The sequence below is a fragment of the Sphingopyxis bauzanensis genome (genome assembly GCF_002205675.1).
Taxonomy (GTDB): Bacteria; Pseudomonadota; Alphaproteobacteria; order Sphingomonadales; family Sphingomonadaceae; genus Sphingopyxis; species Sphingopyxis bauzanensis.
The window spans coordinates 731473-789143 of sequence record NZ_NISK01000003.1 but is presented as its reverse complement, the minus strand read 5'-3'; the positions used below and the strand labels follow the sequence as shown (position 1 = coordinate 789143).

At 60.1% G+C, this 57671-nt stretch carries 50 protein-coding genes and 1 tRNA gene (1 of these 51 running past the window's edge); 22 read left to right on the top strand and 29 right to left on the bottom strand.

From position 1 onward, the window contains the following. The 18 genes from CDQ92_RS15155 to CDQ92_RS15070 all read right to left on the bottom strand — a co-directional run. Positions 1-517 carry the 5' portion of a relaxase/mobilization nuclease domain-containing protein gene (locus tag CDQ92_RS15155; protein WP_229667410.1) on the bottom strand. Its footprint begins 380 nt before the window's first position, so the window shows 517 of its 897 coding nt (coding positions 1-517); it begins with the start codon at positions 515-517; its stop codon lies off the left edge, out of view. A 161-nt stretch (positions 518-678) separates the two neighbouring features. After that, positions 679-1233 carry a hypothetical protein gene (locus CDQ92_RS15150; protein WP_229667409.1) on the bottom strand — a complete coding sequence of 185 codons (555 nt, stop codon included), beginning with the start codon at positions 1231-1233 and terminating at the stop codon, positions 679-681. A 460-nt stretch (positions 1234-1693) separates the two neighbouring features. After that, entirely contained in the window at positions 1694-2029 is a 336-nt protein-coding gene (locus tag CDQ92_RS15145; protein ID WP_088442157.1) for a single-stranded DNA-binding protein, read from the bottom strand. Positions 2030-2544: 515 nt separating this feature from the next. Beyond that, entirely contained in the window at positions 2545-2742 is a 198-nt protein-coding gene (locus CDQ92_RS15140; protein WP_088442156.1) for a DUF1289 domain-containing protein, read from the bottom strand. A gap of 307 nt (positions 2743-3049) precedes the next feature. After that, positions 3050-4603, bottom strand: coding sequence for a ParB/RepB/Spo0J family partition protein (locus CDQ92_RS15135; protein ID WP_088442155.1), 1554 nt, complete (start codon positions 4601-4603; stop codon positions 3050-3052). 14 nt (positions 4604-4617) lie between these two features. Then, on the bottom strand, positions 4618-5010 hold the full coding sequence (locus CDQ92_RS15130) for a DUF3768 domain-containing protein (protein WP_088442154.1): 393 nt from the start codon (positions 5008-5010) through the stop codon (positions 4618-4620). Further along, positions 5007-5219, bottom strand: coding sequence for a hypothetical protein (locus CDQ92_RS15125; RefSeq protein ID WP_088442153.1), 213 nt, complete (start codon positions 5217-5219; stop codon positions 5007-5009). Before CDQ92_RS15125 ends, CDQ92_RS15130 begins: the two co-directional genes overlap by 4 nt. Positions 5220-5828: 609 nt before the next feature. Next, positions 5829-6656, bottom strand: coding sequence for an IS5 family transposase (locus CDQ92_RS15120; RefSeq protein ID WP_088442152.1), 828 nt, complete (start codon positions 6654-6656; stop codon positions 5829-5831). A gap of 103 nt (positions 6657-6759) precedes the next feature. Then, positions 6760-9870 (bottom strand): sacsin N-terminal ATP-binding-like domain-containing protein, encoded by a 3111-nt coding sequence (locus CDQ92_RS15115; RefSeq protein WP_088442151.1) that lies wholly within the window; start codon positions 9868-9870, stop codon positions 6760-6762. Continuing rightward, positions 9867-13454: a DEAD/DEAH box helicase gene (locus CDQ92_RS15110; RefSeq protein ID WP_088442150.1), complete on the bottom strand. Its 3588-nt coding sequence runs from the start codon at positions 13452-13454 to the stop codon at positions 9867-9869. Before CDQ92_RS15110 ends, CDQ92_RS15115 begins: the two co-directional genes overlap by 4 nt. 37 nt (positions 13455-13491) lie before the next feature. Beyond that, the gene (locus tag CDQ92_RS15105) at positions 13492-16170 is read right to left on the bottom strand and encodes a DEAD/DEAH box helicase (protein ID WP_088442149.1); all 2679 of its coding nucleotides are present in this window, start codon (positions 16168-16170) and stop codon (positions 13492-13494) included. Next, entirely contained in the window at positions 16167-17819 is a 1653-nt protein-coding gene (locus CDQ92_RS15100) for a site-specific DNA-methyltransferase (RefSeq protein WP_088442148.1), read from the bottom strand. The genes CDQ92_RS15105 and CDQ92_RS15100 overlap by 4 nt, the downstream gene beginning before the upstream one ends. Next, the gene (locus CDQ92_RS15095) at positions 17816-19570 is read right to left on the bottom strand and encodes an AIPR family protein (RefSeq protein WP_158213867.1); all 1755 of its coding nucleotides are present in this window, start codon (positions 19568-19570) and stop codon (positions 17816-17818) included. Before CDQ92_RS15095 ends, CDQ92_RS15100 begins: the two co-directional genes overlap by 4 nt. 45 nt (positions 19571-19615) lie before the next feature. After that, positions 19616-21934: an AAA family ATPase gene (locus tag CDQ92_RS15090; protein ID WP_088442146.1), complete on the bottom strand. Its 2319-nt coding sequence runs from the start codon at positions 21932-21934 to the stop codon at positions 19616-19618. Next, a complete protein-coding gene (locus CDQ92_RS15085; RefSeq protein WP_088442145.1) occupies positions 21931-22116 on the bottom strand; it encodes a hypothetical protein in 186 nt (61 codons plus the stop codon). The genes CDQ92_RS15090 and CDQ92_RS15085 overlap by 4 nt, the downstream gene beginning before the upstream one ends. After that, a complete protein-coding gene (locus CDQ92_RS15080; RefSeq protein ID WP_088442144.1) occupies positions 22113-24968 on the bottom strand; it encodes an SNF2-related protein in 2856 nt (951 codons plus the stop codon). The genes CDQ92_RS15085 and CDQ92_RS15080 overlap by 4 nt, the downstream gene beginning before the upstream one ends. 357 nt (positions 24969-25325) lie before the next feature. Continuing rightward, positions 25326-25410 (bottom strand) — tRNA-Leu (locus tag CDQ92_RS15075). Positions 25411-25470: 60 nt separating this feature from the next. Continuing rightward, complete coding sequence (locus tag CDQ92_RS15070; protein WP_088442143.1) at positions 25471-26757, bottom strand: site-specific integrase; 1287 nt, start codon at positions 26755-26757, stop codon at positions 25471-25473. A gap of 270 nt (positions 26758-27027) precedes the next feature. Here CDQ92_RS15070 and CDQ92_RS15065 point away from each other — a divergent pair, with 270 nt between their 5' ends. Continuing rightward, the gene (locus tag CDQ92_RS15065) at positions 27028-28125 is read left to right on the top strand and encodes an AI-2E family transporter (protein WP_088442142.1); all 1098 of its coding nucleotides are present in this window, start codon (positions 27028-27030) and stop codon (positions 28123-28125) included. Between the two features lie 99 nt (positions 28126-28224). Here the strand turns inward: CDQ92_RS15065 and CDQ92_RS15060 are convergent, their stop codons facing one another. Beyond that, positions 28225-29676, bottom strand: a complete 1452-nt coding sequence (locus tag CDQ92_RS15060) for a coniferyl aldehyde dehydrogenase (protein WP_088442141.1) — start codon at positions 29674-29676, stop codon at positions 28225-28227. A gap of 525 nt (positions 29677-30201) precedes the next feature. Between CDQ92_RS15060 and CDQ92_RS15055 the strand changes: the two genes are divergently transcribed. Together CDQ92_RS15055 and CDQ92_RS15050 are read left to right on the top strand one after the other, a co-directional pair. Next, positions 30202-31251 (top strand): DUF262 domain-containing protein, encoded by a 1050-nt coding sequence (locus tag CDQ92_RS15055; protein ID WP_088442140.1) that lies wholly within the window; start codon positions 30202-30204, stop codon positions 31249-31251. Next, positions 31251-31844, top strand: coding sequence for a hypothetical protein (locus tag CDQ92_RS15050; protein ID WP_088442139.1), 594 nt, complete (start codon positions 31251-31253; stop codon positions 31842-31844). The genes CDQ92_RS15055 and CDQ92_RS15050 overlap by 1 nt, the downstream gene beginning before the upstream one ends. A gap of 12 nt (positions 31845-31856) precedes the next feature. Here the strand turns inward: CDQ92_RS15050 and CDQ92_RS15045 are convergent, their stop codons facing one another. Next, positions 31857-32078 carry a helix-turn-helix domain-containing protein gene (locus CDQ92_RS15045; protein WP_088442297.1) on the bottom strand — a complete coding sequence of 74 codons (222 nt, stop codon included), beginning with the start codon at positions 32076-32078 and terminating at the stop codon, positions 31857-31859. Positions 32079-32197: 119 nt separating this feature from the next. Here CDQ92_RS15045 and CDQ92_RS15040 point away from each other — a divergent pair, with 119 nt between their 5' ends. The 4 genes from CDQ92_RS15040 to CDQ92_RS15020 all read left to right on the top strand — a co-directional run bounded on the left by CDQ92_RS15040 (position 32198) and on the right by CDQ92_RS15020 (position 35455). Then, a complete protein-coding gene (locus CDQ92_RS15040; protein WP_088442138.1) occupies positions 32198-32422 on the top strand; it encodes a hypothetical protein in 225 nt (74 codons plus the stop codon). A gap of 565 nt (positions 32423-32987) precedes the next feature. Continuing rightward, the gene (locus tag CDQ92_RS15030; RefSeq protein WP_088442136.1) at positions 32988-34175 is read left to right on the top strand and encodes an acetyl-CoA C-acyltransferase; all 1188 of its coding nucleotides are present in this window, start codon (positions 32988-32990) and stop codon (positions 34173-34175) included. Between the two features lie 283 nt (positions 34176-34458). Further along, positions 34459-34929, top strand: a complete 471-nt coding sequence (locus CDQ92_RS15025) for a DUF1090 family protein (protein ID WP_088442135.1) — start codon at positions 34459-34461, stop codon at positions 34927-34929. A 133-nt stretch (positions 34930-35062) separates the two neighbouring features. Further along, positions 35063-35455, top strand: a complete 393-nt coding sequence (locus tag CDQ92_RS15020) for a hypothetical protein (RefSeq protein WP_088442134.1) — start codon at positions 35063-35065, stop codon at positions 35453-35455. A 30-nt stretch (positions 35456-35485) separates the two neighbouring features. Here CDQ92_RS15020 and CDQ92_RS15015 read toward each other — a convergent pair whose 3' ends face one another. Further along, positions 35486-35947, bottom strand: a complete 462-nt coding sequence (locus tag CDQ92_RS15015; protein WP_088442133.1) for an SH3 domain-containing protein — start codon at positions 35945-35947, stop codon at positions 35486-35488. 137 nt (positions 35948-36084) lie between these two features. Here CDQ92_RS15015 and CDQ92_RS15010 point away from each other — a divergent pair, with 137 nt between their 5' ends. Continuing rightward, on the top strand, positions 36085-37083 hold the full coding sequence (locus tag CDQ92_RS15010) for a 2-hydroxyacid dehydrogenase (protein WP_088442295.1): 999 nt from the start codon (positions 36085-36087) through the stop codon (positions 37081-37083). Positions 37084-37183: 100 nt separating this feature from the next. Here the strand turns inward: CDQ92_RS15010 and CDQ92_RS15005 are convergent, their stop codons facing one another. From CDQ92_RS15005 to CDQ92_RS14995, 3 genes are all read right to left on the bottom strand, one after another. Then, complete coding sequence (locus CDQ92_RS15005; protein WP_088442132.1) at positions 37184-38587, bottom strand: NAD(P)H-dependent flavin oxidoreductase; 1404 nt, start codon at positions 38585-38587, stop codon at positions 37184-37186. A gap of 102 nt (positions 38588-38689) precedes the next feature. Next, positions 38690-39754, bottom strand: a complete 1065-nt coding sequence (locus CDQ92_RS15000; protein ID WP_373289646.1) for a glycosyltransferase family 4 protein — start codon at positions 39752-39754, stop codon at positions 38690-38692. Between the two features lie 74 nt (positions 39755-39828). Continuing rightward, on the bottom strand, positions 39829-40764 hold the full coding sequence (locus tag CDQ92_RS14995) for an alpha/beta fold hydrolase (RefSeq protein ID WP_229667404.1): 936 nt from the start codon (positions 40762-40764) through the stop codon (positions 39829-39831). Between the two features lie 86 nt (positions 40765-40850). Between CDQ92_RS14995 and astD the strand changes: the two genes are divergently transcribed. From astD to CDQ92_RS14965, 6 genes are all read left to right on the top strand, one after another. Then, complete coding sequence (astD, locus tag CDQ92_RS14990; protein WP_088442289.1) at positions 40851-42296, top strand: succinylglutamate-semialdehyde dehydrogenase; 1446 nt, start codon at positions 40851-40853, stop codon at positions 42294-42296. Between the two features lie 169 nt (positions 42297-42465). After that, positions 42466-43254, top strand: a complete 789-nt coding sequence (cobA, locus tag CDQ92_RS14985) for a uroporphyrinogen-III C-methyltransferase (RefSeq protein WP_088442131.1) — start codon at positions 42466-42468, stop codon at positions 43252-43254. Then, positions 43251-43547, top strand: coding sequence for a DUF2849 domain-containing protein (locus CDQ92_RS14980; protein ID WP_088442130.1), 297 nt, complete (start codon positions 43251-43253; stop codon positions 43545-43547). The genes cobA and CDQ92_RS14980 overlap by 4 nt, the downstream gene beginning before the upstream one ends. 1 nt (position 43548) lies before the next feature. Further along, positions 43549-45180, top strand: coding sequence for a nitrite/sulfite reductase (locus tag CDQ92_RS14975; protein WP_088442129.1), 1632 nt, complete (start codon positions 43549-43551; stop codon positions 45178-45180). Further along, positions 45173-45586 (top strand): DUF934 domain-containing protein, encoded by a 414-nt coding sequence (locus CDQ92_RS14970; RefSeq protein WP_088442128.1) that lies wholly within the window; start codon positions 45173-45175, stop codon positions 45584-45586. The genes CDQ92_RS14975 and CDQ92_RS14970 overlap by 8 nt, the downstream gene beginning before the upstream one ends. Beyond that, a complete protein-coding gene (locus CDQ92_RS14965) occupies positions 45579-46451 on the top strand; it encodes a phosphoadenylyl-sulfate reductase (protein WP_088442127.1) in 873 nt (290 codons plus the stop codon). The genes CDQ92_RS14970 and CDQ92_RS14965 overlap by 8 nt, the downstream gene beginning before the upstream one ends. Before the next feature lie 109 nt (positions 46452-46560). On the opposite strand, the gene CDQ92_RS14960 is transcribed toward CDQ92_RS14965, so the two are convergent. Then, complete coding sequence (locus CDQ92_RS14960) at positions 46561-48072, bottom strand: replicative DNA helicase (RefSeq protein ID WP_088442126.1); 1512 nt, start codon at positions 48070-48072, stop codon at positions 46561-46563. A 239-nt stretch (positions 48073-48311) separates the two neighbouring features. Between CDQ92_RS14960 and CDQ92_RS14955 the strand changes: the two genes are divergently transcribed. The 7 genes from CDQ92_RS14955 to CDQ92_RS14925 all read left to right on the top strand — a co-directional run bounded on the left by CDQ92_RS14955 (position 48312) and on the right by CDQ92_RS14925 (position 53398). Then, positions 48312-48809 carry a UPF0262 family protein gene (locus tag CDQ92_RS14955; protein WP_088442125.1) on the top strand — a complete coding sequence of 166 codons (498 nt, stop codon included), beginning with the start codon at positions 48312-48314 and terminating at the stop codon, positions 48807-48809. 3 nt (positions 48810-48812) lie between these two features. Continuing rightward, on the top strand, positions 48813-49568 hold the full coding sequence (locus CDQ92_RS14950) for a glycoside hydrolase family 25 protein (RefSeq protein ID WP_088442124.1): 756 nt from the start codon (positions 48813-48815) through the stop codon (positions 49566-49568). Next, complete coding sequence (locus tag CDQ92_RS14945) at positions 49565-50011, top strand: cytidine deaminase (RefSeq protein ID WP_088442123.1); 447 nt, start codon at positions 49565-49567, stop codon at positions 50009-50011. The genes CDQ92_RS14950 and CDQ92_RS14945 overlap by 4 nt, the downstream gene beginning before the upstream one ends. A 184-nt stretch (positions 50012-50195) precedes the next feature. Then, the gene (gene dcd, locus CDQ92_RS14940; protein ID WP_088442122.1) at positions 50196-50750 is read left to right on the top strand and encodes a dCTP deaminase; all 555 of its coding nucleotides are present in this window, start codon (positions 50196-50198) and stop codon (positions 50748-50750) included. An 85-nt stretch (positions 50751-50835) separates the two neighbouring features. Then, positions 50836-51351 carry a DoxX family protein gene (locus CDQ92_RS14935; RefSeq protein ID WP_088442121.1) on the top strand — a complete coding sequence of 172 codons (516 nt, stop codon included), beginning with the start codon at positions 50836-50838 and terminating at the stop codon, positions 51349-51351. 69 nt (positions 51352-51420) lie between these two features. After that, the gene (locus CDQ92_RS14930; protein WP_088442120.1) at positions 51421-52590 is read left to right on the top strand and encodes a saccharopine dehydrogenase family protein; all 1170 of its coding nucleotides are present in this window, start codon (positions 51421-51423) and stop codon (positions 52588-52590) included. A gap of 7 nt (positions 52591-52597) precedes the next feature. Continuing rightward, positions 52598-53398, top strand: coding sequence for an acyl-CoA thioesterase (locus CDQ92_RS14925; RefSeq protein WP_088442119.1), 801 nt, complete (start codon positions 52598-52600; stop codon positions 53396-53398). A 97-nt stretch (positions 53399-53495) separates the two neighbouring features. Here the strand turns inward: CDQ92_RS14925 and CDQ92_RS14920 are convergent, their stop codons facing one another. The 4 genes from CDQ92_RS14920 to CDQ92_RS14905 all read right to left on the bottom strand — a co-directional run bounded on the left by CDQ92_RS14920 (position 53496) and on the right by CDQ92_RS14905 (position 56762). Next, positions 53496-54839 (bottom strand): sensor histidine kinase, encoded by a 1344-nt coding sequence (locus CDQ92_RS14920; RefSeq protein WP_088442118.1) that lies wholly within the window; start codon positions 54837-54839, stop codon positions 53496-53498. Beyond that, positions 54836-55570, bottom strand: a complete 735-nt coding sequence (locus CDQ92_RS14915; RefSeq protein ID WP_088442117.1) for a response regulator — start codon at positions 55568-55570, stop codon at positions 54836-54838. Before CDQ92_RS14915 ends, CDQ92_RS14920 begins: the two co-directional genes overlap by 4 nt. 135 nt (positions 55571-55705) lie before the next feature. Beyond that, positions 55706-56293, bottom strand: a complete 588-nt coding sequence (locus CDQ92_RS14910) for an EF-hand domain-containing protein (protein WP_088442116.1) — start codon at positions 56291-56293, stop codon at positions 55706-55708. 241 nt (positions 56294-56534) lie between these two features. Further along, positions 56535-56762 carry a hypothetical protein gene (locus CDQ92_RS14905; RefSeq protein WP_144035796.1) on the bottom strand — a complete coding sequence of 76 codons (228 nt, stop codon included), beginning with the start codon at positions 56760-56762 and terminating at the stop codon, positions 56535-56537. Positions 56763-56940: 178 nt separating this feature from the next. Between CDQ92_RS14905 and CDQ92_RS14900 the strand changes: the two genes are divergently transcribed. Beyond that, entirely contained in the window at positions 56941-57459 is a 519-nt protein-coding gene (locus CDQ92_RS14900; RefSeq protein ID WP_229667403.1) for an FKBP-type peptidyl-prolyl cis-trans isomerase, read from the top strand. Positions 57460-57671 lie beyond the last annotated feature (212 nt).

Below are 57671 nucleotides of genomic sequence, written 5' to 3'. Positions count from 1 at the left end.
TCGATCCGGAAACTCCCCTGCCACGCGCCCGCCTCGGCGTGGCTTCCGCCGCGACACCGCGCTCGCGCAGTTCGCGGGCGAACCGCTCGCGAAAGCGGTGAAGCTGAACCGGTCTGGGATTGAACCGGTTGCGGTCCAACCCTTCGGCCTGCACCGTCAGATGGACATGGGGCCGCGGCGTGTCGGTATGCAGCGCCAGGACATAATCGTGATTGTCGCTGAGTTCGGCATGAGCCAGCGCGCGAACGGCTCCCACCACCTTGTCGGGGTCGGTGCCTTCAGGCATCGAGAAGATCAGCGACACCGACGACACCGTTGGCCGCGACCGCCATTCGAGCGTATCGCTCCATTCGGCCGCACGCTCGGCGATGTCGTCCTTGCTGGTCAGGATCTCACCATCGCGGGTTTCGATGTCGACCGCCCCCTTCCGCCCGATATAGTCGAGATGGGATTTGACATGGCTGCCGCCCCGCTGGCGACCCGTGACCTTGACCACCACCTCGGGCGCGCCGCGCACGATCCGCGCCAGCTTGGCGCGTGCCGTCTTCGGATTGGCGACACCGTAGCTTGCGTAAAGCGGCACGCCGGGCTGAGCGCCCGGATCATGGATATAGCGCACACGATACGGCGGACGGCTCGCTTCCCACAAAGCTGATTCCAAGCTTGGTCTCATCGCCATCAGTCGGCCACCGTCCAATAGCTCGCATCGCCGCGCATGGCATCGCCGACGGCTGCGACCTGCTCGGAAATCTCCATCCGCATATCGGCGATCCGTCGCAGCTCGGGTTCGATCTTCCTGTCGCCGGTTTCGAGCATGGCTGCATTGGCGGCCTTCATCGCCTGATTGAGATTGCGACCGATGCGGAGCAACTGCATTCTGATCGGTGCGAGTTCAGCAAGCAGGCCGTCATCGACCCGTGATTTCAGGGCAAGGTGGCGGCGCACCAATGCCTTGATCCAGCCGGCGCGATCGGTCGAACGCTGTGATGCGCGGTGCGCGATCACGGCAATTTCGACCTCAGTAAACCGCAGCGAGATCCGGTTGCGCGCCGCGCCCTCCGGGCGGTCGATATGGGGTCGGGCGCTATTCTCTTGCAGCGTCCGTTCGATCATCTGACGCACCAGAGCGCTCCGACCGCCACGACCGACCGCGAAGCTATCGAACGCCGTAAGCGCCTGCGCATCGACGCGGACGCTTAGCATCGCAGTGGTTGGCCCAGAATTTGTCGCCATCAATCATGCCCGGTGAAGCAAAGCTGAAATCATAGGGCAATGTAAGACAACACGCGCCGCTAGGCATATCCTGCAATCAAGACAATAACCGACAAATTCCCAAACTAACGAAGGCAGAATCGCCCAATCATCGCTCCGATGCTCGGCATCTCGACACGAGCGATAGCGCCCATAGCAATCAGCCTGCGCCCATTCCTCCAGTCGCGTCGCTGGCCATGTGAAGAAGCCGACAGCGTATGGGCCTTCCCCGGATACTACTGCCAGGGCGAGCCGCATTGGCCGCACTAACCCGACAGAGCGACCAACCGACCGCCCCATTCCTGCCGACATCAACGCGCAAAAAAAAACGGCGGCGCGCGACACCAACCCCGTTGGTGCCGCGCGCCGCCTCGGCCTGCCTTATCGGCAGCATCGGACACAGTGAAGAAGCGGGGCGGCTTGTCGCCGCCCCGCTGGGTGGTCAGTCCGGCTTTTCGTCATCGGCAGGGCCGCCGTCCTTCTTGGCGAGGATGGCGATGCCGTCGGCGATCAGATCGACGCCGTAGTGGGTGCTGCCGCCTGCCTCATATTGGTTCTGGCGGACGCGACCGGTGATGTGAACGAGGTCGCCCTTGCTGGCGGTCAGACGCTTGGCGAGCTTGTCAAACAGCGTAACGCTGTTCCAGTGCACGTCGGTTTTCCAGTCGTCGCCGTCCTTGCGGTTGTAGTTCGAGGCCACCGAAAGATAAGTGACCTTCTCCTTGACCTCGACCTTGCCGATGCGGCCGATGATCCGAAATTCTGCGATGTTCTGCATGGGTCTTACTCCGTCTTGGATTGCAGGGTGATTTCCTGACGGTCTTCAAGGGGGCCGCGAAGGAGCCGCGATCCAGCCAAAAAACGGAGGCTCCGTCCCATGCAATGGGGTGGAAACCGTAGGACGCCTCGCCCGCCTTGGCGGGCATCTGGGCGTCCGCTTTTTTGCTTGATCGTATTAGGCGACGCGCGCAGCCACGAAACCGGCAAACAAGGAAATCGTCCTGCCAAACCCGGACAAGAGAAGCTGCCGATCCTTCGCTCGATCAGTTCTGGCTGTATCGACACCGAGGTCTGCAATGTCACAGCCGGTGCGAGCTCACCCGCCACCGACGCACCACCAGTCCGCGCTCATCCGAACAGTCTCGCCATCCTCCAGCGCGCACGCGCTGCGCGCTAAGCCGCGACCTTCAACGCAGCCCGGCGATCCGTCACGACCACGGCAGCGGTGTCATCGACAGCGGCGATTGCTTTCGGCGGGGTATAATCCAGACGACGACGGCGGTGACATTACGTTCACAGCACTACCGGCTGACCAGCGGCTTGCCGCGCCATCCGCTCCGGCAACAAGGCCAGTATCGCGCACTGCCGTTCGGCAGTCGCGCCGCCCCATTCGCCGATCTCGGCTATGGTGCGACCGCAGCCGGTGCAAAATTCTGCGCGCGCATCGAGCGCGCAGACCGCAACACAGGGCGATTGAGGACGGTCGATCATGCCCTTCCCCTAGTCGCGAAGCGGCTCGCTCGCTATCCTTCGCGCGCAATCGGCACGGCAGCTATAAGCTGCCGTGCCGATTTGAGGCCGGCCGGAACATCCGGCCTTTGCCCGTCCAGCAGGGACGGGCCGCGCGAACTCCTGCACAGGCAAATTCGGTAACAAGACAATGAGGGCGGGCCACTTGGTCCGCCCTCTCGATCATCAAGCCGCGTCTTCTTCCTCGAATTCGGGCGCTTCGCCTTCCTCATCGCCATCAACTTCATCGTCGAACACGGGGCGCTCCTGCGCTACCTCGACGGGCGGCTCAACGATCACAAGCGCGGGCGGCAGCCATCCACGCCCTGCCATCCGCTCGGCGGCCGCATCGGCAAGGTCGCTCTTCTTCATCTTGGCGCAACTGTCGGCGGCGGCCTTGCCCAGCACATCGGCCATAATCTTGGCGATCACAGGCCTTTTGAGCCGGTCGTAAAAGGCGACAGGCGCTTGCCACTTGATCGGGCTTGATCGCTGGCGCATCGCCATTGCCGCCTTTGGCAATCCGCTTGGTGCGGATGGCCTTGGCCTCGATCTCGCCGCTATTGCCGACGAACAGCACCATGGCGCTGTCGGTCTTCTGCGCGTCAGTGAACACACATAGTCGGTTTTCAAGGGTGCGGGCTTCGCGCTCCAGTCCATTGAACACTCGGTCGCCCCACTGGTTGCCCTTGCCAAGTTCGGCAAGCCGCGCCTCTGCGGCTTCCTGAATTCGGGCGCGCTCGGCCTGTTCGGCTTCGGTCGGCTCGCGCTTCCCCTCGGCGTGGACAGTGACAAGATTGTAATAGTCGTCCGGTCGTTCGAGCGATGCCCGAACATCTCTCCAGCCTTCGCCGCGATAGCCCAATTCGACCTCGGCCATCTTGGCGGTTGCCAGTGCCTCGACCAGTTCAGGCGCGTCGGCATACCCATCGCCATTCTCGGCAAACAGGTCGGCGGTGATCGTCCCGCCCGCTGCGGCATAGGCATCATGCCCGACGAACAGGTACAGGCCATGGCTGGTGCCGATCTTCTCCTCGGTCAGCATCCGCCGGATTTGATTGGCGCTGTTGCCGAACCGCTTCAACGCGTCAAGCTGACGGTCGTGATCGTCGGTCAGGGTCAATGCCTGTGCCGCCTCCATGCCGATCTGATCGCGCGCCAGACAGGCAAGCGCATCGGGGTGCAATGCCGACAGCCGCAACACCTTCTTGACGTAGGACAGCGCCACGCCGAACCGCGCGGCAATATCCTCGGGCGATTTTCCCTCGGTGCGAAGATCGCCATAAGCGATCACCGCATCGGCAACGTGCATATCCTCGCGGCTCACATTTTCGGCCAGCGACAGTTCGACTGCCTCGGCCTTGTCGCGCACGTCCACACTGACCGGATGGCTGGCAGAAATCGCCTTGGCCTTCTCAAGCTGCTTGAACGCGCGATAGCGTCGGCCTCCGGCGGCAACCTCGAAGCGGTTCCCTTCGGCGTAAACGACAAGGTTCTGCAATTGACCATGCGCCAGCATATCGGCGGCAAGCTGGTCGATAGCCTTGGGCTTCACGCGCCGCACGTTGAGTGGCGACAAACGAAGCTGCGAAAGTTTGACGGTCTGTAGGGTCATCGGGAACACTCCTGAAAATGGTTGGAAACGGGGAAGTAAGGACATCTCAAGTTGGTCGCGCATCGGGTTCCAAAACCCGATGTCGAGCGGGCGCTGTTCACGGCGGGGCTGCATCGGTTGAGCGGCAAGCCAGCCAAGCCGTTCGCCCATGCTGACGGGCGCGATGCCCGCCATCATGATCTGATCGGGGTCGGGCGGGGTGACGCTCGCAAGGTCTTTGGGTTTCATGGAACTGCCTCCGTTCAATATTCATCGGACAGCATGATGGTCAGAACGCGCCTCGTGATCGCTGGGTTCGCCGCGTCGTCGCTGGCGAACTCCATCTGGCGGTCGTAATAATCGAGTTTCCAGAACACCCGTTCGCGCTCATCCTCTCGCAGTCGTGGGCGCTCGGTCGCCCAGCGCCCATCGGCAAGCTGGTAGATCGTTCCGAAATCGCGTTCGCCGTGGGGGTCGTTGTCCTCGTCGAAAGCGTCGAACGTCTCGATCAACTCGCGGACGCAGGACTGATCGGCGTCGGGCAGCGAACGAAAACCGACCGTTGCAACGGCGGTGCAGGCAACTCCCATCGCGCGCCGTGCCAAGTCGTTCAAACGGGCGATGCGTTCGCGCTGGCTGGTGAGGCTGGCGTTCATTGGACCCGCCCCCGTGACTGATCGGAGCTCCGCGCTCCGCGCCCTTCGCAAATCAGGACCAACGCCCCGAAATCCTGGCGCTCGCCGAGCCGGTCAGCGATCTTGCGAACGCAATCCAGCGGCAAGCCGTTCTCGTTGGCGATCTCGCGCAAATAATCGTCGCGGCACTCCGCGCCGCAAGCACGATAGTTCAAGAGCAAATCGGTCATCTGAAACCTTCCTTCCTCGGCAGGATGCCGCACTGTCTGCGACATGCGGCTCTGCCTTCCGGCGAGGATGGGAGGGGGAGGGAAAGCTGAATCGTTGCCCTGGCGCGGGCCAGCGGGCGCGCAGCGACCGCCACTCGGGGGCGGCTATTCTGCTTTGGGAACGAGAGGGCAAAGCCCTTGGCGTTCCCGCACCATCAAATGAGCGGAGGCGATCAGCCTCTCTCAGCCGGAGCGCGGCACAGGCAACGGCCCCCTTGCACGGCGCGACGCCGGCGGGCGACGTGACGGCAAGAAGAGCGAAGACAAGGAGGTTGGCCCAACGGCGCAGCGCCGCCAGTCGAAGCGAACGCGCGTCCGTCGCTCGCACGGCAAGGAGAGAGGCAAGAGTGCCAGCGGCTCGGCTCAAAGACTCCGCACCCTCAAGGAGCGCAGCGGGAAAGAGTGCGGCCTTAGAAAATCCCGCTCATTTTCTCGCGCTCCCGATCTCCATCCGAAGGGCCAAGACTACAGGCTTGGTGCGCGCAGCGCATAGAGCGGGTTGCCGATAGGCAGCGCTACAACACAGAAGCGTCTGCATTAGAGTCTGATTCAAAACTATCTCGTGTAATTTCATGCTCTTGCGATACGGCGTGTGAAGAGCTGGATTGATGCGATGAACAGCCAGGCGGTTGCTGAGGCGATGGTTTGTTCGAAGTCCTTGGCGAGACGTCGGTTGCGGCTGAGCCATGCAAAGGTTCGTTCCACCACCCAGCGGCGCGGCAGCACCTCGAAGCCTTTGGCGGTGTCGGACCGCTTGATGATTTCGATGGTCCATTTGCTCTTTCCGATCTTGCGCAGTGCCTCCCGGAGCTTGTCACCGGCATACCCACCATCGGCGAAGACGTGCCGCAGCCACGGGAAGCGGCGGATTATTTCGGCGAGGACGAACGGTGCACCGTCGCGATCCTGGATGTCGGCGGTGTGGATCACAGCATGAACCAGGTTGCCGTCTGTGTCGGTCAGGATGTGGCGCTTGCGCCCCTTGATTTTCTTGCCCGCATCGTAGCCCCGAGGCCCGCCGCTCTCGGTGGTTTTGACACTCTGGCTGTCGATCACTCCTGCACTGGGCGACGCTTCGTGCCCTGCCGCTTCCCGGCCGATCAGAAGCAGAGCATGATTGAGCGAAAGCCACAGACCATTGTCGCGCCACAGGTAGAACCAGCGCCGTACCGTCGAGACCGGAGGAAAGCAGGGCGGCAACATCCGCCAAGGCAGCCCCCCGCGCAGCAGATACAGGATCGCCTCGACGATGCGCCGCAGCGGCCACTTCCGCGGACGCCCAACCAGTGAAGGCTGCGGAAGAAACGGCTCCAGCACGGCCCATTCCGCGTCAGTCAAATCGCTTGGCAAAGTCAGCTGTGCACGGGCATACTGCGCCCGAGTGGTGTCGGTCCACATCGTCGAACTCCGGAAGTTTGTTGCAAAACCCCGTGAATCAGCGACTTGGGATGGCGTCAAGCTAACCCGCTGACACCACTCAACTTAATTTCGGATCAGGCTCTTAGGACTCCATGATGGCCTTCAAATCTGCCATGTGTGTCCCAGTGAAATAGATCGTAGCGTCACTACCGGCCAAAATTATTTCGAGATTTCCATCGTCGCAAGCCAGAAACGTTTCGTGGATTACGTCGCCTGATCCGAGCGCATATTGAAACATCGCAGCGTGGTTAGGACAGAGCGCTAGATAGTTTTGAAAATGCCGTTTTTCAGCGTCGTCGAAAAACTCAACTTTCTCGACATAATGCCGCCCGTCTGGAAGCCGAAACGGCAGCGGCTTGCTGCAAATTTGGCAGATCATTTCACCGTCGGGATTCGTATATTGCTGCCGCAGATATTGCTCAGCTTCCTGCTTCACCGCCCCAATTCCGACCGAAACAGATCGTGTCCGATGTTCACTGACCTTTCCCGGCGCATCGGCTGCCTGAGCGCTCACCTTAAGGGCGCGCCGCTCTGGATTCTTTGGTTCATTTTTTGGCAGTTGGAAATTTTTTCGATGCACCCATTCTGCATGGTAACGATTCAACTCATCAGCCGGAATTTCAGCGGCCTTGCGGGCAGTTTCCGCATCGTTAAAGCCCAACGCTTTCGCGGCTTCGTTCTGCGATTTTTCCCGATCCGCGACGGCGGCGGCCTGTGCCTCTGCGGCAGCACTCTGCGCCTCAATATTTCTGCCAAATTGGATAGCCTTTAGCCATGGCCATCCAGCATCGAAGGTAAATCCTTCTGGAAGCAGCTCTGATCGAGCCTGCGCGGGCTTTACGAATTCAGCCTCGCCTTGTGGCACCCATGCGTGGTTTCGAAGCTGATGGACAAGAACCGAATCGGCAAACCGCGCACCGTTGCTTTCGTTCATCCGATACGTCGCGCGGAGCGGGTTTTTATGAGTGGCCCAGTCATATCCGTAATCGGTTTCTGGCAATAAGCGCATAGTATCCCAGACAAGCTTAGAAAGTTTTACTGATTTTCTTTCTGTTAGTTGTTTGAAGTGTCGGATACCATAATCGCGGTTAATCCCGGTGGCAGTGTAGCGCTCGCCGGGAACGTCGCGTAAATAGTCCCATTTTGGATTATTTGAGCACTGCTGCGTTGTAATATTTATCCGAGTCAGACTGCCAAGCTTTTCGGCAAATCGCGTAACCTTCAGGGTGTCGATAGGCATCGACGCATAGGCGTCGGCCAACGCAAATATTTTGTTCGAAGTGCCAAGGATATTGATATATTCGCTGATACCAGTTTCAAGGTATGGGGCATCAAGGAAGATACTTGCTGGTTGGTGCCATCTATCGTCTTTGCCAAGAAAGAGATGATGTGACGCTAACAGCGAAGCGGACGCAGGTTCCTCATCCAAAAGCTTCATAAATCGGCGCAAATGCGTCGCGTATTCGCGCTGGTTTAATGTCCGACTATCACTCGTATAACCGTCTTTGAGGATGGCTTCTACGAACTGCCACTCGCCAACGCTGGTTACGCCAAGATCTTCAAGAAATTTTCGGGCGCTTTCCTGCTGGGTTTTGCCCTTACCCGCCGTGTAAACTGCGTCATCGACCCAAAGCACCGCAGAAGATTTCAGGCCGCTGTCGCTAGGAAAGTGACATTTCGGCCCCACGCCGTAGCGTCCTTCGGCAAGCCGCACTATTCGGCACCGCTTCAGCCGCCAGATTGCGCTTTGTGTGTCGGCCTCCTTGGCCAGAAGAGCATAGAATTGCTGGTGCCACTCGCCGTTCTTACTAGCCAGCCATTGCATAAAATCGGCGTTCACACCGCGCCAGCTGCCTTCCGTAGTGTTTTCCTCGATGCAACTGACAAATTCGTCGATGTCCCAATCAGTGATTGCGAGACCATTCATGAATTTTTCGACATTGGTTCCCTGCAAGGCCCGGCTCGCGGCCCATTGTGGCGGATCGTCGTCGTAGTCGATCAGGAACTCAATATCGTCGTGTGAGAGCAAATCTTTGAGCGCGGATTTGGCCTGAACCAAAGTTCGAGCAGGGGCGTGCCCCTTTGCGTGCGTCGGCGTTAATGGCTCGTCGTTCATCGCCTCGCAAATGGCCGCACGGATTGGAACGTATCCGGCACCCAACGAGTCTTGGGGGTTGGGCAAGACGCCCAGAAAATCATTCGAGAGCAACCCCAAATCCCTGATCGTATGAAGCGAAGAAGCGGTCAGAATCGCTAGCTGTTCGAACAGAGGCTTGTTGGCCGGGGTCTCTTTGATGCTCGCGCGACTTAGCTCCGGGACGAAGGGGGCGTGCAGATGGAATCGCAGACCTGATGTCTCTTTGCCCGCGGGGAAAAAGACGGCGACTTGGCCTGGAACGGAAACGATTTTGAGCTGGGCCGATAGTGGCTTTTCGTGTGTGAAATTTTGGAAGTTCGGCAGTAAGTCGAGAGCAAAAGCTATTGCGACACGTTGCTTCTCCAAACCTGCCACCGGCTGACTGAATTTGAGATAGTGAGCGCTCGTCGTCGTGCGGCCATCAACTTGCTTCATGACCTCGATGTGCGAATCGGTATGAGCAACTCGGAGAATTTCGCCGGACAGCTCGTCCTTCAATTCCCATTTGATCGATTCTATATTCGGCAAGAAAAGCAGCGTTGTTTCTGCAAGCTCGCTAAGGCCAGTCTTGATCTCCTGATGAGCATCAGCCGACGTCTTTTTGGGGTTGTCGAATGGGAACTCAAAGCGTGTCTGATCGCGTAAGCCAGGCGCGTGTTCTAGCTCAAAAGGAAGAACCAATCGGCAGATTTTGAATGAGAATGTCGGCGACCAGATGTGTGGAGTTTCCGAATAGGCAAACACGGCTTTGAATCCAACGCCGAAGCGACCGATTTTGTCATCATCGTGCGCCTTGGTGCCTTCGCCAATATCTGTGATCGCATAAATATCCTGTGGGCGAAACGGCTCGCCATTATGCTCGAATATCAACTTATCGGGCGTGAGGATAAACTTGACTTCGGTAGCGTCACGATCCTCAGCGTTCTGCAAAAGTTCGTATATGAAGTGGGCGCTGTCCGGGTAAAGATCTTCAACGATCTTACGAATTCCGCTATGTTTCTCAAGTACGCGAGCCAAATCCTCGCGTTCCGCGCGGACATCATTGATGACGCTCATGCCGACGCCTTCACGATCCGCAGCAAGCCAAAGACAATGGGGGACGCACGGACATCACCGCCGCTAGTGGCTTGCTCAAGTTCAACGATGCGGCGATCAAAGTCCGCGTTTGCTCGCGCCAGCTCACCTTGGCGCATGACACGAATTTTGTCGTTCGTAGCGCGTCCAATTTGATCTTCGATGACAGTTGAGCGGGCGCGGTGGCTGACCGTGAGGCTTTGAACCCTATGCTCAACTAACTGACGGTTTCCGTCGATGTGATTTGCCTGCGCTTCCACCCATTTTGCATGATGGCGTAATTCCAGACCCTCAAAAATATCGGGGCCAGGCAAAGCCAAATCGACATGATTGGCCAGCGCCAGAACCTCCAACAATGAACTTTCTAGCGCCATGTCGGTGGCGATAGCGACAAGCGCCTCATCTGGTCGGACTCCGTGCTTCGTCCAACGATATAGCGCAAAGGGATGATCCCCCACGGGTAAATCGGCGCTGTGGAGTTCCAAGGTGCAGAACTGGGGCTCATCAACATCAAGAAAGCGCGCCGCCTGACGCACAAGGGGATGGATGACCGAAATGTGGACTGTTTTGGGATTTTCTGACGCAGCTTCCTGATCGAACGTGACAGCCAAGGTCGGTTGCCCACCTTTAAGCCACTTTTCCCATTCCCGTGAGATCGGATCAACCAAACGATCTAACCGACCAAGATCGGTCAAGAGGGCGGCTCGTGATTCTTGGCTTAACCTAAGTGTCTTGAGCGGCCCTGCGCCAAGGAGGTGCTCGCTCTCGCTTTCCAGCCTTCCAGAAAGATAGGCTTCAACGGCGGCAGCTATCGCGGAAGGAGAAAGCCAAAATGTCTCCGCAGCCTCAACGTCGTCCCGCCAAGATGGTTTTGGAACGTCCAAGCCAAAAAGCTCAGATTGCTTGTTTTCCAAGTCCTCCTCTTCCCGGAGCTGGCGAATGGCGTTGTCCGACAGTTGCCTTAGCCGGTTTCGTTTTTCATCTTCGTTCAAACTGAAACTTTCGGCAATGTCGTGAATTTCTCGGGTGATGGTCCCCAATATCTCTTCGTTGCCGCCAACCGCGTGCTGGAAAACACCAATTCTCCAGAGGCAGCGCTGATAAATGTCGCCGTCAACCGTTCCCGGCGTGACAAGGTTCATGATCGCCACCGTCTCACTACGCTGGCCGTATCGATCAATTCGACCGATACGTTGCTCAATGCGCATCGGATTCCAGGGCAGATCATAATTTATCAGAAGGTCGCAAAACTGGAAATCGAGTCCCTCGCAACCGACTTCAGAAGATAACAACACGTCGATTGCCTCGGGGTCGTCCTTCGCGAGTGCAAAGCGCCGCCTCAAATTCGCCCGTTCTTCATCGGGAATACCACCATGAACCACACCGAACCGCAGGCCGGTTTCGGCGGTATGTGCCGCGAGGTAGGAAAGCGTATGCCTGAACGTGGTGAAGACGAGAGACTTATTGTTTTCCAAACACCCCTTGTCCGCGAGAATTTTCTTGAATGCCTCAATCTTGCGATCCTCGGGATTCAAATTTTGGGAAAGGGCTAAGAGTTCATCAATTTCGCGACGCACGGACTGCACAAACCCTAGATCAACGTCACTGTCGCTGTCTGCCGCTTCCATCATTTCGAGCTGATCCAGCTTGCCAGCCAGAATATCGGCGAGCAGTGGCGCTAACCCGTAAAGGCAACTGGCGGCTTGGCGACGTATCGTCGTCATCATGAATTTTACATTCTGCTGACCGTGGCATTTTGCGAGAATTCGGCCGATCAAATCCAAAAGCTTGTCGTGCAGCTCGCGCTGCTCTGACGTAAACTCGACCAATACGGTCCCAGGTTTCCGGGTTGTGAAATCGCCGATGTCGCGGCGACGGGTTCTATTTATGAGCGGGCTAAACGTATAGAGTTCTTCCAGCTCCCTAATCAGCGGAATCCGGTCGGCATCCTCAAGCCCTTGCTGCCCTAGTCGATCATATACAGCTTGAAAATTGGGGGACTCCCGAAGGAAAAGCCGCCCCCATTCAGTTGCCGCCGCGTCGTTCAAGGCATCGACTGCACTCTGTTGCCAACCGTCCTCGACTGACCGGCAATGCTGAATAGCGGCGTTGATCGGTCGGTTAGGCTCGGCCATTTGTTCGAAGCTGGCGTGATCGATAACGAGATCAGGACGCAAAACATTTAGAAGCGTGAATAGGTCATCGCTACCAAGCTGAACGGGCGTAGCCGTCAGCAGCACGACCGCCTGTGCATTGTCGCAAAAATATCGGACGCCTTGGTGCAAGAACGTCTCGCTATTACGGATGTGGTGCGCCTCATCGACGATTACGAGATCGAATCTTGGGGGTGGGTCGAGCTCCAGTAGGCCGCGAACCTTTCGTCGGCCACGCCCTCCAGGTGTGCCAAAAAGCATATCGGAATCGAATAGCGAAAAAGGCAAAATTGCTTTGGAGTGCTGCTCAGGCCACTCGCCATCCAAGTCCATTTCTTGAATGCAATGACGGAGCATAGCACCATCAAGGGCATTAAAATGCTCATCGAAGCGCTTCATTTCGTTGAGCCATTTTCGCTCAGCGACCAAGGCTTTCGGGCAAATCACGAGAACGGACTTGATGTCCATTCGCGCGCGTAACTCCTTGATTATGAGGCCCGCTTCAATCGTTTTGCCAACGCCCACTTCATCAGCCACCAACAGGCGCGGTCGGTCAGCTCGTATGAGCTTTAGAACGGGCCGGTATTGGTAAGGGACAAATTGCACCCTGCCCGAGCGCAAAGAGTAGAGATTGGCTGTCGAACCCGACAGGATTTGAAATGCAGTCAGCCTTGCCCGCAATTGCGCCGCATTGAGCGGCGTAGGTCGCTCGGTGTCAGATTGTTCGGATTGGAGTTGGCTTTCATAAAAGACAGACTTCATGCCATTTTGGAAAACCCGATAGCGGGTTTCCGCACCCCCGAGCATCACCTCTATGACAGGCAACAAGAGAGAGGGAGCCGATCGCAATGCGACCAGATCGCCAACCTTGAACAACGATTGGGCGGCTGCACCTTTTACCTGCACGGCCTCTTCAGGCACCCGATTGATTGAGGCAGGGGTCAGAGCCTCGTGTGGCTGACCATTCGAGGATGGGGGTGGGCTCATTGCCGCCATCGCCATGTTTTTGGCCGCGGCCACCGCTAAGCGTGTCTCCGCACTCCCATCTATGGCTTCCAGAAGGCGGCCGAGCGTATCAGCGTCTCGATACGATTCACTAGGAGGGAGATCGGTTGACGACAGGTGCGCCCACTTGTTCCTGACAGTTTGCAATTCCTTCAGCCACGAACGGGCTTCACGCGGCAGGCTAAGCGTCGAGCTGATCTCGAACCAATTCTGATCCAGAATACGCAATAAAGCGGCAAAGTCGAATTGATCTAACTGCTTAAACCCTCGCTCGAGGGCAGTGCGCTGTTGCTGAAAACTAAGCCGATCGATTACCAGCTTGTTCCACCAGTCAGGCGACAGTTTGGGAAGTTGGTTGGATAGGAAGCGCGAAACATCCCTTGTCGCTGCCCGAAGTAACTCGTTCATTCAGCCCCCTCAGCAATTTTTCCGGAGTGCCCAAGCCCTACCCAAACTGCTTCATCAAAAATCCCAGCGTCATATTCTCAGCAATCGCATCATGCGGGATCAGGGCATATTGCCACGGCTTCCCGCCATACGAACGCGCATGTTCACTCGCCCAGGCGCACCACTGGATCGCAACATCGCGCTTCGCCAGAACATCCTTGTCCTTCATCTGCGTTGCCATCTTGGGTTCGAGCATAAGAATGCGATCGTCAGTCTCAGCGACGAAATCGGGCTGATATTCGAGATGATCGTGACCGCTGCGGTAAAACATCTGGAACTGGCCCTTTGCGGGCCGCAGCCATTTGAGCGCCTCGCGTTCGAGAATGACCGCCAACTTGCGTTCGGTGTCCGAATGGAATTTCGCCACCGTAGAAAGGCATTTCGTAAAGCCGCCAAACAGATACCGCGCCATATTGCTCTTGTCGGCAGGCGGCACCCGGTAATCGAGAGGGGCTTCGCGTGACGCCGTAAATGCGGTTTCCTTTAGCTCCGAAAAGCCTTGCCGGATCTCGTGATGATATTCGACAGCCTCATCTTTCCAGAAATGATCCTGCATCTGGGCATGAACCGCACGCGCGATTTCGCGCTGGTGCAATGACAAGACCTGCCCTGCGTCGGTCTCGGTAAGGTAGGTGAGAAAGTGCCGCGCAACCTGTCCGCCAAGCTCATAGAGCAGGTCGGCGTGTTCATCATAAGCGATGTCTGAAAAGTCGATCAGCCCGCTAACGACATAATCCTCCAAGCGGTCTTCAAGCAGATTGCCTTGCGACAGGCCGATAATATCGACCTGATCGGTGCGCAGATGCTTGGCCCAAAGCTCATCGCTCGGCGCGGGATAGCGCATCCCGGACAAGTCGAGCGTGAACGGTTTGAAGCCCGCCTTGACCTCGCCCTTGGGCATGACGGTAATGCGGGGGATGTCGATGGTGCGCTCGACCATCAATTTCGCGGTTGCGGCGATAACGGCTTCCATGTCGGGCGCCGGCTTCGCGATTCCGTCAAGTTCAAGTTGCGGTGCCTGATACTGACTACGCACCTCGCGCACGACCTGCGCCTGAACATCGGCGCGGGAAAGATAGGATACGCTCGGCACTTTGTCAGGTTCACGCGCGAGCTTGCGGAAAGCATCGTAGGCGAGCTGCGCGACACGAATATCATTCGCGTCGGTGAATGCCGGGGTCTGCACGGGGCCGGAGGCCGTTGCCGCATCCACGCTCGGTGCGGCTTGCAGGCCAAGGCTGCCCATGATCGTCGGCGACGCCACGACGGTCACGGTCTTGCGCGACAAATCGGCCTCATCAAGCACAAGCTGCTTCAAACGGATTGTCGATTTGGGATCGTTCGCCGCGTCCACAATTTCCTGAAATCGGTCATGCGCGACGATGTTGAGACGATCCACTGCGGCAACGCCGGTGCGTTTGCCGTAAGGCAAGCGCAGCCCGCGCCCGATGCTCTGCTCGATCAAGGTGCGGGCGTTTGCCGCGCGCAGCGGAATGATCGTGTAAAGGTTGGTTACGTCCCAGCCTTCCTTGAGCATATTGACGTGAATGACGATCTCGACCGGATTGTTATTCTGTTCGACGGTCAACAGCTTCTCGACGGTCTCCTCTTCCTTCACGCTCGAATCGACCTGGATAACCTTTTCGGCGTAGCGGCCCTCGAAAAAGGCGTCGGACCGGATCAACCGAGTCAGCTCTGCCGCGTGGGTCGTATCGCGCGCGATGACCAGAACGAAGGGCTTCACGATACGCTCGCCATTTTCGCGGGCGTAGGTTTCCAGATCGACCTTGACGCTTTCGTGCAGGCGAACGCCATCCTCCAACTTCATCGTCTGGATCGCTTCGGGCGATTTGCCCGCCGGATTGAAATCCTTGCGGGTGACGACTGCCGGTTCCTTGACGAAGCCATCCTCCATCGCGCGGGCAAGGGGGTAGTCGAGGATGACATTCTTAAATGCGACAGGTCCGCGCGTGCTTTCGACGAAGGGGGTCGCGGTCAGTTCAAGGCCAAGCACGGGCTTCAATTCGTTGATCGCGCGCATCCCCGCCGTAGCGCGGTAGCGGTGCGATTCGTCCATCAACAGCACCAGGTCGGGCAAGCTGGCGAGATAATCGAAATAGCTCTCGCCGATTTCCTCGCGGAATGAGCGGATGCGCGGGCTTCGCCCGCCGCGCACTTCCGACGAGATTTTGGCAATGTTGAAGATGTTGATCGTCGTCGGGAAGAGATTGCCGCCCGAGGCAATCTGCCGCTCATAGGTTTCACCGGTGGTCAGCACTGGCGGCGAGATGGCGAACTCCGCGATACCTTTGAACACATATTTGGCCGTGTTCGGCGTGAAATCCGCGATCAGCTTGTTGTAGATCGTCAGGTTCGGCGCGAGGACGAAGAAGTTGTTGATGCCGTGGGCAATCTTCAAATAGGCGATGAACGCGCCCATCAGGCGGGTCTTGCCAACGCCGGTGGCCAGGGCAAAGCACAGCGACGGAAATTCACGCTCGAAATCGACAACGCCGGGATACTCGCTGGCGATGATCTCCATCGCGGCGGCAAGATCGGTGGCGCGCGTCGGCGGCACGATCTCCGTAACCCGGTCTAGGATTTCGAGACTGCGACGCTGCGGCGGGCGCAGACTCAAGCGACCAGATATGGCGTTGACGTGACGGAGATTGCTCATGCTGCATCCTCCCCATCAAACAAGCTGGATTGCGCGGGTGGAGGCGGAGCGGGTTCCCTTTCGGCCATTGGCAGGTTGGCGACGTTGAGCGAATAATCGTCATGCCCCCATTCGCACTTGCTGCGGATGTGGTTGGGGATTTTGCGCAAAGTCAGATTAGGCCAAAAATCGGCATTGCCCCGGAATGCGGCGCAGAGGATCAGCAGCGAACGGCCTTCACCGACTTCCTCGGACAGAGCGGCCAGCTCCTCCGGCTCCAGCGTCTGGGTGGTGACATAGAGGAAATCACTCTCGGACGAATGGCCCTGCTGCCAATAGACGCTATCGCTCGGTGCGTAGGTGAAGCCTTCCAGCTTGCATAATGCCTGCGCCAGCATCGCGGCGTCATATTTGCTGGAGATTACCTCGCGGCCCCATTTGTCGGTTTCTAACAGCGACGGAGCAAGTTCATAGAAGCGGAAGCCCCCCCCGCCCTTCCAATCGACCGCCTTGCTGATTCCGCCTTGATCGCTGCCGTCAATCACTTTGGCGAGACGCGGCACGATGTGGGTGGTGCAATGATCGCCAAGCTCCACCATGATCCAGCGGCGGCCCATTTTATGAGCAACCGCGCCGGTCGTGCCGGAACCGGCGAATGAGTCAATCACAAGATCACCCGCATTGGTGGCGATCTGCAATATCTTGCTCAGCAATTTTTCGGGTTTGGGAGTCGGAAATACATCCGCTGAATTGAACGCGAGTGCCTCACGCTTGGCATCTTGGTTGTCCCCTGCCTCGTCCCGAAACCATAGGGTGTCGGGAACCAAGCCAGTGCCGACTTTCTGAAGAAAGGATTTCAACCGGGGCTTGTCCTTCTCTTGGTTCTTACCCCACCAAATGAGTCCATCACGGACATGCTGTGCGTGGCGGTTTGGGTCGTATCCCCAAACACGGGTCTCGCTGGGATAAATCAATTCCCCGGTGCGTGGATGCTCGATTCCATAATAGAGGTTGGGCCGCTCGGCGCGTGTTTTCGCGCAGGTGTAGACAACAGATTGCCATAGACCACGCGGGTCATTGTCAATGTTGGAATAACCCTTGAGCTGATCGGCATTTCGCTCAACAGCGTTGGGACGCCACGTTTCCTTATTTTTGGCATAAAGCAAAATGTGATCGTGGCTCGTGCTGAGCCACTTTGCATCATTCTGCTTCGAGTATTTCTTCTGCCAAACGACGTTTGACACGAAATTCGCGCGTCCAAATACCTCGTCACACATGACCTTGAGATAGTGCGCCTCATTGTCATCGATGGTGATCCACAGAGAGCCATCCTCGGCCAGCAACCGCCGGATAATCTCCAGCCGATCACGCATCAGGCCCAGCCAGATGCTATGCTCCAGCCCGTCATCATAGTGGGTGAAGGCACTGCCAGTGTTATAGGGGGGGTCGATAAACACGCACTTTACCTGGCCCGCGTGATCTGCTTCCAGCGCCTTGAGCGCGAGCAGATTGTCGCCGTGGATCAGCACATTGTCGAAAATGTCCGCATCCGTCACCCGCGCGGCGGCATGATAGCTCTTCGCCGGGTCTTCAATCAGGATACGCGGCTCCAGCCGAGGCCGGTTTTCCTTGCCCACCCACGTCAGTTCAAGTTTCTGTTTTTTGGTCATATCACATTCGCAATCTGCGGCGCTTTGGCGGCGAGGTATTTGAAGAGGTCCACTTGGTAGGGCTCACCAAGCACCCATTTGCCCGCTTTGATAATGCAGACTGGGTCACCGCCGAGATTATAATGATTCGTCATGATTTTGGTGATGGCAGGCAAGCCAAAATTTGGATTTCGGAACGACTTCAAGGGACCGCAATAGGCGAGTTGGGATTGAACCACGTCCCAAAGCTTCTGACGAAGTTCGTCCATCGGCAAGCTTCCCGCCGCGCTCAATTTAGCGACATCAATTAGAACATTCCCGTTGATCGCATCACGGAGCTGTTTGGTCAGAATGAAGGCTAGTGCATAGCGCCCGTGCTTATAAGCAGCCTTCTCCTCATACCAATTAGTTCGCACAAGTGAATCGACGCGTGCATTGATATACCGATAAACTCTCACCGCGTTTACAAGACGGAGCGAACTCAAAGATTGACTGAATATCTGGCGATATTGATTGCCATCTGTCTTTTGAAACTCGGTAAGAGATTGCTTCATCCAGATGGGATAGCGAGGATCTTCCTCCAGCATCGCCAATGCCAGGATGGCTTCGCTAACCAACACTCGGTTGGGATCATTGCCGCTAGGATTTTCACCGACGCGATAGACATAATCAATGTCGAGATGTTGCAACTCGCGCCGGATGCGTTCCTGCTCTTCATCGAGCGCAGCGAATGCGATGTCTTTCACGTCGTTTTGGTGATTGCGCGCCCGCGTGACGTCTTTGCCGAAATCGCCTTCCGCATCGGCCTTTATGAGCGTGATCATCACCTTGGCATCGGAGATGTCCGCATCTGGATTTTCTGCAACAAAATTGGCGGTCGAGGCGACGGTCTGCGCGCCATTGATGATGGAAAACCCGGTAAGTTCAAATTCGCGCTGCTCGGTCTTCACTCCGACTTTTGGGGCGATCTCCTCGCATAGCGCGGTGACGCCATTGTTCAGATATTGGAATCGTGCGGGCTGCGCGCCGAGAGTTTCCTGGATTGACTCATTCACAGGTGTCTTGTGGCCGAGCCACGTCCGAATGTTCTTCTGGTACAGGGCCTTTCCATGTAGCTTGTGTAAGTCCGCGAGGTCTGAAAGCGCGACGGTGCCATAGTAGGCAATCTTGGGATCGGTCGCTTCGCCGTAGTTGAACAGCTTTATGCGGCAATTAACCGGCTCAACGGCGTTGACGCTATGCAAACCATTAACAGCGTGGACAGCGTCAAAATCGAAAACGGCATCCCTAATCCGACCTTCACCGCCGGCCTTGTCCGCGAGTAGCTCCTGAATGGCCTTTTCGGCATGGACGTGAATGCCTTCGCCCGTGTGGGCTACCACAATCTCAATATGATCGCAGTGGGCAAGGTAGCCACGGATTTGCGATTCCCGCCGAAGCACATTCTCGTTGAAACCAACGAAATCGCCGTTGACCAGCCGTCGCACGCCATGAGTAAACTTTAGCGCCTCATCCTGATTGAAAGACTTGGTTTCCTTGAGTTTGGCTTGAACAAAATAGAGCGTTTTGGTTCTTGCGTGATAATAGATCGCGTCAATTCCGTAATCTTCATAGTCATCCACGACCGATTTAGCGGCCTTCTTAGGGTCGAGTTGGCATATGTGATCGAGTGCAAACGCGGAGAACGAACGATCAATGTTCTTGCTGAGATTCTCCGCGTCGGATTTTGGCTTCAGCAGTTTCGGCAGGTGCGGAACATAAGTCTGCTCCAAATGGCTTTTTAGGATCGCAAACTGCTCTGGTCTAATGGGCATGATCTAGCTCGGCTTCTTCAATGGATGGAGGCGACGGGTTCCACCGCCATTTTCCCAATAGCTGCCCGACTTTTCGCGGCTGGGCCAACCATGCTCGGGGCACACCAGCGCATCGGCAAGCTGCTCGACCTGCTTGGCGAATTTCATCGCGTCCGCATCAAGTAACTCGAACGAAAGGGTGTTGAAATGTGCGCCCATCACGTTTCGTGTCTGGGCGATGAGTGAAAGCGCATCGAGCATAGGTTTCAGGTCGATCGCAGCAACAATGGGTTCGGCACCCTCGACCGGAGTAACGATTTCCACACGAAGATTGTCGCGGAGCTTGCCTTTGACGGCTGGTAGCAAATCGCCGAGTGTATAGGCCGCACCATGCCGACGCGGGACGGCGCACTCGTATTTCTGGGTTAGATAATCGAGAGCTTCTTCGAGCATTACCCCGGCCTTACTGCAAATCGCCTGCAAGTCAGGGTCTTCGGCCTCCAGCAATATTTTGAGCCGCGCGGTTTCGGGAAGCGCGCTTTTCATCCGCATCCCACCATCAAGCCCCCAACCCGTCAGCTCAACGAACTGACAGGGCTGATCCGGCTTCAATCGGCCCCAGCGGAACTTTTCACGCCAAGGGCGGTAATGCGTGGTGATAAGGGTGTGCCGGAAGCGCTCGCTGACGGCGTATAGCATGTCGATCACCCGTTCGACGTGCGGCTCGTCAATGCTCCCCAGCACATCGTCGAGGATCAAGATTTTCTCAATGGCCTTGTCGCGCAGGGCAAGCGCAAGAAATACGCACAGCCCCAGCGTGTCGAGATGGGACTGACTGAAATAGGCCGTTGGCGGAACGTCCTTGCCCGCGAACTTGGCCTGCATTTCAATCGACGAACGCTTCTTGGGATCAAGCTGGAGCGCGATCTTTTCGAGACCCTCGTTGGGGTGAACCTTCTCGTAAAGTTCGCCAACCTGCTGCGCGATTTCGGCCATCACCTTGTCGGTAAATGCCTGCCGGGCCTTCACGCAGATTTCCAGCGCCTGCTTGGCCTTGGGAATCAGCGCCTCAACCTCCTTCTTGCGTGTGCTGTTCGTTTCGTAGCGATCCAGCGCGCTCTTGACGGCCGCAAAACGATTCGAGCCTTGCCGCAGCGACGCCTCGGCATCGGCCCATGTCTTGGCAGAGGCTTCCGCCGAAACAAGCCATTGCTGAACATCGGCGATAGCGGCTGGCGGGTCGGAAGACGGAAAGGTGTATTTCGCGCCCCAGGCAAACCCGCCCTTCGCGGTCGCGTAATCTTCGAGCGACTTGGCGTAATTGGCATCAAGCTGAGCGCGAGCAGCTTCGGCGCGATTCAGCGTGAATCGGCACATGTCGAGGTTTGTTTGCGCTTCCTGCACCGAGGAGAGTTGAACGAGACGAGCAGTGATCGATTCCGCCAGCCCGACAATCTTGTCATCGCTTTCGCAGAGCGGGCAGACGGTCGCGGCGGCATGGGCATGAAGGTATGATTTGCCCGCCTCGAGGAGCTTAACGGTTTCAGACGCATTGCCGCTTGCGGTAACGACTGCGGCCTTCATGGCGGCGTCCGCGGCGTCGAAAGCATCCTTGGCGGCAACAACCGAATTCTGGCTTTGCGTCAGCAAATCGGGATAGGCGCCAAACGCAATGAGGACGCCCCGAAGCAGCTCAACGGCTTTCAGCTCGGATTCGACATTATCTTGTGGCTCGGCCAACAGCGCCTTTGCCCAAGTTATCGCCGTCAGACCGGCAGGCTTCCCCGCCACCTCGAACAGGTCATTCAGCGCCGCGAAGCTCTGATATTCGGCATTTTCCCTATTTGTTTTGTCGGCCTCAAGCTCCTGCACCTGCTTGCGAAGCGCATCTTCTGACTTCTCGACCGCCTCAACGTCGATGAAGCGCTGCAACACCTCGTATCGCTTGGCGGGCGGCGTTTCGATAAGCGCAGTAATCTGCTGCTGGCGCAGCAATTCGATCAGCGGGCGCGCATCGGCAGGCTCGAAGACAGGCTTCTTGTCAACGAAGCGCCCCTTGCACTCAACACCATTTGACGTCGCCAGCACCACGTCGATGTCGGACAAAGCCTTGTTGGCCGATGGCCAGTATTTTTCCAGCGCGCGGCCCATACCTTTGTCGTTCAGCGAACCGACATCGCCAACGGCTAAAAACTCAAGGGCATCGCAAATCGTGGTTTTTCCCGTGCCGTTCTCACCGTAAATCAAGGTGAGCTTCCGGCCCTTCTCGAACGGGAGTTTGAAGGTGGTTGAAGAACCCCGAAACGCCGTGAGGCTGAGCGATTTTAGAGCAATCCCAGTCATGCCGTCGCAGCCTTCTCGGCAGCCAGGTCGATCTCGTTCTTCCAGTCGAGGCCCTTCATTTCGCCCGATGCGATCTTGATGACAACAGAATCCCTTTTCTCCGTGCGGACAAGGCCCGACTGGATCAACTGATCCACAATCTGCGCTGCCAATGTTTCGGACGGTGATTTTTCCTCGCTCATTTCACACTCCACCGGATCGTAAAAAGCGGCTTTGTTTCCGCGCTCTGTTCGAGCTTACCCTCGATCTGGGCAATTAGAACGGCCCGTTGTTCGTCAATCTTGTCCTGCGCATCGAATAGCGACCGACGCTTGTTCGAGCGCTCGGTTTCGAGCGCCTTAACCGCCTTTTGCCCCGCCAGCTTATCTTCCAGCGTCTGCGCGAGCGTAGCGGCGCGGCGGGCTTCCTTGATCTGGCGATCAAGCTCCTTCAGCTCGCGCTCCAGCCCTACCTTCAAATCGTCCGCCCACCCGTCGAGCTTGTTAGCCTCGATCTCGAAGAAGCGGGCGTTGCGTTCCGATATGTCCCGGCGGATGTGCGCTTGCTGCTCGGCCAGCGATTGAGCGAGTACGGTTGTGATTGCATTAGGCTGTGTGGCCGATCCGGTGACGCCACCGGCAATGGTCATCAACCGCGAAGTGGCCTCGGCGCTAAGCGTCGTTCCGTCGTCGGTCGTTCCCGCGAGTAACAGGTGATCCTCGCTCTGGCCCAACGCCTCGACCGACAGCATCGACGCTGCGAGCCAGCCCGATTGACCTTTCAGGAGTTCGATTTGGGAAATGCGCCCTTTATGGCCCGAATAATTGAAGGCGATCTCGGCAACGGGCAGGTCGCGCGATTGTGCGCGGGCAACGATAGCCTGACCGAGCGGATGATTGACGCGGAACAGATGCGCGTCGCCGGTGCGGCGCGGCAATTCATACAGGCCGGTAGGAACGCCCTCGCCCGAAAGCCAGTTCGGGACGGCATTGAGCCGAAACGATGACGAGTCGATGAAATCGGCATCACCGTCCAGCTCATGCGCCGCAAGTTTCATCAACTGCTGCTCGAACTGGCTGAGGTGCAAGTTCGTGTCAGCGTTGCGCATTTTGAGCTTCTCGCGCACCTCGTCGTCGAAATTTTCGAGCAACTTGCGCCGGGCGTGGCTCATCGCCTCGTTGATCTCAAGGGTGAGTTCAAGCTGGAGTTCGTCGAAAGCTGACTTGATCTCAGCTGTCTGGCGGCATTGCTGGTAGATACCGGCAATCCGCTTTTCAAAATCGACGCCAGATTCAATGGCACCAAGCACCTCGTCGCTCGCCCCGAAAACGCCCTCGAAAAGCTCAAATTTCTCGGACAGCAACTGATAGACGCGCTGGTCGGCTTCGTTCTTCCGGTTGAGGAAATTGACAACTACGACATCGTGCTTCTGGCCGTAGCGATGGCAACGTCCGATGCGCTGTTCAATACGCTGTGGGTTCCAAGGCAGGTCGTAGTTCACGACCATTGAGCAAAATTGGAGATTGATGCCTTCCGCACCAGCTTCGGTGGCGATCATAATCCGGCCCTGCTCGCGAAAATAATCGACCAAGGCAGAGCGCATATCGGCAGTTCGCGACCCCGTAACTCTATCCGAGCCTTCGTGGCGGGACACCCATTCGCGATAAATCGCTTTCGATTGATCGTCGGTGTTGGTGCCGTTGAACAGAACTATGCGATCGGCAAACGGACTGTCGGCCAACACCCGCAGCAGATAGGATTGGGTGCGGCGGGATTCCGTGAAGATGATCGCCTTTTCGTCGGCACCTAATTCCCGCGCCTTGGCGAAACCCACTTCCAGAGCTTGCAGCAACGCCCTCCCTTTGGCGTTTTGGTCGATGGAGGTTGCCAATTCCGCAAACTCACGAAGCTCTATAATTTCGTGTTCAAGCACCCTCTGATCGGCTTCCGTCAGTGGTTCGATTTCGTCATCCGACCACTCCTCCGCCGTCTCATCCAGCGCCTCATAATCCTCGTCCAGCTCCTCTAAGAGCGACGTGGGCCTACTCTGATCGAGCCGCTTTTGTAGCCGGTTGGATATTGAGGTGAGCGCGCCCGCAATGGCAAAGGTGGACGACGCGAGCAGCTTGCGAAGCACGAGCGTCATCAGAGAGCGTTGGCTAGCGGGAAGCGCCTGAAGGTTATCGCGCTGCAAATAGTCAGTCACGAGATTATATAGCCGGTCTTCCGCTTCGTCCGGGCTGAACTCCTCCAAAATCGCGTGGCGTTTGGTGTAGGGGACATAGGCTGTCACCTGGCGACGAAGCGTGCGGTGACAAACCGGCTTCAAACGGTCACGCAGAATCTCGAAGGTGCGCTCCTGCGAGAGATTGGCGAATTGCTCCCGAAAGCTCTTCAAATCGCCAAAGGTGTGTTCGTCAATGAAGCTGACCAATCCGAATAACTCAAGAAGCGAGTTTTGCAGAGGCGTCGCCGTCAGCAACAGCTTATGGCGCTCGGCTAGCGCCGTTTTCAGCGTGTTGGCGATCACGTTCGACGGCTTATAAACATTCCGCAATCTGTGGGCTTCGTCGATTACGACCAAATCCCAAGGTGTGGAATGCACGTCTGCGGCCTTGTTTCGGGCAAATTGGTATGAGCAGATCACGACACTGCCATTCATGTCGAACGGTCGGAAGTCCCCTGCCTTGATGGCGGCATTATATGACTTCGATTCAATGATGGAGCAGGGAATGAAGAACTTCTCGTTCATTTCCTGGTACCATTGCTTTCGCAGATTCGACGGGGCGATGATCAACACCCGTCGTTTTCCCTCTGCCCAGCGCTGAGAAATGACAAGGCCTGCTTCTATTGTCTTTCCAAGCCCGACCTCATCGGCGAGCAACGCCCCTTTCGACAAGGGAGACGCGAACGCAAAGAGCGCAGCGTCGACTTGATGCGGGTTCATATCAACTTGAGCACCAGCCACGGCTATAGCCAGCTTGTCGCTGCTGTCCGACGATCTACGCCTGACAAGATCGCTCGCGAGATACTTGGAATGATAGTCAGTCAACATGCGCTAATAATCCTTAGAGTATAGCGCAGCAGAATTGCAGGGTGAAGAATGGCATATTCAGCATGTTAACAAATACACCCCCGCCTAAATTTGCCGGGGTGATTGAAAACAAGCACGCTCGGTCCGCCTCCCCTTCCTACACACTTGGAGACTGTAAAGCAGGGCAAAATTGACGTGCGGAGATATTTTCGATGTCTGCGGCGATGGCCGAATCCCGTCCGGAATTCCTTCGGCCAGCATGACAGACGGTTTTCTGTCATTTCGCGGAAGCGAGCCGCGGCCCGTCCGGTCCACTATGGCCCGCTTGGGCATGATCCGCCCCACCGTGCGGCGGGAAAATCGGATCATGCTAGAGGATGGTGCGGGCGGTGGGAATCGAACCCACACTCCTTGCGGAACGGGATTTTGAATCCCGCGCGTCTACCAATTCCACCACGCCCGCGTTGCGAGGTGCCTATAGCGCCGCCGTCAAAACACGCAACACCAAACACGGCATCTTGGCCTATGTTGTTCGCTTCGCGATCTTCTTTCGGACCTCCACTTTTTGGGGCTTGGCCTTGCGCACATTGACGGCCGATGCGTCGATGTTGTTCTTCAGATGGCGCCCGTAAAACTTCTCGATCATTTCGACACTCGTGCGGCAGTTCTTGGCGACCTGATAGATGTCCGCCCCTTCGAGCAAGCGCAGACAGATATAGGTATGCCGCAGACTGTAGCAGGTCCGGATGTGGCCATCGCGGTCGAACTTCAGATTCAGCTCGTCGAGAACCGTGTTCATTAACTCTCGCGGCGACTTCCCGAATATCCGGTCTGTCGGTTTGAGCTGCTTGCGCTTGCGAACGCGCTCGAAGGGCAGGATCGCACCGGGCATCGACTTGCAGAAACCGACACCGCGCTTGCCTCGCACCTCGATCTCCAGGATGCGTTCGCCGGTCGATTCGTCGTTCACAATCTTGACGTCCCGCAACTCAAGCCGTGCGGACTCATCGGGCCGAAGTCCGGTATTGCCCATGAACAGAACGTAATCGTGGAAGGTCTCGCAAACTTCACGCCAGCGCGGCTTCGGCGGGTTCTTCGCCCGCTCGCGCGTGGCCTCGTAAAGCATCTTGTATTCCTCGGGCGAGAACCACGCGCGATGCTCCACCTTGCCGGACGTCTTGTAGGGCGCTGACATATCCGGGATTGCCGCAATCCAGCCCTTGCGGTTTGCGGTTTTCAAAACCTGCCGAAGCGTGACGATCTCGCCGTGCAAGGTCGCGCGTGCTGGCTTCTTCGGCTTGCCGGTTTTGGGATCGAGCCTCGATGTCTGACGGTGCGCCCGATACTCCTGCACTTTGCCGGCTGTTATGTCCTCAAGCGCGATGTCACCAAAGAAGGGTAACAGGTGAACGCGGATGTGATCTGACTTCGATGCAACATATTCCGCGTTGCGTTCGCCCAGCGTGATTACCTCGAACTCGCTGGTGAATGCATCCGCAGCATCCTTGAAGCTGGGGCCAGTAGGCGTTCGCCGACGCCGACCATCGGTCGGCGCGCCGGTTCCGGCGAACAGGGGCTGGACGGTGCCGTCAAGCAAGGCAACACCACCGCGTCGGCGTTGGCGATCCTCGACGCAACGCTCCATATACCAGTCGCGCGCGAAATCCTTGGCGGCAGCAAGGCTGACCTCCTTGGTCGTCTGCCGATAGTTGCGGCTGCCAAGATAGGTCGAGCATTGCCAGTAGCGGCTGTTCTCACGTCGATAGACGTGCAGCGCCCCATCCATCAGCAGATGGCTTTCTGTCGGCATTGCGAAAACTCCAAAATGTGTAAGACATGTGTAAGTCTTTCTGGAGGTCTCGTCCTTGCTCAAACTACTGGTTTTGCGTGATTTTTGGCTTACTTTTTTAGGCTAAACGCAATTTTGAGTGCGGCGCGTCTACCAATTTCACCACAGGGGCCCGTGGACGGCGGTCTGGCCGGAACTGATTCCCGCCGGACGACCGATGCGGAGGTGCCGTTGCCACAGAAAGGTGGTTTTAGTCTAGTGGATAAGCGGCATCGTGCCTAATACGGCGATATGACCGAACCGACCAAAGCGTCACCCGCCCCGACCGCGACCGCACGCGCCAAGCCCGCCGCCCCGGCTACGTTTAGCCCGGGCAAGATCGCGCTGGCGGCGGTGGTCGTCATCGCGATCATCGCCGTCGCATGGCTGGTCGTCACCCTGACCCGCTTTTTCATGCTCGTGTTCGCCGCGATCGTGCTCGGCGCGATTTTTGATGCGATCGCGGGCTGGCTGATTCGCCGGACAAAGATGAAGCGCGGTTTCGCGCTCGCGGGTTCGGTCGTCGGCATCATCGCGATCTTTACCGGCGCGTTCGTCCTATTCGGATCGCAGCTCGCCAGCGAAGTCGATACGATCCGAGAGCAGGTGCCGCGCGCGCTGCAGGGGGTCGAAGCCTTCCTCGATCGCTACGGCCTCGGTACGCGGGTTCGCGAACTCGCCGAGGTTGGCGGCAACGATATTTCGCAGCTCGTGTCACAAGCCGGTGGTTATGCGCTGGCAGCGGGCAGCGGCATCGCCGATTTTGTGTTGGTGCTGGTCGCCGCGATCTTCCTTGCCAGCGACCCCACCACCTACCGCCGCGGGCTGTTGCTGCTGATGCCCGCCAAGGCCGAGAAGACCGCTTCGCTGGCGATCGACGACGCTGCGCGCGGGCTGAAGGGTTGGATGGTTGGACAGGCGGTATCGTCGCTCGTCGTCGCCGCGCTGACCGGCGCCGGGCTAGCGTTGCTCGGCGTTCCGGCGGCGGGCGGGCTAGGCCTGATCGCCGGACTGCTCGACGTGATCCCGATGATCGGTCCGATCATCGCGGGCATCCCCGCGGTGCTGCTCGCCTTTACCGTGTCGCCCGCCACCGCGCTGTGGACGCTGGTGCTGTTTCTGGTGATCCAGCAGTTGCAGGGCAATTTCCTGCAACCGATGATCCAGAAACAGGCGGTCGACGTCCCGCCCGCGGTGCTCCTGTTCGCGGTGGTCGCGGCGGGGGTGCTGTTCGGCTTCCTTGGCGTGCTACTGGCGGCGCCGCTGACGGTGGTGGTCTATGTGCTGGTCCAGCGGATCTATGTGAAGACGTTGCTGGGCAAGGACATCAAGATCGCTGGGCAAGATTAGCACTAAATCCGTTCGCATCGAGCGAAGTCGAGATGCGCCGAAGGCGCGCGCCGACGATGGGTGCCTCGACATCCCTCGACACGAACGGAACGCTGATCCCTACTTCTTCAATTCCTTCGCCAGCGTCTTCGCCGTCGCCTTGCCATAGGGCGGCTTGAACCCCGCCAGCCCCGCGACATCCAGCTTCGGCTGCCGATACACCGCGCGCGCATGGCTAAATGTGCGGAAGCCATCGACGCCGTGATAATTGCCCATCCCCGACGGCCCGACCCCGCCGAACGGCAGATCTTCCATCGCATTGTGGAACAGCACGTCGTTGACCGTCACCCCGCCCGAGATCGTCCGCGTCAGCACGCGGTCTTCCTCGCTCTTGTCCTGCCCGAAATAATAGAGGCCGAGCGGGCGGTCGTTCGCATTCACATAGTCGATCGCATCGTCGATGGTCTTGTACGTCTTGACCGGCAGGATCGGGCCAAAGATTTCCTCCTGCATCACCTTCATATCGTCGGTCGGGTTGCGGACGATGTGCAGCGGCATCTTGTGGCCGTTCGAGCTGGCGAAATCCTCATTGCCCGGATTGACCTCGATCACCTCGGCACCCTTTTCGCGCGCGTCGGTCAGATAGGATTGCAGCCGGTCGTAATTGCGCGTGTTGACCACCGATGTGTAGTCGTCGTTGGCGAGGAGCGTCGGATAGAGCGCGGTCGCGCCCTTGGTGACGCTGTCGATCACCTCGCCTTCCTGATCCTCGGCGACGAGCAGGTAGTCGGGGGCAAGGCAGATCTGCCCCGCGTTCATCATCTTGCCCAGCGCGACGCGCTGGCCGACCATATCCTTGTTCGCGCTGCGCCCGATAAAGGTCGGCGACTTGCCGCCCAGCTCCAGCGTCACCGGAACCAGATTATCCGCTGCGGCACGCATGATATGACGCCCGACGCTCGTCGCGCCGGTAAAGATTATGTGGTCGAAGGCGAGTTTCGAGAAGGCCACGCCGACATCGGCATCACCCGTGAAGACCGCCATCTCGGTCTCGTCGAAATACTCGGGCACCAACTGCGCCATCAGCGCAGAGACATTTTCAGTGAATTCCGACGGCTTGATCATCGCGCGATTGCCCGCGGCCAATATGCCCGCCATCGGCACGAACACCATGCCGACCGGGAAATTCCACGGCGCGACGACGCCGACGACGCCCTTCGGCTGATACACCACCTCGGCCTTGGCGCCGAGCAACCCCAGCGGAAATGTCGGCTTGCGCTTCTCCCCCTTCGACCAGCCCGCCATATGCTTCTTGGCGTGCTTCAGCGCGCTGACCGACGGCATGATGTCGGTCATCAGCGTCTGTTCGCGGCTGCGATGCCCGAAATCCTCGCTGACCGCCTTGGCAAATTCCTCGGCATGGTCGACCAGCAGCGCGATCGCGCGGTCGATGCGGTCGGTCCGCACCGCCAGGCTCTCGGGCATCGCCGCAGTAAAGCTCGCCTTTTGCGCCGCGAGCACTTGGCTCATCCGCTGCGTTTCGCCGGTAATATTGGTTGCGACCGTTGCCATTGCCCGTCTCCCTGATGTGTTGGCGCGTGTTTGATCATGAGCCGCAGCAGGTTGCAAGATGAAACTATCCGCGCGATCCTATTCAATTCGTAGCGCAGAAAAGCCCAGAAAACCGCCAGTTTTTCCCGCAACGTCAAATTAGGTGGGATACGACTTTGGTGGCTCTGTGCGCCTGAATGCGGCATCAGTTTCGTGCTCCTCGCTGCCATTGCGTCAGATATTACTCACGTTTTCAATATCTTAGCGTCATCCACGATTACCTTGCTTCATCAAAATTACTTGGAAGGAGCGATCACAGGGTGGGATACGAGAAATATCATTTTACCATTCATTTTCAGTGCTTTAGAATGAAACGGCAGGTTTCACCGTGAAACGTGTGTTCAAGAAAGCCAAGCGTAGTCTTCGGACGCCGAACCGCAAGGTTCAGTTCGCATTGCCATGCACTCGCCGTCACGAAGCCTGTGATTCAAATTTGGCTGGCGACCTATTGGCGCCGCTGGCATAGGCGAAAAAAGGGAGGGCGCCATGCCAAGCATTCCACAGACTTTCTCGATTTCCGATTTCTTGACATGGGATCGCCAACAGCAGCTCGAGTTGCAACCGAAGTTCCAGCGCGGTTCCGTGTGGACGCCCCAAGCGCAATCATTTCTTATCGACACAATCCTGCGGGAGCTGCCGATACCTGCTGTGTATATTCGAACCCGCGTCGACGCAGCCACTCAAGCATCAATTCGAGAGGTGGTCGATGGTCAACAGCGCCTGACCGCCATCCTTGCTTTTGCAGCAAACCGCTTACGCATGACCAGCCGTAGTCCAGAGTTTGCGGGGATGCGATATAATGATCTTAGTCAAAATCAGAAAGATCAGTTTCTTTCGTATAACATCTCAACGGTCCAGCTGCTGAACGCCTCCGATGCAGACGTCCTGGAGGTATTTGCGCGATTAAATTCTTATAGCGTAAAAGTAACGCCAGCTGAGCTGAGACATGCCAAACACGACGAACCCGTTAAATGGGCTATTTGGAACACGACCCGCGAGTATGGAGTGCTGTGGGATCACTTCCATGTCGTTTCCGTGCGAGACAGTGTCCGCCTGAAAAACACGACCTTGATTGCCGAGCTTTACATGGCCTTCATGAACGGCCTCGGCGACGGAGGCGAGGATAAGGTGAATAAGTTTTACAAAGATAATCAAGCGAAGACTGAGGCTGATTTTTTGGCTATAACGACGGCGGTGGAGCATGCAATCGACGCCACCATAGCAATGTTCGGGGAGCAGTTTGCTGACACGACGCTTTTCGACGCACCAAACTTCCTATTACTAGTATGCGCCGTGGCATTTGTCGAAGGAGCTCTCCCTACTTCTGCCCTCACGGCTGATGTTATAGCCAAGCGGGGAGCTGGTATTAGCTTAGAAAATGCGGAAAACACCTTGCCATTACTCACTTCCGCTGTAGAAAATAATGACATTGCGGGCGCATACGCTGGCTTTGTAGCTGGCACTAAGAGTTCGACACAAAGGTCCAGCACTCGGAAGCCAAGATTTAACGCAATTGTGAACGCAATCTCAAACTGATGCTGAGCGCGCTGGTCACGCAACTCGAGCGTCGAGTAGACGCGCTGGAAGCAGAAATAGCGCCGTTACTGATCGAGCCTCTTTCTGCTCTCAATCGCCGGCAGGCCGAGCACATAACCTTTCAGCTTCAGAACGTCTGGGAAATGTTCGTTCGCAATTTTATTTTGTCGTCAGCGACCGGCCATGCAGTCGGCGCTGCGGGGAAAGTGCCGGCAAGCGCACCATATAGCTTCAGATCCAGGGAAGCCGTCCGAGTGCTGCTACTGCAACGGACGGGGAATCGCTTCGAGCCAAAATGGTATAGGCCGGTCGATGCGATCAGAGCGGCAACGCGCCTTCAAATTCATAACTTGACCAATGTTACTGCCGCAATTGGGTCAACGCCTTGGCCGCTCGAAGACCTTCGCTTGACGAGAAATTTCTTTGCCCATCGCTCGCGAAGCTCGGCGCTCGATCTAAGAGCGTTAAACTGGTTCTCACCGGGTGATGTAATTTCAGTTGAGACGACGCTAATGCCATTTGGCGCTGGCGGGGTGCGACGCTTCGATGGTTGGTGCGCCAACATGAAGTTGATTGCTCGCGCTATGCTCTAATTCGGCGTCCGCTTACTCCACCTTCAAAATCGGAGCGAGCAAATCGATGGGGTCTCCTCCCAACGGTCGACTTAACTCGTGAAGGGTAAGCACAGTCGGATTTCGTCGCCCTTGCTCAAGACCACTGAGATATTGTTGGCTGACGCCGGTTAGATCAGACGCCTGCTCTTGGGTCAGTCCGCGAGCGAGTCGCAGCCTTTTGAAGTTCAACCCAACTTGGAGGCGCACGTCCATCAGACACCCCTGCCGCAGTAGGGGCTTGAACTTTATCAACTATAATATGTAAGGCTCTTTGTGAAAGCGCAGACAGCGAAACGCCGCATCTGCCGATATTTGCAGAGGGCTGCCGAAACGTGGAATGGGAACCAGAGAAGAAGACTAAGGGCGAGTCTGACTCCAATGTCAGCCTCAACACCGCATTGCTGGCAATCATCGCCGTGATCGGATTGGCGATCCTTTACAAGGTCACCCGTCTGCCTGAGACTGACCCCTACGCGAAATGCCAGCGTATCGTTGGGATGGATGGCGCATGCGAGGCTGACGTGGCGGCTGGTCAGATGATGCGCGGACGGCTCTAGCCTGTCGGATGCGCAACAGACTGATTACTCCCCCCGTCCCGCGCCTCTTCAGTAGTGATATGGCAGCGGCCTACCTGGGTATCAGTGAGCGCATGCTGGACACGGTCCGCAACAGGGACGACTTCCCTGTGCCGCTCAGACTCGGGCGTCGGATATTGTGGGATCGAAAGGCGCTGGACGCCTTTGCAGACAATCTATCATTAGCTGAGCCTAATCCGTGGGACCACGTGAAAGCTCTCTAGCAAGATCGCGTAGGCTCCTCCCCAGTTCGTGTTATAACACATGCACCGGCGCAGAATCTCCCACGGTAGCGGCTTCCAGTTTTCGGGGAAGAAATCCAGTCTCGTTGGCCATTTTCGTATCCCACCTGCAATTTTGAGATAGACGACATAGGACAACATAGGACAAAAGCGGGATACGTTTTAGGCAAAAAATCGTTTGTTTTCAATTGTCGGCGGTGTTCAAGATGAAACCGGCCGCCTATGTCGTTCGAGCCCCTTTCGCAGTTGCAGCATTTCGGCTAATCGGGCCACCGATCCTGTTTCCTCTTACGGAGTCTCGTCCCATGACCGCCACCGATCCCGTCGTCTTCTTGTCCTATGCCCGCACCCCGATGGGCAGCATGCAGGGCAGCCTTTCGGACGCGAGCGCGACCGATCTCGGTGCGACCGCGGTCAAGGCGGCGGTCGATCGCGCGGGCGTGTCGGGCGACGACATCGAGCGTATTTACATGGGCTGCGTGCTTCCCGCCGGCCTCGGCCAGGCGCCGGCGCGTCAGGCTGCGATCAAGGCCGGCCTGCCCAAGTCGGTGCAGGCGACCACCGTCAACAAGGTGTGCGGTTCGGGCATGCAGACGGTGATCATGGGCGCCGAAGCGCTCGCCGCGGGCAGCGTCGACCTGATCGTCGCGGGCGGCATGGAATCGATGACCAACGCGCCCTACCTGCTCAAAAAGCATCGCGGCGGCGCCCGCATCGGCCACGACACCGCCTATGACCACATGTTCCTCGACGGGCTGGAAGACGCTTATGAGGCGGGCCGCGCGATGGGGACTTTTGCGCAGGACACCGCCGATGCGTACCAGCTGTCGCGGCAGGCGCAGGACGACTATACGCTGACCTCGCTGAGCCGCGCCAAGGCGGCGATCACCGATGGTGCCTTCGCCGCTGAAATCGCGCCGGTCACCATCGCGGGCCGCAAGGGCGACACCATCGTCGACACCGACGAAGCCCCCGGCAAGGCGATGCCCGACAAGATCCCGACGCTGAAACCCGCCTTCGCCAAGGACGGCACGATTACGGCGGCGACCAGCAGCTCGATTTCGGACGGCGCCGCCGCCGTCGTGCTGACCCGCCAGTCGGTAGCCGACGCCAAGGGCGCGAAGCCCGTCGCGCGCCTCATCGCGCACGCCGCGCATGCGCAGGAACCAAAGGACTTCACCATCGCCCCGGTCGGTGCGATCAACAAGGTGCTAGCCAAGGCCGACTGGACGATCGGCGACGTCGACCTGTTCGAAGTCAACGAAGCCTTTGCCTGCGTCGCGATGTTCGCGATGCACGACCTCGGCATTCCGCACGACAAGATCAACGTCCACGGCGGCGCAACCGCGCTCGGCCACCCGATCGGCGCCAGCGGCACCCGCATCATCACGACGCTAATCGCGGCGCTGCAACGCCATGGCAAGACGCGCGGCATCGCCAGCTTGTGCATCGGCGGCGGCGAAGCCACGGCGGTGGCGATCGAGCTGGTTTAAACTATTATTGCCCCCGCGAAGGCGGGGGCCGCTCGCAACCACATCTTCCGGTCCGGGTGTTGACCGTCCAACGACCCCCGCCTTCGCGGGGGCGACGGGTTATCGAAAAGGTTGCACGGCGCCGTCGCAAGGCGGCGCCGTTTCGTCGTTTCGTCGCGACAAATTGCGACACTAATGTCCTGAAAATAAACGGTGCATTCCGGTGCCGTTCAAATCGAATCGGCTAATCCTTCACTTGTCATCGGGCAGTCCCCTCCCCCTGACGGATTGAAAGGATAGACCAATGAAGACCAAATTTCTCACCGCCGGGCTGATCGCGGCCCTGATGGTCCCGGGCGCGGCTTTGGCCCAGACGCGCGGTGAAGTTCGCGAAAGCCGTCAGGACGTTCGCGAGGAACAGCGCGAGTTGCGTGAGGCCCAGCGCTATGGCGATCGTGACGACGTGCGCGAAGAGCGCCGTGATGTTCGCAAGGCGCGTCAGGAACTGCGCGAAGACCGTCGCGACTGGCGCCAGGAAAGCCGCTATCAGAATTATCGCGCGCCGTTCCGTTATCAGCAGTTCCGCGTCGGTTCGACGCTCCGCTCGAACTATTACTCCCCGGCGTATCGTCCGAGCTACGACAGCCGCTGGGGCGTGCCGCGCGCCGGTCGTAACCTGACCTATGTGCGTCACTACAACGACCTGCTGCTCGTCAACGAGCGGAACGGTCGGGTGGTGAAGGTGTACCGCAACCACTTCAACTGGCGCCGTTAAGCGTTAGCTGAGATCAGGTAACCGAGAAGGGTCGATGGGCAACCATCGGCCCTTTTTCGGTAAGCCTATCGAGGGATTGCAGGCGCCATCCAGAACGCTTAGCCTGTCGGCGTCTTAAGGGGGAGACTTTGCCATGAAAAAACTAGTTCTGCTTGCCGCCGTCGCCGCTTTATCCGCCTGCTCGCAGCAAGCCGAGGAAGCAAAGGAAACCGCCGCGCCTGCCGAAACGACGGCGCCCGCAGTAGCGGCGAGTTCCGGGACGCAGCCGGGCGAGTATGAAGTGAAGATGGCCGATGGCACGATTGCTTCGACCACGATCAATGCCGACGGCACCTATGTCGATACCGATCCGAAGGGCAAAGCCATCAACGGCAAAATCGCGTTCAAGGATGGCAAAGATTGCTTCGATCCCGATGGTGATGAGGCAGAAGTGTGCTGGAGCCTGTCGCCGACCGCTGCCAATGGCAGCTTTACCGCGACCGCACCCGATGGAACGACGGTAACCGTCACGCCCAAGAAAAACTGATCCCTATGAGCGGCCCATTCGGGGGGGGCATCAGTCGCCCCAGATATGGTCGGTCTGGATCCAGCCGCTACGCCCCTTCACATCGAAGCGGCACCAACCGTCGGCGCAGTCGGTGATCCGCCCAACGACGCCGGGTTCGGCGCGATAGGCGACCGCGGCCGATAGACTCGCCGCTTCGCGCATCGGGCGGATCTCGCCCGTCACGATCGCGGTGCGCGTGCGACTGAGCAGCCGTGCCGCCATCCAGCCCTGCGTCCCGTCGGGATCCTCGATCTTGCGCCAGGTTTCAAATCGCGCGACAACCTTGACCGGCAAATCCTTGCGCCGATATTCCCAGATCACCGGCACGTCGGGCGACGGCCCCTTGCGCATCCGCGCCTCATCGACGCTGATCGACGCCCAATAGGGGAGTTTGACAGGGTCGGATTGCGCGGACGCCGGTCCCACGACGGCTGTCAGCGCGGCGGCTGCGAGTATCAGGCGGCTGGTCATGGTATTGCCTTGTCAAAATCGGGTCGCCAATTCAACCGCTCGCCGCGCAAAAGGCTGCGTTCATCCCCAGACTTTTCGCGGTTCTTTCCGCGCTCGCACACTTGACCGCCGCGCCGCGGCGCGCTCTATCGGCGCCCATGCCCGATTCATCCCGCCCGAAACGCCCGCGCGTCATCGTTACTCGCCAGCTGATGCCGCATGTCGAAGCGCGCATGGCCGAATTGTTCGACGTCGCGCTGTCGGCCAATGATCAAGCGTTCACCAAGGACGAGCTGAAGGCTGCCGTGGCCGATTGCGACGTGTTCGTGCCGACGGTGACCGACGAGATCGATGCCGAGGTGCTGGCGGCCGCGGGCGAAAGGCTCAAACTGATCGCCAATTTCGGCGCCGGGGTCGATCATATCGACCTAGCCGCAGCGCGCGCCAAGGGGATCATGGTGTCGAACACGCCGGGGGTGTTCACCGAAGACACCGCCGACATGACGATGGCGCTGATTCTGTCGGTGCCGCGACGACTGGCCGAGGGCGAAAAACTGATGCGCTCGGGCCAATGGGCCGGCTGGGCGCCCAGCGCGATGCTCGGCCACCGCGTCGGCGGCAAATTGCTTGGCATCATCGGCATGGGGCGCATTGGCTTGGCGGTCGCGCGCCGCGCGCGCGCCTTTGGCCTGTCGATCCATTATCACAATCGCCGCCGCCTGCCTGAAGCGATCGAGGAGGAATTGGGCGCGAGTTATCACGCCAGCGTCGATACCTTGCTGCGGATCAGCGACATCGTGACGCTCCACTGCCCGCATACCGCCGAAACGCACGAAATCGTGAGCGCGGCGCGCATCGGATCGATGAAGCCGACCGCCTATCTGATCAACACCGCGCGCGGCGAGATCGTCGACGAAAAGGCGCTGATCGCGGCGCTCCAGACCGGCCGCATCGCCGGTGCCGGGCTCGACGTTTACACCCATGAGCCCGCGGTCGACCCGGCGCTGCTCGCGCTCGACAATGTCGTGCTGCTGCCACACCTGGGCTCGGCGACGATAGAAGGCCGCGAGGCTTCGGGCGAAAAAGTCATCGCCAACATCCGCGCCTGGTGCGACGGCCACCGCCCGCAGGACCAGGTGCTGGAAGGATGGGCATGATAACTCGTCGCCCCCGCGAGGGCGGGGGCCGCTAGAGAGTCTCCTCAGGCAGTGTAAAGCAAACCAACAACGGCCCCCGCCTTCGCGGGGGCGACGGCCGTTAATCCCCCGTCAAAATCCGGTCCACCAGTTGCTTCACCGTCGGGGTGAAGTTGTTCGAATAAAACGGATCGGTCTTGAAATTGAACGCGGCGTGGCCGGCAAACATCAAATTTTGCTCAGGATCGCCGCCGTGTGCGATATCCTGCAACGTCTTCTGGATGCAGAAGCTGCGCGGATCGGCGAGGTAGCCGGTGGTGTAATCGTCATGATCCTTCCACGACGAAAAACCGCAATGCGACAGGCAACCCATGCAATCGGTCTGGTCCTTGCGGATCACCGCCTTGTCGGTTTCGGTGACAAAAACCACCGTGTTGTCGGGGGTCTTCAACGCCTCGGTGTAGCCTTCGGCTGCCCAGTCGCGCGCGCGGGCGCGGTCGTGGGGGGTGACCCAAAAATTCTTGCCCTTCACCCCGACGTCGAGCTGGACGATATGATCGCCAGCCTCCTGCTTCGAATAGGGAATCTGGCGTTCCGACCGCGCTTCGAGATCGCGCAGAAACGGCGTTCGGACCGCGCTCGAGTAAAAGCCTGTCGGCGAAAAACGGTGGAGCAGCACGTCGCCGTCATCGAGGGTGCGGAGGCGATCCTTCCACGCCTGCGGAATCGGGCTTTCTTCGGTCAGCAGCGGCCGGGTGCCGTACTGAAAGACGATCTGGCCCAGCTCGGGATTGTCGATCCAGTTTTCCCAGTCGCGCAAATACCAGACACCGCCGGCCATCACGATCGGTACAGAGTCGGCGATTCCTTCCGCCGTCATGACGTCGCGCAACGCCTTGACGCGCGGGTACGGATCCTGCGGCACCAGCGGATCTTCGGCGTTCGACAGGCCGTTGTGACCACCCGCAAGCCAGGGATCCTCGTAAACCACCGCGCCGAGCAGATGCGGCACCTTGTGATAGGCGCGCTTCCACAGCGCGCGAAAGGCGCGCGCCGAACTGATTATCGGCAGGTACATGACATTGTGGCGCTCGGCGATTTCGCTGAGCTTGTAGGGCATCCCGGCGCCGCAGGTGACGCCCGCAACCATGCCCTTGGTTCGCGCCAGCACACCTTCGAGGATCTGCTGCGCGCCGCCCATTTCCCACAGGACATTGATGTTGATCGCGCCCTTGCCGCCCGACACTTCATAGGCGCGTTCGACCTGCGCCACCGCGCCTTCGATGCCGTAGTGGATCAATTCCTCGTGGCGTTCCTTGCGGGTCAGCGACTTGTACACCTGCGGGACGATCTTGCCCTCGGCGTCATAGCTGTCGGCGTTGACCGCCGACACGGTACCGATACCGCCCGCTGCGGCCCAAGCACCGCTCGACATATGATTGGTCGCCGACACGCCCTTGCCGCCCTCAACCAACGGCCAGACTTCACGGCCGCCGTAAAGGATGGGCTTCAATCCTTTGAACATTTTAGATCTCTTTCTCTCCACCGGCCGTCCACGTCCCGGCCAGTCCCCGTTTCGGTTCCGTAAGCGGAAGCGCGCGGCGAAAGTCAATGGTTCCGCGGCTGGCTAGCCCGCAAAGAGGCGGCGGCCCTTGAGCGCCCGACCATAGAGATTTTCATACGCCGCGACCATGGTCGATTCATCGAAGCGCTCGGCAGCGACGCGCCGGTTCGCGGCGCCGATCCGGATGCGGAGGTCGCTATCGTCCGTCAGTTCGGCCAGTGCGGCGCGAAATCCATTTTCGTCGGTAGCAATAAAGTGCCGGTTGTCGGGTGCGACCATCGCGGCAACATCCCCCACATCGGGGCTGACCACCGGCAAACCCGCCGCCATCGCCTCAATCACGGCGATCGGCGCCTGCTCGCTTTGTGACGACAGCGCAAGCAGATCGAAATGGCCGATCCAGCGCGCGGGCTCGGTCATGAACCCCGGCATTACGAGCCGGTCGGCGATCCCGCAGGACTCCGCTTCGGCGGCGATGGCGGCGCGCTCCGGCCCTTCGCCGACGGTGACCAGCCGGACATGCGCGGGCAACGGCGCGACTGCACGGACGAGCCGTGGCAGATCCTTGACCTTGCGTAGGCCCGCGACGGTGCCGATCACCACGTCGCCTTCCCGCCGCTCAAGGCCCGAAATCGCGACCGATGGCCCCCCTTCATAAGCTTCGGTGTCGATCCCGTTACGGATCAGTACCGTGCGCCGCCGAGCGCGCCATTCGTCCGCCGCGATCCGCTCAAGGAGCGTCGACGGCACCACCAGCGCCACGGCAGTCGGCAGTGCAAGGCGGCGAAAGCCGTTGCGCTTCCAGTTGCGCCGGACGCTCTCATCCTCGTTGAACCCGTCCTCATGGTGGATCAGCGGCGGCAGGTCGCGAAACGGCGCGAAGACGCGGTGCGCCATCACCCCATCCATCGCCCCCCAATTATAGCTGAGCACCAGATCGAATTGCTGCATATAGGCAGCAAGATCGCGGTAGCGCGCCAGCCCCGGCTTCCCGTGCAGCGGCGGCGCATCGGCCGGAAATTCAACGTCGATAGCGGGATCGATCGCATCTCGCGCGCTCATCGCGTCGGGTACCGCTGATAATATTGTATGCTGCGCGCGCGGCCCCATCAAATTCATTTGCCGCACGGCGCGGGCTTCCTTGCCCCCCAGCGAAAAGCTTGAATGGAGGTGCAACAGGCGCGCAGGCGGTAAAATCCCCGTCACGCGGTCGGCAGTTCCGCCAGCCACGCGTCGATCGCCGCGACCGCTTCGGGCTCGTCGAGCGTCGGGGCGTGGCCGACGCCTTGCACCTCAATCAGTTTGGCATGCGGCAGTTCAGCAACCATCTTTTCACCCGCCGACTGCGCCAAAATGTCCGATAGCTCGCCGCGCAGGATCAGCAACGGCACGGTCCCCAGCGCGCGATAGACCGGCCACATATCGAACGCTGCCTCGCCGCCGGTCATGCGCAAAGGCGCCGCGATCTGCTTGTCATAATCGGTGACGATCCGCCCTTCGGGAGTCAGCCGGTGGGTGCGTTTGGTCAGCCGCAGCCAGTCGTGAATGGCATAATGGGGATAGATCGCGCCGTTGAGTTCGGAAAAAGCACGCGCCGCGTGCATCCACGTCGGCTGGCTGCCCCCTGCCCCGATATAATCGCGGATGCGTTCCAATCCGCTGGTCTGAAGCTCCGGTCCGACATCGTTGAGCACCGCGCCGACCAGCCGCCCGGGCAGCGTCGTTGCCATCAGCATCGATACCAGCCCGCCCAATGAGGTGCCAATCGTCGCAAACCGATCGATACCCAGTTCGTCGAGCAGCGCGACGACATCCTGGACATAGGTCAGCGGGACATAGGTCATCGGATCCTTGGCAAAGGCGCTTTCGCCCCGCCCGCGGAATTCGATGACGATCGTCTTGCGCTGCTGCGCGACATGCGGCGCCAGCAGCTCGAAATCGCGCGCGTTGCGAGCAAGCCCCGGCATGCACAGCACCGGCGGCGCATGCTCGGCCCCGTCCGACCCTGCATAGACGCGCGCATGCAGCCTGACGCCATCGCCCGACCACCAATATTGGTCGGACCAGTCGCGGCGGCTGTCCTGTTTTGCTAAAATGGCACGTTCCCCTTGTCGATGTGCGGCCCTGTCTATCGCCACCACGCTACAGGGTGCAAGCAATCCGTCGCACCATGCCGCAGCGCAGGTTGCCGCCGCCGGCTTTCGCCGATAAGACCGGGGCGACCATGAGTGACACCCTGCTTTCCTTCGAACCCGCAACCGGTGAAGAGCTGTGGCGCGGCACGGTCAGCAATATCGATGACGAGGTCGCCATCGCGCGGGGTGCCTGGCCCGAATGGGCGGCCAAAGCGGTCACCTTCCGCACCGAAACGCTGCGCCGCTTTGCCGACCGGGTCAAAGCCGAAGGCGAAGTGCTCGCCGACCTGATAGCGCGCGAAACCGGCAAACCCTTGTGGGAAGCGCGCACCGAGGTCGAATCGGTGGTGGCCAAAGTCGATATTTCGGTAAAATCCTATGGCGAACGCACCCCAAACCGGCGGATCGAAGGTGCGATGGGCCTGCGCAACGCGGTGCGCCACAAGCCCCACGGCGCGCTGGCGGTGCTCGGACCCTATAATTTCCCCGCCCATTTGCCTAACGGCCATATCGTCCCGGCGCTGATTGCGGGCAATTCGGTGCTGTTCAAACCGTCCGAGAAGACCCCGGCGGTTGGCGCCAAGTTGGTAGAGTTGTTTCACAGCGCCGGGGTACCGCAAGAGGTGCTGCGGCTGATCGTCGGCGGTCCCGATACCGGCAAGGCGCTGGCGGGACACGAAGGCATCGATGGCCTGCTGTTCACCGGCTCGGCACGCACCGGGCTTGCGCTTAACCGCCAGTTCGCTGGCCAGCCGGGCAAGATGCTGGCGCTCGAAATGGGCGGCAACAATCCGATGGTCGTGTGGGACACCGCCGACATTCGCACCGCGGCAATCATCGTCGTTCAATCGGCGTTCCTGAGCGCCGGGCAGCGGTGCAGCAACGCGCGGCGGCTGATCGTCCGCGATACGCTCGCTGATGCGCTGCTGGAAGAGGTCAAGGCGCTGACCAACCGGCTGATCGTCGATCATCCGCACGCCGATCCGGCGCCCTATATGGGGCCGGTGATCGACAATGAGGCCGCCGATGGTCTGACCGAAAGCTTTCTGATCCTGATGTCGAACGGCGGTCAGGTGATCCGCCACATGACGCGCCCGGTCGCCGGACGCCCGTTCCTGACCCCCGGTATCATTGACGTGACGTCGATGCCCGAGCGCCCCGACATCGAGCTGTTCGGCCCGCTCCTCCAGGTCGTCCGTGTGGAGACGTTCGAGGCCGCGATTGCCGAGGCGAACAACACCGCCTTTGGCCTGTCGGCATCGCTGGTGGGCGGTACGCCGCAGCTGTACGACCAGTTCTGGGCCAATGCCCGCGCCGGGGTGATCAACTGGAATCGCCCGACCAACGGCGCCTCGTCCGCGGCGCCCTTTGGCGGCATAGGGCTGTCGGGCAATCATCGCCCTAGCGCCTTCTACGCCGCCGATTATTGCGCTTATCCTGTCGCGAGTGCGGAAAGCGATGCGCTGCGCGCCTCAATCGGGGTTGGGTTGCGCGATCCCGAAGGTGCGCGTTTGATCCCCAAGAACTACAATTAGCACCCCGTCATTGCGAGCGAAGCGAAGCTATCCAGAGTGGCGTAAACCGCGCTGGATAGCTTCGCTTCGCTCGCAATGACGAGTGGAAGAATGTCGGCGCAATTTTACCTTCATCAGCGTCAATAAAGCCTGCTTTGCCATTCGGCGAGCGCGCCATCATCTATCGTGCATGGAAAAAACTCCCTCTCCTTCGGGCAAATTATGGCTGGTCGGCGCCGGTCCCGGCGACCCCGACCTGCTGACGCTGCGCGCCGCGCGGCTGCTGGCGAGTGCCGATCTCGTCGTCCATGACGGGCTCGTTGGCGCCGGCGTGCTCGCGCTGATCCCGCCGCATGTGGAACGGATCAGCGTCGCCAAGCAGCGCAGCCGCCACACGATGAAACAGGAACTGATCAACGAACTGCTCGTCCGCGAAACGCTGACCGGCAAGCAGGTTGTGCGCCTGAAGGGCGGCGACCCGTTCATCTTCGGGCGCGGCGGCGAGGAACTCGATGCAGCACGTGAAGCCGGTGTGGCTTGCGAAGTCGTCCCGGGCATCACCGCCGCAGCAGGCTGCGCCGCACAGGCGGGCCTCCCCCTCACCCACCGCGAGGATGCCAGCGCGGTCAGCTTCGTCGCCGGCCAGTGCAAGGATTTGAGCGATCAGGACTGGTCAGGCCTTGCGGGCCATAGCCGCACCCTCGTCATCTATATGGGCATCGCCACCGCAACCGCGATCGCCGACAAGCTGATCGCCGACGGCGTGTCGCCCGACCTGCCCGTCGCGGTGATAGAGCGCGGCACCACCGCAGACGCGCGCGTCCTGCGCACCCTGCTCACCGACTTGGGCGATCTCGTCGCGCGCGAAGCGGTGAAGAGCCCGGCCTTGATCATCGCCGGCAAGGTCGCGGCGCGCGCCGATGCGCTCGACTGCCTCGGCGTCCCTGGGGTTGCCGAAGAATTGAGGAATTTTGCATGAAACTTCTGACGGGCAATGACCTGAAAACAGGATTTGTCACCTGGTGGACCGGCGCCGACTGGTCGCTACATATCGAGGACGCTGCCGACGTCGGTGAGGCTGGCGAGGCGATCCTTGCGGTCGAGGAAGCCGCGCGCCGCGTCAATGCGCCCTATATCATCGCTGGTGAGCAAACCGCCGACGGCCCGCGCCCCGCGCACATCAAGGACCGCATCCGCGCGCTCGGCCCGACCGTGCGCCCTGACCTGACATTAAAACCCGCCGATCCCGCGGCCGGCGACTGGGTGATCTGATATGTATAAATATGACGAATATGACCAGCAGATGGTCGATGCGCGTGTCGCCGAATTCGCCGATCAGGTGAAGCGCCGCCTGGCAGGCGAGATTACCGAGGACCAGTTCAAGCCGCTGCGGCTGATGAACGGCCTCTATCTCCAGCTGCACGCCTATATGCTGCGCGTCGCAGTGCCTTATGGCACGCTCGACAGCCGCCAGATGCGGATGCTCGCGCATATCGCGCGTAAATATGACCGCGATTATGGCCATTTCACCACCCGCCAGAATATCCAGTATAACTGGATCAAGCTGGAGGACGCTCCCGCGATTCTCGCCGATCTCGCGTCGGTCGAAATGCACGCGATCCAGACCAGCGGCAATTGCATCCGCAACATCAGTTCGGATCAGTGGGCCGGTGCCGCCGCCGACGAGCTAACCGATCCGCGCCCGTGGGCCGAGTTGCTCCGCCAATGGTCGAGCTTCCACCCCGAATTCAGCTATCTGCCACGCAAGTTCAAGATTGCCGTGATCGCCGCCGAGGAAGATCGCGCCGCGATGCGCCTCCACGACATCGGCATTCAGATCGTCGAAAAGGATGGCGGCCACGGCGCCGCTTTCTATGTCGGCGGCGGCATGGGCCGTACCCCGATGATCGCGCCGCTGATCAAGGATTTCGTGCCGCTCGACGATCTGCTCAGCTACACTGAGGCGTGCCTGCGCGTGTACAACCGCTACGGTCGCCGCGACAATATCTACAAGGCGCGGATCAAGATCCTGATTCACGAGCTCGGCGTCGACGAATATCGCCGCCAGGTCGAGGATGAATTTGCCCATGTGAAGTCGCTGGGCATCGATCCGCCGAAGGCCGAGTTCGACCGCATCGCGGCGCAATTCGCGATGCAGCCGCTCGACGCCAGTGCGCCCGACGTGATCGATCGCACCGACCCCGATTTCGCGGTCTGGGTCGATCAGAATGTCGCCGCGCACAAGGTGTCCGGCCACGCGATCGTCAACATCAGCCTGAAACCGCTCGGCGGCATCCCCGGCGATGCCAGCTCGGCGCAGATCGATCTGATGGCCGACCTCGCCGAACGCTACAGTCATGACGAACTCCGCGTCACCCACGCCCAGAACATCGTGCTGCCGCACGTTCGCAAGGCTGACCTGTTCCCGATCTGGCAGGCGCTCGACGCCGCGGACCTCGCGACGCCGAACCTCGACCTGATCAGCGACATCATCGCCTGCCCCGGGCTCGATTATTGCAGCCTCGCCAATGCGCGCTCGATCCCCGTCGCGCAAAAGATCGCGCAGCGCTTCGCCGATCCGCTGCGGCAGCGCGATCTGGGCGAACTCAAGCTCAAGATTTCGGGCTGCATCAATGCTTGCGGGCATCATCATGCGGGTCACATCGGTATCCTCGGCGTCGACCGCAAAGGCACCGAAAATTACCAGCTCCTCCTCGGCGGGTCGGGCGCGGAGGATGTGTCGCTTGGCACGATCACCGGCCCCGGCTTCGACGAGGACGGGATCGTCGATGCGATCGAGCGCGTGACCGACAAATATCTGAGCGAACGCACCGACGGCGAACGTTTCGTCGATACCTATCGCCGGGTCGGCATGGCCCCCTTCAAGGAGGCAATCTATGGTTGAGCATCTGCAGGCCGACGGCGAAGAACCCTGCGTCACGCTCGACGCCTTCCTCGAACAGTCGAACGCGACCGCGGTGCGGCTCGAATCGGATGAGGATGCGCGGGCGCTGATCCCCTTTCTCGATCGGCTCAAGCTGATCGAAGTCGCTTTCCCGAAATTCCGTGACGGCCGCGGCTATTCTTCGGGGCGTATCCTGCGCGAAGCCGGATTCACTGGCGAGCTCCGCGCGCAGGGCGACGTGCTGGTCGATCAGATCGGCTATCTGAAGCGCTGCGGCTTCGACAGCTTTGCGTCCGAAAAAGATCTGAATCCTGCCGATGTTGAGGCGGCGTGGTCGCGCTGGCCCGAACATTATCAAGGCGCTGCCGATGGCGCGGTGCCGATCTGGAAACTGCGCCATGGGTAAAGCCGATCCTCGAATTCCGTTCGTGTCAAGCGAAGTCGAGACACCCAGCGGCGGCGCGCCAACGCGCGATATCTCGACTGCGCTCGATGCGAACGGTGGCGACAGAAAGCGCGACCGCATCGACGTCGCGCCGCGTTTCACCGACGCCGATGTCATCCGCCTAAACAATCTGTTCCGCGGCCAGGACGCCGGCGAGGTGGTCGCCAGCGTCATTGGCGCGGGGCTGCTCGGCGATACCGCGATCGTCTCCAGCTTTGGCGCCGAAAGCGCCGTGCTCCTCCACCTCGTGGCACAGGTTGCCACGGACATGCCGGTGCTGTTTCTCGACACCGGCAAGCATTTTCCCGAAACGCTCGCCTATCGCGATACGCTCGCGGCACGGCTCGGGCTGAATATCATCAACCTGACCCCCGATGCCGAAGATCTGACGGCGAAGGATTCCACCGAATTGCGCTGGTCCTACGATCCCGACGGCTGCTGCGAAATCCGCAAGGTCAAACCGCTCGAGAAGGCGATGGCGGGTTTCGATGCGTCGATTACCGGTCGCAAAGGCTTTCAGTCATCGACGCGCCAAGGACTGCCGCGCTTCGAACTCGACGGCAGCACCGGCCGCCTGAAATTCAACCCGCTTGCCAACTGGACGCGCGACCAGCTCGACGCCTATTTCGCCGAGCACGACCTGCCGCGGCATCCGTTAGAGGCCGAAGGCTATCCTTCGATCGGCTGTTCGCCCTGCACGTCGAAAGTCCAGCCCGGCGAAGACCCGCGCTCGGGCCGCTGGCGCGGCTGGGACAAAACCGAATGCGGCATCCACGAAGCGGTGTCGCCGATCGGCGATGACCCGGCGAACGATCCGGCGTTCTAGTTTAGCGCAGGCGTCGTCATTGCGAGCGAAGCGAAGCAATCGAGGGCGGGACAAGCCGCTCTGGATTGCTTCGCTTCGCTCGCAATGACGGGCCAAGGTCAGCTACGCCTCACTCATAATCCGCAAACGCCTGACTCTCATCCGCCAGATCGCTGAACTTCGTCGTCTTCGCCTCGAAGTGCAGGCGGATCTTGCCCGTCGAACCATGGCGTGACTTCGCAACGATCACTTCGGCCAGACCAAAGACGCGCTCCATCTCGGCTGCCCATTCCTCGTGCGCCGCGTGGATTTTCACATCGTCGCCCTCCATCGGGCGTTTGGGCTCGCGCGAACCCACATAATAATCCTCGCGAAACACAAACAGCACCATATCCGCGTCCTGCTCGATCGAGCCCGATTCGCGCAGATCGGACAGCATCGGCCGCTTGTCTTCGCGCTGTTCGACCGCGCGGCTGAGCTGCGACAGCGCCATCACCGGCACATGAAGTTCCTTCGCCAGCGTCTTCAAACCGCGCGAAATTTCCGAAATTTCCTGCACGCGATTATCGCCGCTTTTCGAACTACCCGCCAGCAATTGGAGATAATCGACGATGATCAGGCCGATGCCGTGCCGCCGCTGCAAGCGCCGCGCGCGCGTCCGCAGACCAGCGATGGTCAGCGCCGGGGTGTCGTCGATGAAGAGTGGCAACGTCTGAAGCTGCTGGGCGGCGCGCGACAATTGCTGGAACTGCTCCTTGCTGATCTTGCCCATGCGCAACGCTTCGCCCGACACCCCGGATTGTTCGGCGAGGACGCGCGTCGCGAGCTGGTCGGCGGACATTTCGAGGCTGAAAAAGGCGACCTTGGCGCCCATATTCTTTTCGGGCGGAATCCCGTCATCCTCGTCGCGGCGCCAGCGTTCGGCGGCGTTATAGGCGATATTGGTGGCGAGCGAGGTCTTGCCCATGCCGGGACGCCCGGCGAGGATCATCAAGTCCGAATTGTGCATGCCGCCGATCTTGGCGTTCATGCTCGAAATCCCGGTCGTGATCCCAGACAAATGGCCGCCCGAGTTGAGCGCGCGTTCGGCGGCCTGCAGCGCGGTCAGGCTGGCCTGGCTGAAGCTCTTGACCGACCCCATTTCGGCCTCACCGCCCGCGACGCGGTAGAGCGCGGTTTCCGCCTCTTCGATCTGCGCCTGCGGATCCACCCGCTCACTGGTGTCGAGCGCATTTTCGACCAGCACCCGCCCGACACCTGCCAGTTCGCGCAGCAAGGCGAGGTCAAAAATCTGCTTGGCAAAGTCGCGAGCGCCGATCAGCCCGGCACCGCTGCCGGTGAGCTGCGCCAGATAACCGACCCCGCCGACTGCCTTCATCGCCTCGTCGGCTTCGAAATAGGGTTTCAGCGTCACCGGCGTCGCGATGCTGTTGCGTTCGATCAGCGCCATCGTCTGCTGGAAAATACGGCCATGGAGCGGCTCGAAGAAGTGATCGGGGGTCAGCGCGACCGGCAGATCCTCGACGACTCGGTTGTCGATCAAAATCGCGCCCAGAAAGGCGGCCTCCGCCTCGATATTGCGCGGCAATTGGGGGGCTTCCCCGGCGGCTGCCGAGGGGGCGAGGCGGACGACATCTGACATGGTCACTTCATGCTCTGTCACTGCGCGATGCGCAACCGGCTAGGCCAACCCCATTGGCTTCGCCGTGGGCGCATCTGGGGATAACTCCAGGAATCCGTTCGTGTCGAGCGAAGTCAAGACACCCCTCTGGGTGGCGTAAGCCCAACGGGTGTCTCGACTTCGCTCGACCCGAACGGGTTTCAAGGGTGATGCCAAGTCCCCTTGCCCTTCGCCCCGCGCCAAGTAGAAGCACAGGCAGCATGGCGGACGCAGACCCTTCCAAACAGCGCATCATTTCGGTCGAACTCGACGAGGGCTCGATCGTCTGGCGCAATCCCGACGTCGAACAGGAACGCCGCGTCGCGATCTTCGACCTGATCGAGGACAACAAGTTCGTCCCGCAGCGCGGCCATGCCGATAGCTATGCCGGTCCCTATCGCCTGCTGCTGCGCGTCGAGGAAGGGCGGCTGATCTTTGAGATTTCACGCGAGGACGGTTCGCCGCTTGAGGCGATCATCCTCGGCCTCGGCCGCTTTCGCCGTCCGATCCGCGACTATTTTGCGATATGCGACTCTTATTATCAGGCGATCAAGACCTCGACCGCACAGCAGATCGAAACCGTCGATATGGCGCGCCGCGGCCTGCACAACGAGGCGGCCGAGATGCTGATGGACCGGCTGGATGGCAAGATCGCGGTCGATTTCGACACGGCGCGGCGGCTGTTCACGCTGATCTGCGTCTTGCACATCAAAGGTTGAGGGATGGCGACCGGAGCCATCAAACGCAAAGGTCCGGCAAGCCCAGGCGGCAATTGGCGCGGCACCATTGCGTGTCTACTACGGCGCATCGGCGCCGCCATTGTACTGCTGTTGCTGGCGACCGGGCTCGCCCTTTGGTGGGCGGCGCGCTGGACCCCAGATCGGGCGATCTATCCGACGCAAGGGGTGACGATCGACGCGGGCAATGGCGATGTCCAATGGGGATCGATCAAGGCTGCGGGCGCCGATTTTGCCTATGTGATGGGAACCGACGGCACCCGCGGCATCGACACCAAATTCACCCACAATATTGTCGCGGCGCGCGAAGCGGGGGTGCAGACCGGTGCGATCCATCGTTACAGCCTCTGCCAGCTGGCGACCGATCAGGCGGCGAACTTCATTCGCCACGTCCCGCGCCGCGCCGACGCGCTGCCCGCAGTGGTGTGGCTCGATTATGACGACCGCTGCCCCGACCGCCCAACTCGCTCGCTGTTGCTCTCCGAACTCGCGACCTTTTTGGCGCAGATCGAGGCGCATATGGGCAAGCGCAGCCTGATCGCCCCCGGTCCGGCATTTGAATTCGATTATCAGGTGACCAAGGGCATCGCGCGCACCATCTGGTTGCGCCGCGATTTCTTTGAGCCCGATTATGCCGCGCATCCCTGGGCGATGTGGCAGGCGAACAATTATGTTCGCCTGTCGGGCGCCAACGGCACCGTCGGCTGGAATGTGCTGCGCCCGCAAGGAGAAACGCCATGACCGAGCCCCGTGACGAACTGATCGCCGCCGCGCGCGATGCGGCCAGCCGCGCTTATGCGCCCTATTCGGGCTTTCAGGTCGGCGCCGCCTTGCTACTCAAGAATGGCGATGTCGTCACCGGCGCCAATGTCGAGAACGCCAGCTATGGCCTGACCCTCTGCGCCGAAACTGTGGCGGTGGCAAAGATCGTCAACGAAGGCTGGATCGGCGAGCTCGCCGAGGTCGCGATTATCGGCGGCCGACCCGACGGCGATGCGCTGATCGGCACCGACCCGGTCAACCCGTGCGGGCGATGCCGCCAGATTTTGAATGAGGCCGCCGAGCGGTCGAAAACCGACATTTTGGTTCATTGCGCATCGGGCGACGGGACCGCGGTGAAGACTTACAAGCTCAGCGAATTGCTTCCCGCCGCCTTCGGCCCGAAAGATCTGGGACTAGTCTGAATTCCCGCTACACCTTGCCCCTGCGAAAGCAGGGGCCCATCTCCTGCCGCGGCGTTGTCTCGCGACCGCGCTGGAAAGCGAGATATTAGATGATGGGGCCCTGCCTTCGCACGGGCGCGCAGAGAACGTGAGAGTATAACGACTGACCACTTGCGCGAATCTGCGCACGCCGACAAACAGCGGCATGGCCATTCTTTCCGACCGCTGGATTCGCGAAGCCGCCCAGACGCAGGGCATGATCGAACCCTTTGTCGAGGCGCAGCGCCGCGACGGGTGCATCAGCTATGGCCTGTCGTCGTATGGCTATGACGCGCGCGTCGCGCCCGAGTTCAAGATTTTCACCAACGTCGATTCCACGATCGTCGATCCCAAGGATTTCAATCCGAAGAATTTCGTCGACCGCGAAACCGACGTCTGTATCATTCCGCCGAACAGTTTCGCGCTCGCCCGCACCGTCGAATATTTCCGCATCCCGCGCGACGTGCTGGTCATCTGCCTGGGCAAATCGACTTATGCGCGCTGCGGGATCATCGTCAACGTCACCCCGCTCGAACCTGGCTGGGAGGGTCATGTGACGCTGGAGTTTTCGAATACCACCCCCCTGCCCGCCAAGATTTACGCCAATGAAGGCGCGTGCCAGTTCCTGTTCTTACAGGGCAATGAGCCATGCGAGATCAGCTACGCCGACCGCGCGGGCAAATATATGGGGCAAAAGGGCGTCACGCTGCCCAAGCTCTGACAATTAAGCCGAAAAACGGAACCTCCTCCCTCCCCGCGCGTCCTGAAAGCACAAGCGGCGGGGGCATCGTTTGGAGGACCCACGCATGTCCATGATCGCTGTCTTTTTCGGGCGCCTTTTCATCTCGCTGATTTTCATCGTGTCGGGGATCAACAAGCTGATCCACGTCAACGATACCGATGCGATGATCACTGCCGCGGGCCTGCCCGCTGGCCTCGCCATTCCGACCGGGCTGTTCGAACTGATTGCGGGTGTTTGTATTGCGCTCGGTATTGCGGTCCGCCTGTGGTCGATCCTGCTCGCGGGCTTTGTTCTCGCAACCATCCTGTTTTTCCACCGCGAATTCACCGATCCGATGCAGGCGATGGCGGCGATGAAGAATCTCGCGATCGCGGGCGGGCTGCTGTGCCTGTTCGGTTATGGCCACACGCGGTGGAGCTATGACGCGCTGCGCCAGCGTCGCCGCGACGAAATCGCCACCCGCGATGCACAGCTCCGTGCCACCGAAGCCGAAGTCCGCGCCGCCCGCGCCGAGGGCCGCGCAGAAGCCGCCGTCGGCGAGCCGGTCGTGGTGCAAAAGCGGCCGTTCTGGCGCCGCTGACGCTTCGCACTTGGCATCGGCCTTATGCTGCGCTAGCCTCCCTTTACGTTTACGTAAGGGGAGGCTTCCATGGCCAGCCGGGAATTTGACATCATCGTCTATGGCGCGACCGGGTTCACCGGTCGGCTCGTCGCCGAATATCTGACGCAGCATTATGCGGGCCGCAAGGATGCGCCCAAATGGGCGATGGCAGGGCGCAGCGCCGCCAAGCTGGCCCAGGTGCGCGACCTGATCGGCGCGCCAAAGGATACCCCGCTGGTCGTCGCCGACGCGAGCGATCCTGCGACCCTCGACGCCATGGCCGCGCGCGCGACGGTCATTCTGACGACCGTCGGCCCCTATCAGCTCTACGGCAACGAGCTGGTCGCCGCCTGCGTCAAGGCGGGTACCGCCTATGCCGACCTTTGCGGCGAACCCGGCTGGATGCGCGAGATGATCGACGAGCATGAAGCCGCGGCCAAAGCGTCCGGCGCCCGCATCACCTTCAGCTGCGGCTTCGATTCGATCCCCTTCGACCTCGGCGTGCATTTCCTGCAAGCCGAAGCCGTCAAACGCCACGGCAAGCCCGCGCCGCGGGTCAAGGGCCGCGTCCGCAAGATGGCGGGCGGCGCGTCGGGCGGCACCATCGCCAGCCTGACCGAGACGTTGAAAGCCGTCGCCAAAAAGCCGTCGCTGGCGCTGCTGCTCAAATCCTCCTTCGCGCTGACCCCAGGTTTCGAGGGGCCGTCGCAGCCGACCGGCCTGTTCCCCGAATATGACAGCGCCACGGGCACCTGGACCGCACCGTTCGTCATGGCACCGATCAATACCAAGAATGTCCACCGCACCAATTTCCTGCTCGGCCACGCGTGGGGCGCCGATCTCGTCTATGACGAGATGGTGATGACGACGATCGGTGACGCGGGCAAGGCGATGGCCGAAGCGATGGCGAAGGCGAACCCATTCGGCGAATCAAAGCTCAAGCCCGGCGAAGGGCCAAGCAAGGAAGAGCGCGAAAACGGCTTCTACGACATCCTATTCATCGGCGAATATCCCGACGGCACGACCGTCCGCGCCAGCGTTCAGGGCGACCGCGACCCCGGCTATGGCTCGACGTCAAAGATGCTGGCGGAGACCGGCCTCGCCTTGCTCGCGAACAAGGGTGCGGGCGGCGTGTGGACCCCCGGCGCGTTGCTCGGCGACGCGCTGATTGCGCGGCTCATCGAGCACGCCGGACTGACCTTCCAGATCGAGGAATAACCGAACGATGTCGACCTCTCCCAGCGCGCTCGACGCGCTGCTTTCGACGCTGCACACCGAAGAGGGTGTAGCGAAGGCGCATATCGACGACGGCTGGATGCAGGGCCGCACCGCATATGGCGGGATCAGCTCGGCGGTCGCGCTGGCGGGAACAATGATGCTCCATCCGACCGACACCGCGCTACGCTACGCGCAGATCAGCTTCGTCGGCCCGGTCGGCGGCGATTGCACCGTCAATTCGCGCGTGCTCCGCCAGTCGAAATCCTCGCTGTTCGTCGAGGCCGGGGTATCGAGCGACGCGGGTTTTGGCACCGCGGCGGTGTTCGCCTTTTCGCCCGACCGCAAAAGCCACCTCGACCATAACCGGCTAGCGATGCCCGAATGCCCCGCGCCAGAGACGCTCGAACCCGTGCCCGACCATCATGCGCGCCCGTCTTTCGTCCGCCATTTCGATATGCGCCCCACTACCGGCCCGCGCTTCGCGTGGAAGAGCGAGGTCGGCGAATATCTGACCTGGGTACGCTTCGTCGAGGAACCGGCGTGCCACCCCGCGGTCGCGCTGCTCGCAATGGGCGACGCGCTGCCGCCCGCCGCGATGGCGCTGTTCAGCGAATTCGGGCCGATCAGCTCTATGAATTGGACGGTCAACATGCTGACTGGCGATCCGAAAACCGACGACGGCTGGTGGCTGCTGTCGGCGAAAACCGGTTTTGCCAGGCACGGGCTGTCGGTGCAGGATATGATGCTGTGGAACCGCGCCGGCGAACCGGTGCTGAGCGGCAGTCAGGCGATCGCGATTTACGCGTGATCTTCGTTGCCCCCGCGGAGGCGAGGGCCACTGGCGGTTTACGCGGTAAAGCCGTTCCAAGGTCGATAACGGCCCCCGCCTCCGCGGGGGGCGACGATTAGGTTGTCGGCAACATAATCACAGCGTCGAGCCCACCGCCGCGATTGCTCAGCGTCAATGTCCCGCCCTCGCCCTCGGCGATATCGCGCGCGATCGACAGCCCCAGCCCCGAACCGCCTGTCGCGCGATTGCGCGATTGTTCGCCGCGCGCGAACGGCTCAATCAGCGTCCGGATCTGCTCGTCGGTCAGGCCGGGTCCGTCGTCGGACACGATGATCCGCACCTCGCCCTGCCTCCTCTCGACCGACAGGCGCGCGCGCGCGCCGTAAGCCGCAGCATTGTCGATCAGGTTGCGCAGCGCGCGGCGGAGCAGCAAGGGTCGCGCCATAACGGCCGCTTCGACCGCGGCGACCACGGTCACATCCTTGCCGCGTTCACGATAATCTGCGGCGAGTTCCTCGACCAGTCCGCGCAACGCGACTGGCTCGCGCCCCTCGGTCCCCGCCCCCGATCGCGCGAGCGCCAATATGTCGGTCAGCATCGCCGCCATTTCCTCGATCGTGTCGATCATCTTGTCGCGCAGTGCATCGTCCTCGACCTGCTCGACGCGTACCCGCAGGCTGGCGAGCGGCGTGCGCAGATCGTGACCGACCGCGCCGAGCATCCGGTCCTTGTCCGACAACATCGTCGCAATCCGTCCGCGATAGGCATTGAAGGCGATGATCAGATCGCGGACGTCCGACGGACCTTCTTCATCGAGCGGGGTGGCGTCGCGCAGCGCCGGGTTCGCGCGCGCCGCGCGGGTCAGGTCGCGCAGCGGCGCCGCGGCGCGCCAGGCGATGACCATGATCGGAATGAGCAACAAGAGGTAAAGCGACAGCGTCTGCCAGACGAGAAAGCCTTGCAGCCGGTTGCCGCTGGTCGGGATTCGGCTACGCACTGCGAAATAGCGACCGTCGATCTGCGCCGAAACGATGACGGTCCGACCAGGGAAGTTCGCCCGCAGACGCGGCTTCTGAGGCAGCGCCCAGGCATCAACCGACTGCGCGGCGACATCGGCATCGCTCAGCAGATTGGCGACATAATCGGCAAGGTCGGGCAAGCGCACAGCTCCGGTTGGAAAGGGCACTGGCACGTCCGAGATCACGAGTTTCTGCGCACGCTCCCGTTCGTGCGGGCTGCTGCGCTCTTCACGCGAACCGCGCCGAAAATCGCCGCGCCGGTCACGATCGACCGCATCGATGATACGCGCCACCGCCATGCCGCCGCCATGCGCCAGCGTCTGCTGTTTCTGGCCGCGCACGAGCAGGGCAAAATTTACCGCCTGCGCGACGAACAGCATCACCGCCACCGCAAGGACAAGCTGGCCGATCAGGCTGCGGGGCCACAAGCGCAGTTTCATCCCACCGGTCCCATGCGTTTGACTTCGCACGCCAGCGTATAGCCACCGCCCCACACCGTCTTGACGATCTGGGGGTGCGCGGCATCGACCTCGATCTTTTTGCGCAGGCGGCTGACCAGATTGTCGATCGCGCGATCGAAAATTTCGGCTTCTCGCCCGCGCACGAGGTCGAGAAGCCGGTCGCGGCTCATCACCTGCCGTGGATGACGCACCAGCGCGTGGAGCAAATGATATTCACCCGACGACAGCGGGACCTCATTGCCCTCGTTATCGACCAGCACCCGCTCGACCTCGCGAAGCACCCAATCGGCAAAAGCATAGCTGGTGCCGCCCGGATCAAGCGCCCGCCCTCCCTGCTGCGTCCGGCGCAGCACGGTGCGGATCCGCGCCACCAGTTCGCGGGGATTGAAGGGTTTGACGACATAATCGTCGGCGCCGATCTCCAGCCCGATGATCCGCTCGGTATCCTCGGCGCGCGCGGTCAGCAGGATCACAGGAATGGCGCTGTTCTCGCGCAAATGGCGGGTCAGCGACAGGCCGTCCTCGCCGGGCATCATGATGTCGCTGACAACCAAGTCGATCGACTGCGCGCGCAGCACCGACCGCGCCTCGGCAGCACTCGCGGCGGCAGTCACCGCAAAGCCCTGCGCGGTCAGATATTCGGACAACGGCTCGCGGATCGACGGTTCGTCGTCGATCAGTAGGATGCGAGGGTTATTACTGTCGGTCATTGTCGATCCGAAAAGGAAGCTAGTTCGCCCACCGGTCGCGGGACCGATGGGCGATAGCTGGCAGGGACCAGCGGCAAAGGCAATGCCAGGAGGGGGAAGCAAGCCTGCCCGTCGCCACCGATCCCTGCCAAATGCTTAGCTGGCCGGAGCAGCCGGTGCCGCTCGCTTGGCGCGCCATTCGCCGCGCTGGGCCTTGCGTTCTTCGGCGGTCACCCGACCATCCTTGTTGGCGTCGGCCGCATCGAAGCGGGCAAGAGCAGCGGTCTGGAACTCGGCCTGACTTACCGCCTTGTCGCCATTTGTGTCGGCCTTGCCCATCATGCCGCCGTGCATGCCACGATAGCCGCCGCGTTTGCCGGGACCGCGCATGGCGTGGCGTTTGCCTTCGCTCATTTCGCCAGCCGCGGCGCGCTTTTCAGCCCGCTCGGCGCGTTTGGCACCTTGGTTGGTCCATTCGGCCTGACTGATGCTGCCATTGCCGTCGGCGTCGAGGCTGGCGAACTTCTTGGCCTGCATCTCGGCGCGCTTGGAGGTGCGGTCGGCGGCGTCGATCTTGCCGTCCTTGTTAAAGTCCATCTTGGCAAACATCTGCGTGGCATGCGCCTGCGCTTCGGTACGTGTCAGCGTGCCGTCGCCGTCGGCTTTGGCGCCGCCCGGAGCGGCGATGACGGGGACGGCGATCAACGCGGCACCCAATGCGAAGAGCGAGATTTTCTTGTTCATGGTACGAACTCCTTCAGGGGATGTTCCGGGGGAAGGACCGGATCCCGATGAAGACGTTCTAGGCGCCATTTGTCCCAGTTACTTGCCGGATCGGCACAAATTTGTCGCAAAATGTCGCAGATCGGCGGCGTCGTTCATCTTGACGCAAATCGCGGGCGCTTCGCCGTATCCTTCAACGGATTAAAAGAACCGGCGCGTCCACCAATAATGTACGCGCCCGTCCCCACGACGATCAAGGCAATTACGGACTGACCGGCGAATCTTCATCATCGTCGAGGATCAGAACCATCGCGGCAACACCGGCCAAAAGGCCGACCAGACCGATGATCCAACTCGAATTACCCTCGAGATTATTTTCGCCAGCGACGGACGACGCGGCCCGCGCACCAACAGCGGCAGACGCCGCGACCGGCGCCACGACGGCGGACGCTCCCGCCAGGGCGATCACGAGCTTTTTGGCCATGTGCATATCATTCTCCATCGATTGAGCAGAAGGGGTGAAACCGAACAACGACCGGGCTGCGCCGATTGATCCCGGTCGACGCGGCATTCGTCGCGTTAATTGGACGGGTCAGCGGAGCGCCGTCGCGCGGCGCTGTGTCGAATCGGGATTGCGCACCTGCGCGCGTCCGCGTTTATGCGGCGGCATGACTACAGGAGTGAATATGCCCGCAACGCTATCCCATCGCCTGCTGCTAACGGCCGCCAGCTTGGGCCTTTTCCTGCCCGCCGCGCTCGCCGCCGAACCCACCCAGGGTACCGCGTGGCTGAACCGCCAGATGGCCGCCCTCGCCGAGCGACATGGCGCCGATGGCTGGCAGGTAACGTCCAGCGGGCTGCGCTGGCGCCGCATCGCAGGCGATGGCAGCGGCACGCGGCCCGGCCAGACCGACGTCGTGACGGTCCACTATGTCGGCACCCTCGCCGATGGCCAGGAATTCGACAGCTCGATCAATCGCGGCGAACCGACCAGCTTTCCGCTCAATCGCGTCATCCCCGGCTGGCAAGAAGCCGTCGCGCTGATGGGCGTCGGCGACAAGGTCGAACTCGCGATCCCCTACCAGCTTGCTTATGGCGCCGAAGGCAAAGGCCCGATCCCCGGCGCCGCGACGTTGCTGTTCACCGTCGAACTGCTCGGCATCGAACCGGCGGGAGAAGATCGGTAAGGACTTGGAGCAGGAAGCAGGAAACACGGCTCTGATTATGATTCGGAATAGAAAAAGATTATCCAATTTCGAATCAAATTAGAGCGTCAAGCAACTCTGGCCGGTTGGAGACAATCCGCTTGGGGTCCGACTTCGGGATGAGCGGATCCGGCGCTTCCTATAAAGCAAGTTCCCCAAGCAGCCGCCGGAGATCGCGATTAGAATTATACGGT

What these genes read in the sequence shown, in the direction of transcription:
- CDQ92_RS15010 (WP_088442295.1), top strand. Translation starts at nt 36,085, where the DNA reads ATGCCCGATTCATCCCGCCCGAAACGCCCGCGCGTCATCGTTACTCGC.
- CDQ92_RS14965 (WP_088442127.1), top strand. Translation starts at nt 45,579, where the DNA reads ATGGGTAAAGCCGATCCTCGAATTCCGTTCGTGTCAAGCGAAGTCGAG.
- dcd (WP_088442122.1), top strand. Translation starts at nt 50,196, where the DNA reads ATGGCCATTCTTTCCGACCGCTGGATTCGCGAAGCCGCCCAGACGCAG.
- cobA (WP_088442131.1), top strand. Translation starts at nt 42,466, where the DNA reads ATGGAAAAAACTCCCTCTCCTTCGGGCAAATTATGGCTGGTCGGCGCC.
- CDQ92_RS14955 (WP_088442125.1), top strand. Translation starts at nt 48,312, where the DNA reads ATGGCGGACGCAGACCCTTCCAAACAGCGCATCATTTCGGTCGAACTC.
- CDQ92_RS15140 (WP_088442156.1), bottom strand. Translation starts at nt 2,742, where the DNA reads ATGATCGACCGTCCTCAATCGCCCTGTGTTGCGGTCTGCGCGCTCGAT.
- CDQ92_RS14910 (WP_088442116.1), bottom strand. Translation starts at nt 56,293, where the DNA reads ATGAACAAGAAAATCTCGCTCTTCGCATTGGGTGCCGCGTTGATCGCC.
- CDQ92_RS14925 (WP_088442119.1), top strand. Translation starts at nt 52,598, where the DNA reads ATGTCGACCTCTCCCAGCGCGCTCGACGCGCTGCTTTCGACGCTGCAC.
- CDQ92_RS15120 (WP_088442152.1), bottom strand. Translation starts at nt 6,656, where the DNA reads ATGTGGACCGACACCACTCGGGCGCAGTATGCCCGTGCACAGCTGACT.
- CDQ92_RS14970 (WP_088442128.1), top strand. Translation starts at nt 45,173, where the DNA reads ATGGTTGAGCATCTGCAGGCCGACGGCGAAGAACCCTGCGTCACGCTC.
- CDQ92_RS15025 (WP_088442135.1), top strand. Translation starts at nt 34,459, where the DNA reads ATGAAGACCAAATTTCTCACCGCCGGGCTGATCGCGGCCCTGATGGTC.
- CDQ92_RS15005 (WP_088442132.1), bottom strand. Translation starts at nt 38,587, where the DNA reads ATGTTCAAAGGATTGAAGCCCATCCTTTACGGCGGCCGTGAAGTCTGG.
- CDQ92_RS14905 (WP_144035796.1), bottom strand. Translation starts at nt 56,762, where the DNA reads ATGCACATGGCCAAAAAGCTCGTGATCGCCCTGGCGGGAGCGTCCGCC.
- CDQ92_RS15050 (WP_088442139.1), top strand. Translation starts at nt 31,251, where the DNA reads ATGCTGAGCGCGCTGGTCACGCAACTCGAGCGTCGAGTAGACGCGCTG.
- CDQ92_RS14960 (WP_088442126.1), bottom strand. Translation starts at nt 48,072, where the DNA reads ATGTCAGATGTCGTCCGCCTCGCCCCCTCGGCAGCCGCCGGGGAAGCC.
- CDQ92_RS15150 (WP_229667409.1), bottom strand. Translation starts at nt 1,233, where the DNA reads ATGGCGACAAATTCTGGGCCAACCACTGCGATGCTAAGCGTCCGCGTC.
- CDQ92_RS15125 (WP_088442153.1), bottom strand. Translation starts at nt 5,219, where the DNA reads ATGACCGATTTGCTCTTGAACTATCGTGCTTGCGGCGCGGAGTGCCGC.
- CDQ92_RS14930 (WP_088442120.1), top strand. Translation starts at nt 51,421, where the DNA reads ATGGCCAGCCGGGAATTTGACATCATCGTCTATGGCGCGACCGGGTTC.
- CDQ92_RS15130 (WP_088442154.1), bottom strand. Translation starts at nt 5,010, where the DNA reads ATGAACGCCAGCCTCACCAGCCAGCGCGAACGCATCGCCCGTTTGAAC.
- CDQ92_RS15030 (WP_088442136.1), top strand. Translation starts at nt 32,988, where the DNA reads ATGACCGCCACCGATCCCGTCGTCTTCTTGTCCTATGCCCGCACCCCG.
- CDQ92_RS14980 (WP_088442130.1), top strand. Translation starts at nt 43,251, where the DNA reads ATGAAACTTCTGACGGGCAATGACCTGAAAACAGGATTTGTCACCTGG.
- astD (WP_088442289.1), top strand. Translation starts at nt 40,851, where the DNA reads ATGAGTGACACCCTGCTTTCCTTCGAACCCGCAACCGGTGAAGAGCTG.
- CDQ92_RS15145 (WP_088442157.1), bottom strand. Translation starts at nt 2,029, where the DNA reads ATGCAGAACATCGCAGAATTTCGGATCATCGGCCGCATCGGCAAGGTC.
- CDQ92_RS15020 (WP_088442134.1), top strand. Translation starts at nt 35,063, where the DNA reads ATGAAAAAACTAGTTCTGCTTGCCGCCGTCGCCGCTTTATCCGCCTGC.
- CDQ92_RS15080 (WP_088442144.1), bottom strand. Translation starts at nt 24,968, where the DNA reads ATGTTGACTGACTATCATTCCAAGTATCTCGCGAGCGATCTTGTCAGG.
- CDQ92_RS15060 (WP_088442141.1), bottom strand. Translation starts at nt 29,676, where the DNA reads ATGGCAACGGTCGCAACCAATATTACCGGCGAAACGCAGCGGATGAGC.
- CDQ92_RS15065 (WP_088442142.1), top strand. Translation starts at nt 27,028, where the DNA reads ATGACCGAACCGACCAAAGCGTCACCCGCCCCGACCGCGACCGCACGC.
- CDQ92_RS14915 (WP_088442117.1), bottom strand. Translation starts at nt 55,570, where the DNA reads ATGACCGACAGTAATAACCCTCGCATCCTACTGATCGACGACGAACCG.
- CDQ92_RS14945 (WP_088442123.1), top strand. Translation starts at nt 49,565, where the DNA reads ATGACCGAGCCCCGTGACGAACTGATCGCCGCCGCGCGCGATGCGGCC.
- CDQ92_RS15110 (WP_088442150.1), bottom strand. Translation starts at nt 13,454, where the DNA reads ATGAACGAGTTACTTCGGGCAGCGACAAGGGATGTTTCGCGCTTCCTA.
- CDQ92_RS15015 (WP_088442133.1), bottom strand. Translation starts at nt 35,947, where the DNA reads ATGACCAGCCGCCTGATACTCGCAGCCGCCGCGCTGACAGCCGTCGTG.
- CDQ92_RS14900 (WP_229667403.1), top strand. Translation starts at nt 56,941, where the DNA reads ATGACTACAGGAGTGAATATGCCCGCAACGCTATCCCATCGCCTGCTG.
- CDQ92_RS14920 (WP_088442118.1), bottom strand. Translation starts at nt 54,839, where the DNA reads ATGAAACTGCGCTTGTGGCCCCGCAGCCTGATCGGCCAGCTTGTCCTT.
- CDQ92_RS14950 (WP_088442124.1), top strand. Translation starts at nt 48,813, where the DNA reads ATGGCGACCGGAGCCATCAAACGCAAAGGTCCGGCAAGCCCAGGCGGC.
- CDQ92_RS15085 (WP_088442145.1), bottom strand. Translation starts at nt 22,116, where the DNA reads ATGAGCGAGGAAAAATCACCGTCCGAAACATTGGCAGCGCAGATTGTG.
- CDQ92_RS15135 (WP_088442155.1), bottom strand. Translation starts at nt 4,603, where the DNA reads ATGAAACCCAAAGACCTTGCGAGCGTCACCCCGCCCGACCCCGATCAG.
- CDQ92_RS15100 (WP_088442148.1), bottom strand. Translation starts at nt 17,819, where the DNA reads ATGACCAAAAAACAGAAACTTGAACTGACGTGGGTGGGCAAGGAAAAC.
- CDQ92_RS14935 (WP_088442121.1), top strand. Translation starts at nt 50,836, where the DNA reads ATGTCCATGATCGCTGTCTTTTTCGGGCGCCTTTTCATCTCGCTGATT.
- CDQ92_RS15115 (WP_088442151.1), bottom strand. Translation starts at nt 9,870, where the DNA reads ATGAGCGTCATCAATGATGTCCGCGCGGAACGCGAGGATTTGGCTCGC.
- CDQ92_RS14975 (WP_088442129.1), top strand. Translation starts at nt 43,549, where the DNA reads ATGTATAAATATGACGAATATGACCAGCAGATGGTCGATGCGCGTGTC.
- CDQ92_RS15070 (WP_088442143.1), bottom strand. Translation starts at nt 26,757, where the DNA reads ATGCCGACAGAAAGCCATCTGCTGATGGATGGGGCGCTGCACGTCTAT.
- CDQ92_RS15105 (WP_088442149.1), bottom strand. Translation starts at nt 16,170, where the DNA reads ATGAGCAATCTCCGTCACGTCAACGCCATATCTGGTCGCTTGAGTCTG.
- CDQ92_RS15055 (WP_088442140.1), top strand. Translation starts at nt 30,202, where the DNA reads ATGCCAAGCATTCCACAGACTTTCTCGATTTCCGATTTCTTGACATGG.
- CDQ92_RS15090 (WP_088442146.1), bottom strand. Translation starts at nt 21,934, where the DNA reads ATGACTGGGATTGCTCTAAAATCGCTCAGCCTCACGGCGTTTCGGGGT.
- CDQ92_RS15045 (WP_088442297.1), bottom strand. Translation starts at nt 32,078, where the DNA reads ATGGACGTGCGCCTCCAAGTTGGGTTGAACTTCAAAAGGCTGCGACTC.